The organism is Gaiella sp. (assembly GCF_035710885.1).
Taxonomy (GTDB): domain Bacteria; phylum Actinomycetota; class Thermoleophilia; order Gaiellales; family Gaiellaceae; genus Gaiella.
Genome location: NZ_DASTCS010000034.1, coordinates 1 through 56,249 on the forward strand (window position 1 = coordinate 1; position 56,249 = coordinate 56,249).

Consider the following 56,249-nt stretch of genomic DNA (forward strand, 5'->3'; position numbering starts at 1 on the left):
GCCTCGGCACAGGATCACGCGCCCGCGAGCTCGGGCCTCTACCCCGCGTTCGCAGCTGCGCGCGCCCGACTCGGTCTCGTCGGGCTCCTCCTCGCGCTCGCCGGCCTGGGCTGGTGGTGGACGGCAGGCCAGATGCAGGACATGGACAACGGACCATGGACCGAGCTGGGGAGGCTCGCCTGGTTCCTCGGGGTATGGGTCGTGATGATGGCCGCGATGATGTTCCCCTCCGTCGCGCCGACGGTCGCGCTGTACGCGAAGCTCACGAGGTCGGGGTCCCCGGCTGCGCCGCTCGCCTTCACCTCCGGGTACCTCCTCGTGTGGGGGGCCGTGGGACTGGCCGTGTTCGCGCTCGCGGCGGCGGGCGGCCGGCTCGTCGGCGACCCCCTCGCCTGGGACCGCGCGGGACGCTGGGTCGCCGGAGCGACGCTCGTGATTGCTGCTGTCTACGAACTGACCCCGCTCAAGGATGTCTGCCTCGGGAAGTGCCGGACTCCGCTCGGGTTTCTTCTCGGCGCCTGGCGCGACGGACCGTCGGGGGCGCTCCAGATGGGAGCGCGGCACGGCGCCTGGTGCGTCGGCTGCTGCTGGGCGCTGATGGCCTCGCTGTTCGCGCTCGGGGTCATGAGCATCGTCTGGATGGCATTCGTCGCAGGTTTGATCGCGGTCGAGAAGCTCGTGCCCGCGCGGCGGGTGGCGACCTACGCCACGGCCGGAGTGCTGGTCGCGCTCGGCGTGCTCGTGCTCGTCGCTCCGGACGCGATTCCTGCGCTCACCATCCCGGGGAACGGCTCGATGCCCGGCATGGATCAGATGAGCCCCTGAGGGCTCCGTTCGTCGACGGGCCGGCGACTCGAAGTCCGACACCGGGCCGGGGTGGGATCAGGGTCGAGTCAGGGTCATTCCGGATGGCCTCGCGCGGTGCGCGGAGCGATCCTGGAGCCATGACCGAACACACCACACATATCCCAGAGATCCGGCGGCTGGAGCGCAGCCGCTCGGATCGCATGCTTGCCGGCGTCAGCGGGGGCCTGGCTCGCTACTTCGAGATCCACCCCGCAGTCTTCCGCGTCGGCTTCGTCGTCCTCACCCTCCTGGGCGGGGCGGGGATCCTGATCTACGCCGCCGCGGCACTCGTCATCCCCGACGAGGGCAAGGAGGACTCGATCGCCACGGCGGCGCTCCGCAACCGGCGTGACCGCCCGTGGCCGCTGATCGGGCTCGGCCTCCTCGCCGTCGCGGCTGCCATCCTGCTGTCCCGCGCCACGCTGTGGCCCGACGGCGACTCGTGGTGGCTGTTCCTGATCGCGGGTGCACTGATCCTCTGGATCACGCGGCATCCCGCGGCGGATCCGACGATGGACGCGAAGGAGCTGGCGGCCGAGGACTCGCGCCGTGTGCGGCGCGGGCTGCGCAGGCTCGCCCTTGTCGTCGCGTCGCTGATCGCGCTCCTGATCGTGGCCGCCGCGATCTTCATGGCCGTCTTCGACGTGCACGTCGGCCGCGGAATCGGCGACCGCCGCTACGTCGTCACGAGTGCGCAGGAGCTGCACGACGACTACCGGCTCGGGATCGGCTCGCTCGAGCTCGATCTGAGCAAGCTGCGGCTTCCCGTCGGCGAGACGCGCGTCGAGACGAGCGTCGACGTCGGCGACCTGCAGGTGATCCTTCCTGCGAACGCCGCCCTCCGCGGCTACGGAGAAGCACGGGCCGGGCGGGTCGAGCTCCTCGGCAACGACGACGACGGGTGGAACGCCGACATCGAGCTGACCGAGCCGGGGAAGCGGGTGCTCGTGCTCGTCGCGCACGTCGGCGCAGGGTCGGTGCGGGTCGAGCGCGCCGTACGATGACGCCGCATGCAGCTCCGCACGTTCGCGCCGAGCTCGGACCAGCGGGTGATCGCGGGGGTCTGCGCGGGTATCGCGCAGACCCTCGGGGTCGACGCGACGCTCGTCCGGCTCATCTTCGCGCTGCTGGCGCTGGCCGGTGGTGCCGGGATCCTCCTCTACCTCGGTCTCTGGGCGTGGGCGGAGGGGAAGCGCGCCTGGGTGGCCGGTCTTCTCGCGTTCGTCGCGGGCTGCGCGCTGCTCGGGGCTCTCGGCCTCTCGAACCGTTCCGTCGTCGGGATAGCGCTGATCGCGGGCGGCCTTGCCCTCGCGTGGCGTCAGGGCGGCAGCTTCCGCCCCGACGCCCCACTCTCCTACGGCGGGCTCGGGCTCGCGGCGCTCGGCGCCGTCGTCCTGTTCTCGAGCGGGCGCGCGTCCTCGCCGCTGCTCGCGCCCGGCGCCGTCGCCGGTGCGCTGCTTCTGATCGGCGGCCCCTGGGTCTGGCGGCTCGCACTGGAGCGCGACACCGAGCGCACCGCCCGCATCCGCACCGAGGAGCGCTCGGACATGGCAGCCCGCGTGCACGACTCCGTGCTGCAGACGCTGGCGCTGATCCAGCGGCACGCGGACGAGCCGCGGCGCGTCGCGTCGCTGGCACGCAGGCAGGAGCGGGAGCTGCGCGGCTGGCTGTACGGCGACCGGCCGCTCGGCGACGACAGCGCCTCCTTGACGGCGGCGCTCTCGGCGGCGGCGGGCGACGTCGAAGAGCTCCACGGCGTTCGGGTCGAGCTGGCGAGCGCAGGCGACTGCCCGGTCGATCCCTCGGTGGGCGCGCTCGTGCTCGCGGCGCGCGAGGCGATGACGAACGCGGCCAAGTTCGCAGGCGTGGAGGAGGTCGACGTCTACGCCGAGGTCGCCGACGACGAGGTCAGCGTCTTCGTCCGCGACCGCGGCGAGGGCTTCGACCGCGCCGCCGTCCCGGACGACCGCCGAGGCCTGGTGGAGTCGATCGAGGGAAGGATGGAGCGCGCGGGCGGCAGCGCCGCGATCGTGACGAGCCCCGGCGGCGGCACCGAGGTCGAGCTGCACCTGCCCCGGAGGACGTCGTGAAGCGCCGCGTCGTGCTGGTCGACGACCATGACCTGTTCCTGGCCGGTGTTCGCGCAGAGCTCGGCGAGGCGGTCGAGGTCGTCGGCCAGGCGGGGAGCGTGGCCGAGGCGGTCCCGCTGATCAGGGAGCTCGACCCGGAGGTCGTCCTGCTCGACGTCCACCTGCCCGATGGGAGTGGGGACGCGATCATCCACGCCGTCGCGACGGAACGGCCGGGGGTGCGGTTCCTGGCGCTGTCGGTGTCGGACGCGGCCGAGGACGTCATCGCCGTGATCAGGGCCGGCGCCCGCGGCTACGTGACGAAGACGATCTCCGGTGCCGAGCTGACCGCGGCGATCGAGCGCGTCGCGACGGGCGACGCCGTCTTCTCACCTCGTCTGGCCGGCTTCGTCCTCGACGCCTTCCGCGCCGGCGAGGAGGTCGGAGGCGACACGGAGCTCGACGAGCTCACGCCGCGCGAGCGGGAGGTGCTGCAGCTGATCGCACGCGGCTACATGTACAAGGAGATCGCCGCGCGCCTGCACCTGTCGGTGAAGACTGTCGAGAGCCACGTCTCGAACGTCCTGCGCAAGCTCCAGCTCTCGACGAGACACGAGCTCGCGCGGTGGGCGACGCAACATCGGCTGGTCTAGTCACCGCCGGGCGCGACGTGCGGTCAGCCAGCGCGTCGAGGCGGTGGCCTGATCGGACGCTCTTGCACCCCTCGGCTATCCATCAACGACTCTTCGACTGGCACGGACTCGCGGCGCCGAAGGCGACGCCTTCAGGGATCTGCGCGACCGAGGATCCGCGGGAGCGGATTCTCGATCTGCGAGCCAGTGGAGCTAGGCGGACTCGAACCGCCGACCTCCTGGGTGCGATCCAGGCGCTCTCCCAACTGAGCTATAGCCCCGCGAGGGGAAAAGTGTAGCGTCGCTCAGGCGGACGAGCCCAGGCGCCCGGCGCGGATCGCGCGGGCCATCTCGGCCGAATCCTCGCGGTACCAGGTGCCGTCCTCGAGCTCGATCGCAGGCACGGCGCGCTGACCCGTTCCCTCGATCACGGCGGTCCTCCGGCTCCGCAGCGGCCACGGCGCCTTGACGATCTCGTACTCGACGCCCATCTCGTCGAGGGCCTGCTGGACGCGCCAGCACGGGTGCCTCGACATCTTCGCCCACGTCGCCGGGCAGCGGTGCAGCTTGACCGCCACGACTGGCCTCCTCTCTCGCGGTCGATGCCGACCCTAGGATAGGCCGGTGCGCGCCGTCGTCGTCGGGCCGGAGGGAGAGCCTGCGCTCGACGATGTCCCCGAGCCGGACGGGCCGGGACAGCTCGTGCGTGTCGTGGCGTGCGGCCTCTGTGGCTCCGACGTGGAGAAGCTCGATCGGACGCATTCAGGGCTCGTCCTCGGGCACGAGGTCGTCGCCGAGCTCGACGACGGGCGCCGCGTCGCGCTCGTCCACCACGCGTCGTGTGGGGCGTGCGAGCGCTGCCTGGCGGGGCACGAGTCGATCTGCGAGCGCTTCTCCGCACCCACGATCAGGCCGGGCGGCTTCGCCGAGCGCGTCCACGCGCAGGGATGGGTCGATCTCCCGGAGGACTGGCCCGACTGGCGTGGGACGATGGCAGAGCCGCTCGCCTGCGTGCTGCGCGGCGCAACGCGGCTCCCGCGCGGCCGTGTGCTGATCGTCGGCAACGGGTTCATCGGCCGGCTGTTCGGCGCGGTGCTCGCGCGTCGCGGGAACGACGTGTTCGCGGTCGACGTCGACCCTCGACGAGCCGGGCCGCCGCCGGACGGGCCCGTGCAGGCGGCGGTGCTTTGCGGTCGGGGCGGCGTCGACACGGGGCTCTCGGCGGTCGAGCCCGGAGGCACCGTCCTCGTGTTCGCCGATGCGGGCGAGATCTCCGCTGCGGACGTGTACCGGCGCGAGCTGACCGTCGTGGGGACGCGCTCGGCGGCACCGCCCTACATGCCGGAGGCGGTCGCGCTCCTCCACGAGCTCGAGGTCCCGGAGCCCGTGGTCCTGCCGCTCGAGCGCTTCGCCGAAGGGCTCGAGCTCCACCGCAGACGGGACGCCCTCAAGGTCGTCTTCACCCCCTGACGTGTTCCGCTCCCGCCGCCGGCCCGTCGTGTTCCCCCAGCTCGAGCACGCCAGGCTCGCCGCGGCGATCGCGCTCGCTTGGGACGACGGGCTCGCGCCGGTTCCGCTGCCGCGCGAGAGCTTCGTCGCAGGGGTCGCGTTGCACGACCGCGGCTACGGCGAGCACGACGACGACGAGATCGGTGCGGTTTCCGACGATCGATGGCTCGCCATCCAAAGTCGCGGGTTCATCCCCGTCGGCGACGACGCGGTGGTCGACCTCGTCGTCGCGATGCACGTCCGCCGGCTCGTCTCGCACCGAAGCAGCGACGCAGCACGCACGGCGCTCGCCGACATGGACGCGGCGCTGGTCGAGATGCGCGCGGACGCCGGCGTGGCGGAGGAGGACGCGGCCGCCGCCGATCGGATCACCGATCTCTGCGACCGGGTCGCGTTCGACTTCTGCCTCGAGCAGCCCACGGCGGGCGTCGTTCAGGTGTCCGGCCACGACGGCGGCTCAGTCGCGCTGGCGTACGAGGTCGACGGCGAGGGCAACGTCGCTCTCGACCCGTGGCCGCTGGGGCCAGGGACGGTGACGGGCATCGTGCTCGGCTACGCGGCGGAGGGCTATCCCGGCAGGCTCGAGCCGGTCGTCACGCCGTTCACACTGGCTCCGGGATGAGGGCGTTGATCCTGCACGGGCCGGGCGATCTCCGGCTCGAGGAGGTGCCCGAGCCGGTGGCCGGCGTGGGCGACGTCCTACTCCAGGTCGAGGTCGCGCTCACCGACGGCACCGACCTGAAGGCCTACCGCCGCGGTCACCCGGTCCTCCTCGGCCCGCTTCCGAGCCCGTTCGGCCACGAAGCCTGCGGTATCGACCTGGCCTCGGGGCGGCGCGTCGTGGTCGCGAACTCGGCGCCCTGCGGCGCCTGTCCCGCCTGCACGCGGGGGCAGGAGACGCTCTGCGAGAGCCTGCTCCCGCTCCTGAACGGCGCCTACGCGGAGCTCCTGCTCGTTCCCGAGCGGATCGCACGCCGCAACCTGCTCCCCGTCCCGCCCGGCCTCGCCCCGGACGTCGCCGCCATGGCCGAGCCGCTGGCTTGCTGCCTGCACGGCATCGAGGTCGCGGGCGTCGAGCGAGGGGACACCGTCGCGGTCGTCGGGCTCGGCCCAATCGGCCTGATGCTCTGCGCGTGCGTCGCGGACGCGGGCGGACGTCCGGTCGGAGTCGGGTCGCGCCCCGAGCGGCGTGCGCTCGCGACCTCGTTCGGGGCCGTGCCCGCCGAGCCCGAGGGGGCCGACGTCGTGATCGAGGCCGCGGGCACGGTGGAGGCATGGGAACGCGCCCTCCGGCTCGTCCGGCCGGGCGGCACGGTACTCGCGTTCGGCGGCCTGCCCCGGGATGCGCGCGTCCAGCTGGACCCCTACCGGATCCACTACGAGGAGGTTCGGCTCCTCGGCGCGTTCCACCACACACCCCGGCATTTCCGCGCTGCGCTCGCCTTCCTGGCGAGCGGCGCGTTCCCCTTCGAGCGACTGGTCACGCACCAGGTCGGGCTCGAGGGCGTTGCCGGCCTGCTGGACGACCCACCGCGCGACTACCTCAAGGCAGCGGTCCGGCCGTGACCCTTTCGGCGCGCAGGCTCAACCGCGCACTCCTCGCGCGCCAGCTCCTGCTCGTGCGCTCGCCGATGCGCATCGGCAAGGCCCTCCAGCAGGTCGGCGGGCTACAGGCCCAGTACGCACCTTCGCCCTACATCCGTCTCTGGTCGATGCTCGAAGGCTTCCGGCTCGGCGACCTGACCCGGGCGCTCGAGCGGCGGCGCGCCGTCCAGGGAACGCTGATGCGCTCCACCATCCACGTCGTCTCAGCGCGCGACTACTGGTGCTTCGCCGCCGGGATCGGCCCGTCTCGGAGAGAGTGGTGGCTCCAGACGTGGGGCAAGCACGAGCCCGCCGCCAACGTCGACTTCGCGGCGACGAGGCTCGAGCGGACGCTCGCGGGACGAACCTGGCACCGAAAGGAGCTCGACGCGCTCCTCCCGGAGAAGAGCTCGACCGTCTGGTCGGGCACGTTCGTCCCGCTCGTCCGCGTGCCGCCGTCGGGAACGTGGGAACGCCGCCGCGCCGACCTCTTCCGCCTCGCGGCCGAGTGGGTCGCGCCCGAGGCCGTGACCGAGGACGACGGGCTCGAGCACCTCCTCCGGCGATACCTCGCCGCGTTCGGCCCGTCCACGCTGGCCGACGCCGCGAGCTGGGCGGGCGTCACCAGAGCGAAGCTCGAGCCGATCGCCGGGCGGCTCCGGCTGCGTACGCTCAACGACGAGGACGGCAAGCCGCTCCTCGACCTCCCGCGCGCGCCGCTTCCGCCAGAGGACACGCGGGCGCCCGTTCGCTTTCTCGGCACCTGGGACGCGGCTCTGCTGGTGCACTGCCGCCGGACGCAGCTCCTTCCGGAGCGGTTCCGGCCACTCGTCTTCTCGACGAAGAGGCCGCAGTCCGTCGCGACGTTCCTGATCGACGGCACCGTCGCAGGCTCGTGGCGGGTCGAGCGGACGGCTCGCAAGGCGACGCTGCGGCTCGAGCCGTTCGAGCGGCTGCCGCGTGGTGCCCGTGACGAGCTGCGCGACGAGGGCGGGCGGCTCGTCCGCTTCCACGAGCCCGACGCCACATCGTACGCCGTTCGCTAGAGGAGGCGCCATGCCGGTCAGGCTTCGAACAGCGTCAGCTCCGGCTCTCGTGCTCCTCTGAGGAGCCCGAGGTCGACCTCGGCGCACCCGAGCCCGCGCGCCTCGCAGAGCGTCCGGGCCTGTGGCTTGACGCTCGCCGCCGCGAGGACGCCCCGGCAGGCTTCGAGGGTGGGGTCGCGCCGCAGGACCTCGAGGTAGCGCGAGAGCTGCTCGACCGCCTCGATCGTGGCGACCCGCTTGATCTCGACGGCGACCCAGCCGTCGTCGGCGTCGCGGCACATCAGGTCGACCGGGCCGATCTCGGTGGGCCATTCTCGTCGCACCAGGCGCAGCCCGTCCTCGAGCGCGTCGGGCTGCTCGGCGAGCGCCTCCTGGAGATGCCGCTCGACGCCGTCCTTCTCGAGCCCCGAATCCTCGCCGAGCTCGTGCTCGACCTCGGCGAGGAGCTCGCCGATCCTGATCTCGAGCCGGTCCTCGCTGCGCCCCGCGCGCTTGCGGACGACGATCACGCCGTCGCCGTCCTCGATCACCGTCGGAGGCGTCATCCAGTTGAGCGGCTTGTAGCCCCCGCTGTCGGCATGGACGAGCACCGACCCGTCCGCCTTGAACACGAGCAGGCGGACCGCCTCCGGCAGGTACGCGCTCAGGCGGCCGGTGTACGTGACCTCGCAGCGGGCGACGACGAGACGCACGGCTCGACGGTACCGACCGGCGCGGACATGGCCGGTACGGACGTGTCTACGTGCCTGGCACGCGGTGCGCCTCGCGCGGCGTCGCCACGTGTCCCCAAGGGACGACGAAACCTGTCCCGGCCGGACACGGGAGACGGCTCCCGCCTCGCCTCCCGAGCCACGTCCGGAGCGGACGTGGCTACGTGCCTGGCACGCTCCGCCCAAGGCCGCGCGCCCTGCTGCCCCCGGCCGGCGCGAAACGCCGTGACCCGCGCAGGCCGCGGGGGCGCGTGATCCGGCCGCTCCCGGACTCGTCCGGATCAGTGCCCGAGCTCGACGCGCGACGCGCCGACGATCCGCTCTTCCCCGCCGTCGAGGCGGACGAGCAGCTTGCCCTTTCCGTCGTAGTCGGGCGACTCCACGAGCACCGTGCCCTCCACGCCGCCGACGCGACAGGGTGTGCCCACCTCCTGCTCGAGGCCCCGCCAGTAGCGGACGAACGGGTTGCGCTCCCACTCCCGGCCGATCGTCGTCTCGACCGTGTGACCCGGCAGGACGCGAAGCCCATGGTCGAGCGTCATCAGCTCCTCCATCACCGAGGCGCGGACGATCTCGGCCGGCCCGCCTCCGACCGCGTCGCGGAAGAGCGTGTCCCCCGAGAAGCAGATCTCGCCGTTGACGACGAACGCCACCCCGTCGTCGGAGTGCCCCGGGGTCGGGATCGCCTCCACGCGGAGCCCACCCGTCTCCACCGGGCCGGTCATCACCGGGATCCCGAAGCGCTCCGTGAGCTCGTCCTCGTGCTCGACGTGATCCGGGTGCCCATGCGTGCGCAGGACATGGGTCGGAGTCAGTCGCTCGCGCTCGAGCATTTCGAGCAGCGGCTCGAGCGGCGCGCCGCTGTCCACGAACACCGCCATTCCGCCGGGCTCGTCCCCGACGACGAAGGCGTTCGAGAGCCAGCGGGAGTCCATCGAGCGCTCGACGATCACGCGCACAGGCTACGTGACCCGACGCGCCGGCAGCGCGTGGGCGAGACTCCGGCCGTGACCACGCGCGGGATCGGAGCGGCGGTTCTCGTGGCGCTCGCGCTGGTCACGCCCGCTGTGGCCGCGGTTCGTGTCGTCGAGCCGTTCCCGCTCGACCGATACGCCGACAGCGGGGCGATCGGCCTCGCGGTCCCCGGCGCAGGCCCGACGGTGAGCCGGGAGAGCGCGCTGAACACGCTGCTCACGGGCGAGGTCGAGAGCTCGCTCCTCGGCGGCGCGCCGGCGGGGACGCCGCTGATCGAGCTCGGTGTCGGACCGCCGCCCGACACGCTCGTCGTCCTCCCGCCCGAGGGTGATAGCGAGAATGACCGCTTCCCGATCGCGGTCACGCCGGGGCCACGGGGCGTCCTTACGTCCAGCGCCACGCGGATCGACGGGCTCGTCTCCCTGGCCGACGTCGCGCACGGCCGGCTCGAGGTCGTCGCGGTGGACGACCCGGTCGGGGTGCTCCGGCGCCTCGAGGCGCGGATCGCGCGGAACGACCGCATCCGCCTGCCGCTGACGCTCCTGGTCGGGGGAATCGCGTACATCGCCGCGCTGCTGGTGCCGCGGCTCGCGCCGCGTGTGATCCTGCTCGGGCTCGCCGCCAACCTCTGGCTCGCGGGCTGGTGGGTGGTCGCGGTCGTGGGGCTCGCGGCCGCGCTGCTCCCGCTCGGCGCGGCCTGCGGCGCCGTGCTCGCGGCGTACCTGCTGGCCCTCGGGCTCGACCCGGAGGCGGTCGCCCTCTCGCCGTTCGGGCCCTCGCAGGCGGGCCGCTTCTACGGTGTCTCGAACCTGCTCGAGACGATGCTCCTCGTCCCCGCTCTCCTCGGGGTCGCGCTCCTGGGGCGCCTCGGCCTCGCTGTAGCGGCGCTGGCGCTCGTCGCCGTAGGAGGCAGCCGGTTCGGCGCCGACGGCGGGGGTTTGCTCGTGCTCCTGGCCGCCTACGGGACGCTTCTCGTCCGAACGCGCGGCCTGCCGCTCCGGAGCAGGCGCACGGCGGCGATTGCGGCTGCGGTCATCATGGGGGGCGCCGTCCTCGTCGGGCTCGATGCGGCCTTCGGCGGCTCGAGCCACGTCACCCAGGCGGTCGGTGACGGACCCGGGGCGGTGCTCGGCGACATCGCCGACCGGCTCGAGCTCTCGGCGCGGAGGACCTTCGGAGCGATCGGCCCGGCGTTCGCCGCGCTCGCCTCCCTCGCGGTGCTGATCTTCGTAGCGACGCGACGCCCGCGGCTGCCCCTCACGGATGCGGTGCTGGTCGCATTGCTCGTCTCCCTCGTCGTCAACGACACGCCGGGAGACGTCCTCGGGATGGGCGCGGTCGCGGCGTTCGTCGTCCGCCGTTTCGAGGACCCGTCGGCTCGCAAGGCGCCGAGCGACCTGGTTAGACTGCGCGCGATGCGCCGCCCGCTCACCGTTCTCGCACTTCTCCTGGCGGCGCTGGCCCTCGTGGGCGCCGGATGCGGAGGCGACGAGGTCTCCGCGACGCCGGAGACCATCGAGGGAGAGGTCCCCGAGGAGACGACGACGGGAGAAGGCAACGAGGACCTCCCCGCCCTCGACCTGACCGGCGATGCGAGCGCCGGCGAGCCCGTGTTCGCGAGCGCCGGGTGCGGCGCGTGCCACACCCTCAGTGCCGCGGGTACGAGCGGCACGGTCGGCCCGAACCTGGACGACGCACAGCCGTCGTACGAGCTGGCCGTGGAGCGCATCACGCTCGGTCGCGGCGGAATGCCCTCGTTCGAGGGTCAGCTCGAGCCCCAGCAGATCGCAGACGTCGCGGAGTTCGTCTCCTCGTCGGCCGGCAGCTGAGCCTCCTGCCCGACCGGTTCAGCGGCCCGGTCGAGGCCTTCGCCTGCGATCTCGACGGCACGCTGATCGGCCGAGACACGGTTCTCCGCCCCCGCACGCGCGCCGCGATCGCACGCGCCCGCGAGTCCGGGATCCGCGTCCTCGTCGTGACGGGCCGGATGTTCCGGTCGGTGAGGCCGTACCTGGCCGAGGCGGGCCTCGATGAGCCGGTCGTCTGCTACCAGGGCGCCGCGGTGGTCGACCCGGGCTCGGGGGACTTCCTCCTCCACGAGCCGCTCGAGCTCGAGGTCGCCCGGGAGGCGATCGCCGCGCTCGAGGAAGTCGGCCTCTCGCCGAACGTCTACGTCGACGACCGGCTCTACGTCGCCGAGGAGACGGAGTACTCGCGCAGGTACTCGGCCTTCCAGCGGCTTCCCGTGACCGAGGTCGGGGATCTCCTCGCATGGCTCGTGCGGGCGCCGACCAAGCTCGTGGCCGTCGCCGAGCCTCACGTGCTCGCCGAGATCCGCCCCGGGCTCGAGCGAAGGTTCGACGGGCGCATGTTCGTCACCACGTCCCTCCCGTACATGCTCGAGCTCGGGAACCCCGGCGTCACGAAGGGATCCGGCCTCTCGTTCGTCGCCACCCAGCTCGGGCTCGCCCTCGACCGGGTGGTCGCCTTCGGCGACGGCGAGAACGACGTCGAGCTCCTCGAGGTCGCGGGCGCCGGGATCGCGGTCGAGGGAGCGCATCCGCGCCTCCAGGCGATCGCCGACGGCACCTGCCCCGGGCCCGACGACGAGGGCGTCGCGGCCGTGATCGAGTCGGTTCTAGACTCGGCGGCGTGATCGACCTCAGGGCAGCGCGCACCGACCCCGACGCCGTGCGAGCAGCGCTTGCACGCAAGGGGGCGGCCGAGGACTTCGACCGGCTGCTCGCCGCGGACGAGCGCTGGCGGTCGCTCGTCCCACGGGTCGACGAGCTCCGCGCTCGGACGAAGCTGAAGGGCAAGCCCGACGCGGAGCAGCTCGAGGAGCTCCAGGTCGTGAAGGCCGAGCTGAAGGAGGCAGAGAGCGGGCTGGCGGCGGCCGAGGCCGAGCGCGATGCCCTCGCGCTGCGTGTGCCGAACCCTCCGCACGAGAACGTCCCGAACGGTTCGACGGAGGACGACGTCCGCGAGGTGCGGCGTGTCGGCGAACCCGTGTCTCTCGAAGAGCCGCGCGAGCACTTCGAGGTGGGCCGGTTCGACATGGAGCGTGCGGCGCGCATGTCGGGAGCGCGCTTCGGTTACTGGGTCGGCGACACGGCCCGGCTCGCGCTCGCGCTGTACCGGTTCGCACTCGACCGGCTCGCGACGAAGGGCTTCCTCACTGTCCTCCCGCCCGTGCTCGTGCGGGAGAGCGCCCTGGTCGGCACGGGAGCCTTCCCCTCGGACGAGGCAAACGTCTACGAGCTCCCCGCCGACGAGCTCTACCTCGCCGGGACGGCCGAGATACCGCTCGCGAGCCTGCACGCGGGGGAGATCGTCCCGGCGGGCGAGCTGCCGCTCCGGTACGTGGCCTTCTCGCCGTGCTTCCGCCGCGAGGCGGGGGCTGCGGGACGGGACACGAGGGGGATGATCCGCGTGCACCAGTTCAACAAGGTCGAGCAGTTCTCGCTCACCCGGCCGGAGAGCTCGTGGGACGAGCTCGAGCTCCTGCTCTCGAACACGGAGGAGCTCGTCAGCGCGCTCGGCCTGCCGTACCGCGTCGTCGTCCTCCCCGCGGGCGACATGTCGAGCGCGTCGGCGAAGACCTACGACGTCGAGATCTGGTTCCCCAGCCAGGAGCGGTACCGGGAGACGGCGTCGATCTCGAACACGACCGACTTCCAGGCGCGCCGTCTCATGATCCGCTTCCGTGGCGAGCACGGGCCGGAGCTCGTGCACATGCTCAACGGCACGGCCGTCGTCGACCGGATGGCGCTTGCGATCCTGGAGAACTTCCAGGGTGACATCCCGGACGTTCTCCAGCCCTTCGGCGCACCTGACCGAGTGGCTAGCTGAAGCCCAGCCGATCCCCCGGGACGGCGCTCGTCGCGGACCGCCGATAAAGGGGACATGCGGCCTGAGGGGGCAGTGCGCGTCCTGTGGACGCGGGCAGAGCTTCTTGCGCTCCGAGAAGCGATCGAGGTGACCCCGAACTTCGAGGGGCGCCAGGACGTGCGCGACATCCTCCGGACGGCCGTCCGCGCGCCGCGCATCGGCGAGGTCGAGTTCGCCCCGGAGATCGCCGAGCGCCTCGGCAACCGGCTCGTCCCGGTCGACCTTGCGACGGCCACAGCACGGGCGAAGCTGCTCCGCGCAGTCCGCGGCAAGCCGCGCCGCCGGGTCGCCGTCCCGCCTCGTCGCACGCAGCCGGCCCTCGGCGCCGGCGCCGCACAGGCCGCGGCGTAGCCGCCCGCCGGGTCGTCGGCGCGGTGCTGCCCGTTCTGTCAACTCGCCCGCGGCCGTCGCGGGGCCAGGTGAGGCGATCCCCCGAGCGAGGGTTGTCGCATCACCCCGACGGGGTAGACTGCGGGTGCGCATGCGCCACGAAGGGGAGATACGGATCGCCTGGTCACGGGCGGAGCTGACGGCTCTCAGGGAGGCCGTCGAGCTGACGCCGAACTTCGAGGGTCGGATCGAGGTGCGCGACATGCTTCGCGGAGCCATGCGTGCGAGGAACGGCAAGGTCGTCTTCGAGCGCGAGACCGCGGAGCGGTTCGCCCGGCGGCTCGTGGCAATCGACCTGCCGACCGCCCTCGCCAAGGTCAAGCTCCTCACGGCGATCCAGGACGCCGACCGGCTCGCCACAGGCGGCGTCACTCCCACGCCCGCGCCGGCGTCCGAGCACGCCGCAGCCGCGTAGCTCCGTACACTGACGCGCTCCGGCGGGGTTCCGGAGCGGTCGAACGGGGCGGTCTTGAAAACCGTTAGAGCGCAAGCTCTCGAGGGTTCGAATCCCTCCCCCGCCGCTCCCACGAGCTCACCCAACACACCCGACAGCCGCCCGCAGCGGACCTCGCGGTCGACGTCGCCGCCACGGCGGCCACGATCGAGCAGCGCAAGCCGTTTGCCTCACTGGGGGACACGACGAACGAGGGGACCCGATCCGTCGGCGCAACGCTCGTCACGCCGATCCTCCGCGGCCGTGTCGACGAGGTCCCACCGGCCGTAGTCTCCCCCTGTGCCGATCTGCCCGAGCTGCGGACGCGAGAGCCCTGAGGGCTTCCTCCACTGCGGGCATTGCGGCGCGGCGCTGACGGCCGCCGCCCCGGAGCGGCGCAAGCTGGCGACCCTCGTCTTCTGCGACCTCTCCGGGTCGACGGCGATGGGCGAGCGCGTCGACGCAGAGACCGTCCGCAGCCTGATGCTCTCGTACTTCCACGAGATGCGGAGCGCGCTCGAGCGGCACGGGGGCACGGTGGAGAAGTTCGTCGGTGACGCGGTGCTGGCCGTCTTCGGGGTGCCCGAGGCACATGAGGACGATGCTCTGCGTGCCTGCCGGGCGGCGCTCGAGATGCAGGCCCGGTTGTCGTCGCTCAACGAGGAGCTGGAGCGACGCTTCGGGACACGGATCTCGCTCCGGATCGGCGTCAACACGGGCGAGGTCGTCGCGGGTGACGCCTCCAGTCGGGAGACGTTCGTCACGGGCGATCCGGTGAACGTCGCCGCGCGGCTGGAGCAGGCGGCCGGCCCGGGCGACGTGCTGCTCGGCGAGGCGACGTTCCGTCTCGTCCGTAACGCGGTACGGGCCGACGCCGTGGAGCCGCTGCGGCCGAAGGGGAAGTCGGAGCCCGTGGCGGCGTACCGCCTGATCGAGGTCGGCGGCTTCGGGCCGGTGGCGCGGCGCGTCGGGACGCCCTTCACGGGCCGCAAGGCGCAGCTCGACGCGCTCGAGCGCGAGTTCGAGGCGGTCGTCGCCACACCGGAGTGCCGGCTGACGACCGTCGTCGGCGAGCCGGGGGTCGGCAAGTCTCGGCTGGCCGCGGAGCTCGTCGCGCGGGTCGGCACACGGGCGCGGGTCGTCCGCGGCACCTGTCTCTCCTACGGGGACGACATCACCTACTGGGCCGTCGGCCAGATCGTGCGCGAGCTGGCCCGGATCAAGGACGAGCACGAGCCTGCGGATGCCAGGGCGCTGCTCGAGGAGCACGTTGTCGAATTAGAAAACGGAGGGCTCGTCGCGACGAGGGTCGCGCAGCTGCTCGGGCTCGCAGACGGCTCGGGAACGGCGCCGGAGACGGCAGCCGCGATCCGCGACTTCCTCGTCGCGGGCACAGCGACCCAACCTCTGGTCGTGCTGGTCGACGACGTCCAGTGGGCCGAGCCGGCGCTGCTGGACCTGCTCGTCGGCCTTCCGGCGGCGATCGGCGACGCGCCGGTTCTCCTCCTCTGCCTCGGTAGGGCAGAGCTTCTGGAGAGCCGTCCCGACTGGCAGGTCACGGTGCGGCTTGAGCCGTTCGGCGAGCGCGACGTCGACGCGCTCCTGGAGGGCCTCGTCGGTACCGCGCAGGCCGACGTGCGCGCCCGGCTTGCGAGCGCGTCGGGCGGCAACCCGCTCTTCGTCGAGGAGCTCACCGCGATGCTCGTGGACGAGGGCGTGCTGCGGTTGCAGGACGGCATCTGCAGGCTCGAAGGCGATCTCGAGGACCTCGCCCTGCCGACGAGCCTCCACGCCCTCCTCGGAGCGCGCCTCGATCGACTCGAGCCCGACGTCCGCGCCGCCCTCGAGCGCGGCGCAATCGAGGGCGAGGTCTTCCATCGGGGCGCGGTCGTGGAGCTCTCGCCGCCCCGCTCGCGCCCGTCGGTGCCGGCCGGGCTCGAAGCACTCGTCGGCAAGGAGCTCATCCGCCCCGCCGAGGCAAGCTTCACGGGAGAGGCGGCCTTCCGCTTCAAGCACATCCTCGTCAGGGACGCCGCCTACCAGGGGACCGCGAAGAAGCTCCGCGGCGAGCTGCACGAGCGGTTCGCCGGCTGGCTCGAGCGTCTGCTCGGGAGCCGGGTGATCGAATACGAAGAGATCCTCGGGTACCACCTCGAGCAGAGCTACCGCTACCGCTCCGAGCTCGGCCCGGTCGACGACGAGGCCCGGGCCCTCGGCACCCGTGCTGCCGAGCGCCTCGCGAACGCCGGCCGCCGGGCCGCGCGCCGCGGCGACATCGACGCGGCGTCCGGGCTGCTGGCACGGGCCTCGGACCTGCTTCCGCCCGGGCACCCCGCACGGGCCCGGATCGTGGTCGACCACGGCGGGGCGCTGATGGACGCAGGCCGGAACGCAGAGGCCGCCCGCGTGTTCGACGAGCTCGACGGCTCGCAGGGGGTCGACCAGGTGTCCCGGGCTCTTGCAGACGTGTGCCGCGGCGAGATCGAGCTCCAGCTCGCCGCGACGACCGAGTCCGTCGACGCACTGCACCGGCAGGCGCACGCGGCAATCGAGCTGTTTGCCGCGCGCGACGACGTGGAGGCGCTCCTGCGAGCGTGCTGGGTCTCCTACCTCACGAGCATGACGATCGGCCGGTCGGGAGCGGCGCGTGAGGCGATCGAACGGCTCGGAGTCGTGGCCGAGCGCCTCCAGCACCCGCTCGCCGGCCGCCTGCCGGGGATGCTCGCCATGAACCTGGCGTGGGGGCCCACGCCGGTGGCCGAGGCGCTCGACGCCACCGCGCGGATGCTGCAGACCGTGCGAGATGACCCGGCAGCGGAGCCGTTCGTGCTGGCCGGGCACGCCTATCTGCTTGCCCAGGCGGGCGACATCGACGGAGCGCGAAAAGCCCTCGACAGGATGCGCGAGACGGCCGAGCGACAGGGTCAGCGCATCGTCCTGTGGGCGTCGTGGGGCCAGAACGTCGGCCGCACAGAGCTGCTCGCGGGCGATCCGGAGCGCGCGGAGCGGGCCCTGCGACCCTCCTACCACGCGTTGCTGGAAGCAGGGAGCCACGCGTTCTCGTCCACCCTCGGGGGTCAGCTGGCCCACGCCCTCGTCGACCTCGGGCGCCACGGGGAGGCGGCGACCTACGCGGCCGCCGCCCGGGACGTGGCCGGCGAGGCCGACGTCCTGTCACAGGTCCTCTGGCGCAGCGCGCTGGCCAGGGCTCTGGTCGAGCAAGGCGTCGCCGAGGAGCCGGCCGAGCTCGTCGACGAGGCCGTCCGTCTGGCGGGCTCGACCGAGTGGCCGAACGTGATCGCCGACTCGCTGCTCGACCGGGCGCACGTCCTGCGCGGCCTGGGACGCGCCTCGGATGCGGCCGCGGAGCGCGCGGACATCGAGCGGGCGAGCGTGGTATACCTGGCCAAGGGAAACGAGGCCGGGCGCGCGAAGGCAATCGCCCTCGCGACGGGCACACGGCCGCAAGGGCATGTCACACAAGTACGAGGAGGGCGCCGGTGACCGGAGAGCCGACACCAGGTGTGCTGCTGAAGGGGGAGGACGGCAACCACTACTTCATCCCCAAGACGGATCTCTCGCAGTACGCCGTGGGAGACGTGCCCGAGCACCTCGCAGCGGGCGCCGACGTCGCCCCCAACGTCCCTCGCCTCCACGCCTTCTCGGTACAGCGTGTCGAGGGCGGCTCGGACGCCGCCCGCATGCCGATGCCGGAGGGAGCGTCCGAGGCGGCGGCGTTCGTGCCGATGCCCGAAGGCGGTCCTTCGGGCGCCAAACAGCCCTAGCGGCACACACCCGAACGAGTCGGTCGTCTTCCGTGACCATCCTCGCGGCGGCGGAGAAGGTCCACGTCGACGGGACGCACCGCACGATGGAGCCCGCGCGTACGCTCGACCGGCTCCATTCGGTGCTCCCCGCGATCGGCGTCACGCGCGTGGCGGTGATCACCGGCCTCGACGTGATCGGCATCCCGGTCGTGATGGTCTGCCGTCCGAACGGGCGGTCTCTCTCCGTGTCCCAGGGGAAGGGCGTCGACCTCACGGCCGCCAAGGTGTCGGGGATCATGGAGGCCGTCGAGGCCTGGCACGCGGAGCACGTGCTGCTTCCGCTCCGGCTCGCGTCCTACCGCGAACTGCGCGAGGTTGCCCGGGTCGTCGACGTCGAGCAGCTTCCACGACCGTCCTGGTCGCGCTTCCATCCGGATCTCTCCGTCCTGTGGGTCGAGGGGACGGACGTGTTCAGCGCCGAGCGCGTCTGGGTCCCCTACGAGTGCGTGCACCTCGACTTCCGCTCCCCTGGGCCCCAGGGCAGCGGCTGCTTCCTCGCGAACGGGACGGGTCTCGCCGCCGGCAACCACATGCTCGAGGCGGTCAGCCACGCGCTCTGCGAAGTTGTCGAGCGCGACGCGTTCGCCCTATGGGGCGACCGCGCCGCCGCGGACAGGGCGTCACGTCAGATCGACCTGGAGTCCGTGGACGATCCGGGCTGCAGGCTTCTGATCGACGCCTGCGAGGCGGCCGGTGTCGGCGTCGTCGCCTCGGACCTCACGACCGACGTCGGGCTGCCCGTCTTCTCGGTGACGATGGTCGACCGCCGCGCCGACCTCGCGCGGCGCCTCCCCGCCGCCATGGGGGGCGGCTGCCACCCGGACAGGGGGATTGCGCTGTCCCGTGCGCTGACCGAGGCGGCGCAGAGCAGGCTCACCCTGATCGCCGGCAGTCGCGATGACTGCCCGCCCGGTCACTACCGCGAGCTCAGGAGGCTCGAGGCCATCACTGCGCACCTCGCCCGTCTCGGCGCGACCCCCGGCCGCTCGTTCGCGAATGTCCGCGACGTACCGGGTGAGAGTATCGACGACGATGTGGCGCACGAGCTCGACCATCTGAGGCGCATCGGCGTCCGGCAGGCGATCCTGGTCGATCTCACGCGGCCGGAGGCACGCATCCCGGTAGTGCGCATGATCGTGCCGGGCCTCGAGGGCTGGACCGACAAGGTGGACGCCAACGTCCCCGGTGAGCGCCGGCGGGCCCTCCGGGAGCAGTCGTGAGGCCCGTCGTCGTGTTCCTCGGACCTACGCTGTCCGAGGCGGAGGCGCGAGCGGTGCTCGACGCGGAATACATGCCCCCGGCCGGACACGGCGACGTCCTGCGCGCCGCTCTGCGCCGGCCGCGGGTGATCGCCATCGTCGACGGCGTGTTCGAGCGAACGCCGGCCGTGTGGCACAAGGAGATCCTGTTCGCCCTGTCCGAGGGGATCCACGTGTACGGCGCGGCGAGCATGGGCGCTCTCCGAGCTGCGGAGCTCGACCGCTTCGGCATGCGGGGCGTCGGTGACGTCTACCGCGCCTACGGCGAGGGCGTACTGGAGGACGACGACGAGGTCGCGGTTGCCCACACCGACGCGGAGCACGGGTTTCGGGCGCTGTCCGACTCGATGGTCGACGTCCGCGCCACGCTGGAGAAGGCGGTGGCAGACGGGGTGGTCGACGGCCAGACCGCTGCGGCGATCCTGGCGCGGGTCAAGGCGACGTTCTACGCGGAACGCGTGCTCCTCGCCGCCCTCGATCGCGAGGACGTGGAGCACGAGCGTTTGCGCGCCTGGCTGCCGGAGGGCTGGGTGCGACGCAAGCGTGAAGACGCGGTCGCTTTGCTGAAGACCGTCGAGAGCGACCTCGCGGCGGGCCTCGAGCCGTTCCGGCCCACGTGGACGCTGCAGCGAACCCGCTACTGGGAGGACGCGCGCCTCACGGTGGAGCTGACCGGGGGATATCGCACGGGCGCGGACCCGACGTTCATCGACGACGAGGATCTCGAGGCCGTTCTCGACGAGGTGCGTCTCGACCCGGACACCTACGGCCCGCTGCTCGAGCGCTCGTTGCTCACCGCGCTCGCCCGCAATGCCGCCGCGGCCGCCGGGGTCGACGTGTCCTCCTGGGCACACCAGAGGGCCCTCGACGAGGAGCGCCGGCGTCGAGGCCTGCTGGAGCCCGAGGACGTCGAGGCCTGGCTGGAGGAGCGAGGCCTGAGCGAGGCCGAGTTGCCGACCGTCGCCCGCCGCCTCGCGGTGCTGCGCTGGGCGCGCGACGCCCACCGCGACTCCGTCGCGGGCGAGATGGCGCTCACGGTGCTGTCCGACCCTCTCTATGCGGATCTCGCGACGCGAGCCGCTCGCAAGCGAGAGGTGCTCGCGTCGCTGCCGATCTCGGAGGCCATGCGCATCGACGACGACGAGGTCGTCTCGTGGTACTTCCGCGACCGTCTCGGACAGGAGGTTCCGGTCGCGCTGGATGCATGGGCGGCGGCCAACGGCTGGCCCCGCGTGACCGATCTCCTGCGCGCGCTCCGGGCGGAGTGGTCGTTCGAGGTGGCAGGCGGTGACGTCCTCCGACCGTAGGCTTGACGGACGATGAGGCTCTGCATGTTCCATCCGGCCGACATGCCGATGGAGCGCGGCTGGGTCGGCCGGGTCGACGGCGATGAGGTCGTGCATCTCGCCGCGCAGACGCTGCAGCACCTCTTCTCCGGGGGCGGCACCGCCCGTGACCACGCCCGCTACCGGCTGGCCGACGTGGAGCTGCTGCTCCCTCTCCCCTCCCCGCCGTCGGTTCGCGTCTTCGACGAGGCTCGCTCGTTCGAGTTCGCGAACCCCGCGGCGCTCTCCGGCCCGAGGGGCGCGGTCACGTACCCGCCTGGCGCGTCCGCCGTAGCGGACATCGGCCTCGCCGGGCTCGTCGGCTCGGGCGAGGTCGCGGCGCTCTCCCCCGTCGCCCGCCTGCGCGCCCCGAAGCTGGAGCCTCCGAAGGACCGCGACTTCTCGATCGTGCTCGGCCCGTGGTTCACGACGGTGGACGAGGCTCCGGGAATCGCCGACGTGACGGTGACGGTCGGAGGGACGCGCTCCGGGGCCGCGTTCGGAGGATTCGACTGGGAGTCGGCGAGGCGCTTCGCGGCCGAGAACACCCGTCTGCGCGTCGGCGATCTCCTGCTTGCGCCAGCGGCCCTCGTCGTCGATGTGCCGCCCGGCTCGGCGGTCGCAATCGACGTCGAGGGTCACGGCACGCTGTCCTTCACCGCCGACGCCGCGAGCCGCGGGCACGAGGGCCACGGTCGATGACGTTCGCCTTCCGCCGCCTCGACGGGCTGCCGCCGTACGTGTTCGCGGTGATCCGGGAGCTGACGCTCGAGCTGCGCCGCGCAGGCGACGACGTCGTCGACCTCGGATTCGGCAATCCCGACCTGCCCTCGCCCGAGGTGGCCGTCGCGAAGCTCCAGGAGGCCGCCGCGAAGCCTCACAACCACCGCTACTCCGCCTCGAAGGGCATCCCGAAGCTCCGCTCGGCCTGCGCCGACCTCTACCGGCGCCGCTTCGGAGTCGAGCTGGATCCCGAGACCCAGGTGGTCGCGACGATGGGCGCCAAGGAGGGCCTCGTTCACCTCATGTGGGCGCTCGTCGAGCCCGGCGACGCGGCGCTCGTCCCGGCGCCGAGCTACCCGATCCACATCCACGCCCCGATCCTCGCCGGCGCGAGCGTTTTCCAGGTGGCCATGACGCCCGGGCAGGACCTGTTCGCCAACCTTGCCGACGCGTACGCGAGGGCATCGCCGCGACCGAGGGTGCTGCTGCTCTCGTTCCCCCACAACCCGACGACTGCGACCGTGGAGCTCGAGTTCATGGAGCGCGTCGTCGAGTTCGCGCGCGAGCGCGAGATCCTCGTCGTGCACGACTTCGCCTACGCCGACCTCGGGTTCGACGGCCACGAGCCGCCGTCGATCCTCCAGGTGCCGGGCGCGAGCGAGGTTGCGGTCGAGCTGTACACGCTGACGAAGTCGTTCTCGATGGCCGGCTGGCGCGTGGGGTTCCTCGTCGGCAACGCCTCCGTCTGCGGTGCGCTCGCGCGGCTCAAGAGCTGGCTCGACTACGGCACCTTCCAGCCGATCCAGATCGCCGCGATCACCGCGATGAACGAGGCGCCCGACACGCCGCTCGAGGTGCGGGAGGTCTACCGCTCCCGGCGCGACACCCTCTGCGACGGCCTCGCCCGAGCGGGCTGGGCGTTCCCGAGGCCGCGCGGGACGATGTTCGCATGGGCACCGGTGCCGGAGCCCTTCGCGGCGATGGGGTCGCTCGCGTTCGCGGAGCACCTCGCACGCGAGGCGAAGGTCGCCGTCTCGCCGGGCTCGGGCTTCGGGCCCGGCGGCGAGGGCTTCGTCCGCTTCGCCCTCGTCGAGAACGAGCACCGCATCCGCCAGGCGGTGCGTGGGATCAGGCGGGTGCTCGAGACACCCCCGCCGGCGTAGCCGGCGATCGAGGACCGGTGGCCTCGAGCTCGGCGCGGATCGAGACGACGTCGCCGATCACGACGAGGGCGGGCGCGGACAGGCCGTCCGCGGCGGCTGCGATCCCGGCAAGCGGAGCCGTCACCACCTGCTGGTCCGGCAAGGTGCCGCGCGAGATCACCGCGGCAAGCGTGTCCGGCGCCAGCCCCGCGGCGACGAGCCCGTCCGAGAGCGCCTGGAGCCGGCCGAGCCCCATGAAGAGGACGAGCGTGCCGCCCGCGGCGACCAGCGCCACGTAGTCTGGCTCCGAGCCGCCAGCGCCGTGCGCGGTCGTGAGCGTGACGGTGTCCGCGACCCCGCGGTGCGTGACGGGGATGTCGGCTGCGGCCGGGACGGCCGCGAGGGAGGAGACCCCCGGGACGACCTCGAACGGTACGCCCGCCGCGGCGAGGGCGAGCGCCTCCTCGCCGCCCCGGCCGAACAGATACGGGTCGCCGCCCTTGAGTCGGACGACGTCGAGTCCCTGGCGGCCGAGGTGCACGAGCAGCTCGTCGATCCGCTCCTGGCCGAGACCATCGCGGGGGATGCGGAGCGCGTCGGGCGGCGCCTCGTCGACGAGCTCGGGTGCGACGAGCGTGTCGTAGACCACGGCGTCGCACGTTCGCAGCCGGTCGAGGCCGCGGACGGTGATCAGCTCGGGATCGCCCGGGCCGGCGCCGACGAGCGTGACCGTCATCCGAGGCGCTCCCGGACGAGTTGCTGGAAGAAGTCGCGCCGCGCTTCGTACGTCGGGTAGCGGGCCTTGGCCCACGGACGAAGCTCGCGCAGCTCGCGGGCGAGGCGCGCGTGCTGCGGGGTGACGAGGCGGGCGACGTCGTCACGGAGGCGCTGAGCGAGCGCCGGCGACGCGCCGCCCGTCGAGATGGCCACGGCGATGGGGTCGTCGCGATGGACCGCCGGGAGAATGAAGCTGCAGAGGTCGGGCACGTCGACGACGTTGCAGAGCATCCCCCGCGCGTCGGCGTCGGCGAACACCCGCTCGTTGACGGTGGTCACCGAGGTAGCGGCGACGACGAGGAACCGTCCGTCGAGGTCCGAGGCTCGGTACGTGCCTCGGATCAGCGCCATGCGCCGTTCGCGGGTGAGCGTCTCCACCGGCTCCGAGACGTCCGGCGCGACGACCGTGACGCGGGCGCCCACGTCGAGCAGGTCGTGGATCTTCTCGAGCGCCACCGAGCCGGCGCCGACCACCAGGACGTCCCGACCGGTTAGGTCGAGGCAGGCCATGTAGTAGCGCTTCTCGCGCACGGGATCCGCGTCCCGAACGGTGGCGGTGACCGCTGCCATCACGCCTCCACGCTCGTCACCCGCGCCCCCTGGCGGTCGAGCCTGATCGTGAGCTCGGCGCCGTCGGTGGCGACAGCGAGCGTGAACGCGGCGGGGCCCACGGCCTTCAGGGCGAGCCGGTCGATCGGACGTCCGTCGAGCGCCGCGAGGGCGTCGTTGACCGCGGTCGTGGTTTGTGTGAGGTCGGCCCCGGTCGGCAGCTTGCGGAAGGCGCGCAGCGCCGCCTGCTCGCCGCCCGGCCCGTAGAGGGCCCGGACGCGCCCGGACTGGAGCGCGAGCGTGAGCAGCCGGTCGAGCGCCTCCGCGTGCCGCCCCTCGATCCCGTACCCCTCTGCGAGCGTACCGAGCAGGTCGTCGAGAAGGTCGCGGTAGTCGCCCTGGCCGAGGGCGTCGCGAACCGCTTCGACCTCGGCGCGGGCGACTTCGAGCTCGTCCGGCTTGAGCAGCACCGCTGTCATGCGTGTGCTTGGTCGCCGAGGATCGCGTGCAGCTCGTGCTCGAAGCCGCCGGTCTCGATCGAGCAGTGCATGCCGCACTCCTTCGGCGCGTCCGTCTCCCACCACCAGCGACCCGCGCGGGTGGGCTCGCCCGGAGCGATCGCGCGCGTGCACGGCGTGCAGCCGATCGAGGTGTAGCCCTTCGCGTAGAGGGCGTGCGTCGGCACCCCGTTCTCGCCCAGGTAGTCCCACACCTCGTCGTGCGTCCACTCCGCGAGCGGGTTGAGCTTCACGATCGCGTCGTGGTCGTGGTCGATCTCGACCTTGCGGATGTCCGTGCGTGAGGCCCACTGGTCGCGGCGCAGGCCCGTCACCCAGCAGTCGAGCTCGGCCAGGGCGCGGTTCAGAGGCTGGACCTTGCGCACGTTGCAGCAGAGGAGCCGCTGCTCGACCGAGCGGAGGAACAGGTTCGGCCCGTGCCGGTCGACGAGCCGCTGCACGTGCAACCCGTCGGGCGAGAGAAGCTCGAGCCGCAAACCCGGGTAGCGCTCCCGCAGCTCCTCGACGAGGTCGTGCGTCTCCTGGGGTAGCCGCCCCGTGTCGATCGAGAAGACCCGTACCGCGGGATCGATCCGGTACGCCATGTCGATCAGCGCGACGTCGCCGTCCTGGAATGCGGTCGAGAGCGAGAGCCGGTCACCGAACCGCTCGAGCGCCCACCCGAGCACCTCCCACGGCTCGAGCCCCTCGAACTCGACGGACAGCTCTCCCGCCTCGAGGTCGTCCAGCAGCTCGGTGGCGCTCATGCGGCCGCCTCCTCTCTCCGGCTGCGCGCCGGCTCCCGCCCGACCAGCAGGCCGAGCTCCTCGTCGGTCGTCCTGTCCAGGAACGCCCGCATGCTCTCCCCATCCGCGCGCCGGTCGAGCCATCCCGCGACCAGCTCGTGCACAAGGCCGTCCAGCTCGCCCGTCGGCACTCTCCGGAACACCGGCTTGGCGATCGCCGCCCTCGGCCCGAGCGCACCGCGCAGGTAGACGTCGTACGCCTGGCCGCGCTTGCCCGCCTCGTCGCGCGCCGTGGTGCCCTGAAAGCCGATGTCGCCGACCCAGTGCTGCCCGCACGCGTGCGGGCACCCGTCGAGGTGCAGGCGCAGCGGCGCGACCCGGTCGCCGAAGCGCGTCTCGAGGCCGCCGATCAGCGTATCCAGCCGCGTCTTGGTCTCGGTCACGGAGTAGTTGCAGTGAGGCTCCCCGGTGCACGCGATCCCGTTCCCGCGCAGCCCGTTCACCTCCAGCGGCAGCTCGAGCTCGCCGAGCGCGGCGACGACGGCACCGACCTCGCCCGCCGGGACGTCGGCCAGCAGCAGGTTCTGCTGACGCGTGATCCGCGCCTCGGCACCCAGTGGCTCGAGCAGGTCGCCGAGCGCGACGAGCCGCTCGCCGCCGAGAAGTCCGACGTGCACGGGGACGCCGACGCTCGCGAGGCCGTCCTGCGGCTGGTCGCGGACGCCGAGATGGTTGTCCGGCTCGACCTCGATCGGCGGCAGCGCGAACGACGGCAGCGCGTAACCGAGCCGCTGCTCGACCTCCGCGCGCACCCCCTCCGGCCCGAGGGCGTCGACCATGAACTTCATGCGGGACTTCACCCGCGACACGCGCCAGCGGAGGTCGTCGCGCCACGTGTCGAGGATCGCGCGCAGCACCGCGATCGCCTCATCCGGCCGCACGAACACGCCGAGGTCGCGCGCGACCCGCGGTACGGACGAGAGGCCGCCGCCGACCAGCACGCCGAAGCCCGGCTCGCCGTCACGGAGAGCCCCGACGAGGGAGATGCAGTTGATCTCGGGCGCGTTGCACCTCGACGCGCACGCGGAGATCGAGATCTTGTGCTTGCGGGGCAGGTCGACGTACTCGGGGTTGCCCGTGAAGAACCGGTGCGCCTCGTCGAGCACCGGCGTCACGTCGAACAGCTCGTCCGAGGCAACGCCGACCGCAGGGCACCCCGTGATCGCCCGCACCGTGTCCCCGCACCCGCCGAGGCTCGTCAGCCCGGCCGCGTGGAGACGCTCGAACACCTGCGGCAACGCGCCGAGCTCGAGGTGGTGGAGCTGGACGTTCTGGCGGGTGGTCAACTCGGCCTCGCCCTTGCCGAAGTCCAGCGAGAGCCGCCCGATCGCACGCAGCTGTGGAGCCGTGAGGCGCCCTGCCGCGAGCTTGATCCGCAGCATGAACGTCCCGACCTTCGGCTTGTCGTGGTAGAGGCCCCACCACTTGAGCCGCACGACATCCTCCTCGGCGACGTCGGCGTATCCGGCTGCGACCAGCGCAGGCAGCTCCTCGAGCATCCCCAGCGGGCCCTTCTCCCGCTTCAGCCGCTCGACGGGGTTCCGCTTCAGCACCAGCTCGAGCGACGGTGCCTCGGCCGGGGATCGTGTCACGTCGACGCTCATCCGCCTCCTCGCTCGGTGCCCGGAACCATCGGGTGCCACCACCGGAAGCGGTCGCTGCGTCTCCCCATCTCCCCGCTCACCGTCCGGGACGGCGGCTCGCGGCTGGATGTCGCACCTGCCGGGGCAGGCCCCCGGTCGGGGCGGCGTCACGGGGCCAGGTCCCTCGGCCGCTCTCGATGAGTCAACGCTTCACAATCTATAGCAACGTTACTTCACTCTTGCAAGTGTTGGCCCCGGTCAGCCCGTGTTCCGCAGCGCCGCCGCGATCCCGGAGATCGAGCGGAGCAACGGCCGCAGGGCCTGCTCCTCACCTGCCCTCCAGCGCTCGAGCAGCTCCACCTGGATCGCGTTCATCGGGTCGACGTACGGATTGCGCAGCCGGATCGACTGCTGCAGCACGGGCTGCCGGTCGAGCAGCTCACGCGCCTCGACGATCTCGAGCACGACGTCCCGCGCGCGATCGTGCTCCTCTCGAAGCACGCCGAACACGCGCGTCGCGAGCGCGGAGTCCTCGACCAGCCGCAGATAGCGCTCGGCGATCTCCATGCTCGACTTCGCGAGCGACATCTCGAGGCTCTCGACGAGCGCGCGGAAGAAGGGCCATTCCGCATAGAACCCCCGCAGCTCCTCGACGCGAGCCGTCGCGAGCCCCGTCCCCGCGCCGAGCCAGGCCGGCACGATGCATCTCGTCTGCGTCCAGGAGAAGACCCAGGGGATCGCCCGCAGCGACCCGAGCTCGTTCTTCCCCGCACCTCCCGGCCGCGAGACGGGACGCGAGCCGATCTCCAGCAGACCGAGCTCGTCGAGCGGCGTGAAGGCCCGCAGGAAGCGGGGCAGCTCCGGATCCTCCCAGACGACCGCCCGGTAGCTCGCGTGAGCTGCGCGCGAGACCGCGTCGATCGTCTCCCGTGCCCCCGGCGGAGCCTCCTCCGCCACCTGGTTCGGGAGCGCGGTGAGGAGCGTGGCGGCGACCGCCGCCTCGAGGTTCCTCCGCGCGAGCCCCGGGAGCCCGTACTTGAACGCGATCGTCTCTCCTTGCTCCGTGAGCTTCAGCCGGCCGTCGACCGCGTTGGGCGGCTGCGCCAGGATCGCCGCGTAGGTCGGCCCTCCGCCCCGCCCCGCGCTCCCACCCCGGCCGTGGAACACGGTCAGCTCGACGCCCCGCTCGCCCGCCAGCCACGCGAGAGCCTCCTGCGCGCGGAAGATCTCCCACTGCGCGGTGATCACGCCCCCGTCCTTGCCCGAGTCGGAGTAGCCGACCATCACCTCGAGCCGGCGGCGCGGGCTGCGATCGAGCAGGTCCCCGACCAGCGCTTCCGCGCCGCGCAGGTCGTCGATCGTCTCGAGCAGCGGAACGACGTCCAGCTCGAGGCCCGCGTCGGCCGCCAGCGACTCGGCGAGCAGGACGTCGTCGGCCGAGCGCGTCATCGAGACGATCAGCGTGTCGATCGCCTCCCGGCCGCGCCGGCGCTGGAGCCGTGCCGCTTCCTCCAGCACCGCGGCGACGCCTTCCGGGTCCTCGCGCAACGTGCGCGAGTGCAGCCGGAGGTCGAGCGAGGGGCCGGTGAGCCCGAAGACCTCGAGTCGCCGCCGGAGCGCCGCCAGCCCCCCGTCCGCCACACGCGTGCCACCGTGGGCGCGAAGGCTCGACTCGATCAGGTCGAGCTCGCGCTCGAGGTCGGCGGTCGACGCATACCCGTCAGCGCCGAGCCGTTCCCAGATCGACGTGAGCCTGCGGCGGTAGGGCTCGGTCGGGTTCGCGCTGTCGGGCAGGTCGACTGCGGCGACCTCGGGATCGGCGTCGACGAGCGTCGTCGACATCCCCCACGACGCGGCGAGCTCGCGCACGTCGCGACGGAAAAGCTCCCGGACCACGGCCGATCCTCGCTCGACCGCCTCGCGAACGGTCTCCGCCCCGGCGTTGGGATTGCCGTCCAGGTCGCCGCCGATCCACGTGCCGAAGCGGAGCGGCATCCCCGGCAGGCGCTCCTGCCAGGTGGCGGCGAGGTCGGGAGCGGCGTCCCAGAGGCTCTCCTCGAGGAACCAGAGGCCCTGCCGGATCTCGTCCACGACCCGAGGCCGCTCGGAGCGGACCTCGTCCGTCTGCCAGAGGATCGTGATCTCCTCCGCGAGGGCTTCCTCGCGAGAGGAGCGCTCGTCAGGCGTCAGGCGAGGATCGTCCAGCTCGTCCAGGAGACGTGCGATGCGGCGGTGCTTCTCCAGGATCGTGCGCGGGAGCGCCTCGGTCGGGTGCGCGGTCAGGACAAGCTCGACCGAGACGCGCCCCGCCGCCGCAGCGACGTCCTCTGCGCTCACGCCCTCGTGGTCGAGCAGCTCGAGCGCCTCGTCGAGCGACTCGCGCAGCCTCCCTCCCTCTCGCTCGATCTCACGCCGACGGCGCGTGCGGTGGTGCTGCTCGGCGATGTTCGCGAGGTGGAAGTAGACGGTGAACGCCCGGAGGACGACCGCCTGCGTGTCGACGTCGAGTTGCGCGATCGCCTCCGCGAGCGCCCTCGCCGCGCCCGTGTCGCCGCGCCTGCCGAGGCGGGCGAGCAGGCGGACACGCTCCTCGAGACGGTAGACGTCCTCGCCCTCCTGCTCGGTGAGCACGCGGCCCAGGATCCCGCCGAGCAGGCGCACGTTGGCGCGGAGCGCGGCGTCGTGCGTGCGGTCCGCTGTCCCGCTCACCGCCCCACTCTGCCCACTCCGGAGCCGGGGCGTGGCGTGGGGACTAGGCCGGCGTGTCGGCGCGCTGAGCCACGAGGGCGCGCGCCGAGCGCATCGCGCCGACGGGGCGGGCGGTGCGGAAGAGCAGCATCAGCGCGACGATCCCGACTGTGGTGTTCACGGCGGTCAGGCCGACCTGCATGCCGAGGGAGAACGAGACGGCAGTCGCGGCGGAGACGGCTCCCTGCAGCGCGTACGTGGCGAGCACCTGCTGCGTCCCGGCGCCACCCGGCACCGGCACCATCGTCGACGCGCCGTTCAACACGACCACGAGTGTGGCCGTGGCGAGGCTCGCCTCGATCCCGAACGCGCCGAGCACGAAGAAGACGACCCCGATGCGGCACCACCATGCGGCAGCCTGGAACGGTGCGACCGTGCAGAGGTAGCGGCCGGGCCGGCGGACGACCGCGAGGCCCTGGGCCGCCCGGTCGACGAGCCGGCGGGCACGCTCGGGACGGAGCCGATAGGCGAGGGCCACGGCGGTGACAGCCGCCGCCGCGCCGCCGAGCACGAACTCGATCGATCCGAGGCCGGGGGCGGGGAGCGCCGGGAGGACGCCGCAGGCCCAGAGGACGCACACGAGGGAGCCGCCGATCAGCGCATCCGCCACGAGCACGACCGAGAGCGATGCCGCGACCGTGGGCACGGTCGCGCCAGGGATCCGCGACCGCGCGATCAGCACCTTGGCGACCTCACCGCCGCGGGCGGGGATGAACGCGTTGACCGCGACCCCGGCGGCGTAGGCGCCGCCGATCGAGAGGAACGGAACGCGCCTTCCCGGATACGCCGCGACGAGCACGCCCCGCCACGCGAGCGCGCGGAAGACGAGCGTCAGGAGCTGCAGGCAGAGAGCGGGGGCGAGGTAGCGGGCGTCGACCTCGCCGAACCGGCCAGGCACGGACCACACCGCGTCGACGAACGAGCCGAGGAAGCTCACGCGTGGGCCGCCGCAACCCGCGCGATGGTGCCTGCACGATCGCTGATCAGCCCGTCGACCCCCATCCGCACGAGCTCGCGTGCGCGGCCCGGGACGTTGACGGGCCACGTGAGCACGAGCCCGGCGACCGAGCGGAGCTCGGCGACCACGCGATCGTCGAGGAGGCGCTCGTGGATGGAGACGCCGTCGAGCCGCTGCCCTGCGAACCGGTCGAGCAGCGTGGCCAGCTGACGACGGCTCCCGACCGAGGCCACGCGGCGGACGGGAAGCCCGTCGAAGGCCTCCAGCAGCCGCCACGAGCGTGCGCACACGGTGAACCGGCGTCCGGGCAGATACGGCTCGAGCTCGGCACGGACCAGCTCCGCCAGCCGCATCCTCGAGCCCTTGAGGTCGAGCATCAGCTCGGACGCAGCTTCGCGCGCGCGGAGGAGCTCGGACAACACGAGTCGGGGCCTCAGCGGGGAGGCGAGCTCCCACCGGTCCCAGTACAGCGGCAAGGGGCCGACCGTCTTCAGGTGACGGATCTCGGGACGCCCGTGGAACAGGCGCACGTCCGCCTCGATCAGCGCGACGTCGAGGCGCTCCGCCTCACGCAGCCTGTCCAGGCAGTTCCCGGCCCGATGCGCGACGACGAACGCGTGCATGCGAGCGCGGGGGTCCCCCTCGATCCCCTGAGGTCCCATCGAGCCGCAGTGTAGATGCGTTTCGGCGTCCCTGGATCCAAATCGCGATCGCGAGCCCGACGAGGACGACCAGGACGCCTCCCGCGACATCGATCACGAAGTGGTTGGCCGTGAGGACGACGGCGAGCGACATCGCGATGGGGAGCGCGAGGGCGACCAGCCGGAGGGCGACGCCCGCGACGGCCATCGCGACGACGATCGCCACCAGCAGGTTCCAGCCCGCGTGCAGGCTGGGGAACGCGGCGTACTGGTTCGTGAGCCCGGGCGGCTGGAGCGCCCGATAGGCGTCCGAGCGCTGGGTGACGGTGTCGACGAGCCCCATGTCGATCAGCCGCGGCGGCGCGACCGGGAACAGCGCGAAGAACGCGAACCCGATCAGCCCGGAGGCGAACATCGCGTTCCGCAGGAGGTAGTAGTGGCTGCGACGGTGGATAAAGAGGACCGTCGCCACGCCCAGGATGACGGGCCAGTGGCCCCAGATGTACACCCAGTTCGCGAGCGTCACGACCGCATCGCTCCGGACCGTTGCGGACTGGAGCGCCGACTCCCAGTCGATCCCGAGCCACCGCTCGAGCTCGACGAGCCGGTCTGCGTTCACAAAGGCCGTGTCGGCGTTCCCCGCCGTGAGGTTGCGGATGCCGAAGTAGAGGAGCATCGCGGCGGCGATCAGCCCCGCTTCGGCGCCGAGCCCCTTGAGGCCCGATACGGGCTTGGTTCCGGTCGATTCAGCCGGATCGAGCGTCCGGAGCTCCGACCCGTTCGACACCATCTCCACGACCTCCAGGATCGAGTCTCGCGCACACCTGAGCCCGGCGCATCCGGGAACTCCCGGACCCGGGCTGCGGGCCGTCCCGCGCGAATCCCTCGGAGTGGGGGTCTGTTCTCCCCCCGGTGATGCCGATTCCGCGCTTCATGCGGCGCATCGCGCTCACCTTCGGGCTGCTCGTTTTCCTGCTGCTGCCGGCGAGCGCGGCGGCGTCGCAGCTGATCGCGCGGGACGCGAAAGACGTGACGCTGCAGGTCAATGCGCGCGGCCAGGCGCTGATCGGCTACCACGCGAAGGGCAGGCGCTGGACGGTCCTCGCGTGGGGCGCGATCAACGCACGCCACCCGGCGCCGGACAGGCCGCAGGTCGCCTTCCGGGTCGACTACTCCGGCGGGCGGGGCACGTACCGCAAGACCCTGTCCCGCGGGTTCGCCGGCGTGTGCCGTCCGTACGCGGGACCGGCTCTCCAGTGGTTCGTCACGGGGTGCACGATGCCCGACGGCAGCCACTGGGCCCTGCAGGCATGGCAGCGCGGGCTGCCGAACCTCGGGCTCGACCCGTGGCGGCCGCTCCAGGCCTCCTGGGAGCTCCGCCTCAGCCGCTGGAACGGCGAACTGCCGAAGCTCGAGCTCTGGACGAACTGGGCGTACCGCCAGCGGTTCGACCACCTCTTCGGCCGGCTGACCTACCTCGGGCAACCTGTCTACGGCTTCCTGTCGTCGGCGAAGGGTGCGCCGGCGGACGGCTTCGGCCGCAACGTCTACGTCGACACGTACAACTCGGCCTACGGTCCCGGCTGGAGGCGCGAGAACAGCTTCCTCTCGCACCGCGGGACCGGGGTGTTCTGTTACGGGTTCTATCCTCACGACCCGTACCCCGGTTACCCGGCGGTCGGGCGGCGACCCGCGGGGAAGGGCGAGCGCTACCGCGCGACGGTCGTCGGGCCGGGCGTGCTCCCGGACGTGACGTGGGAAGGCGCCGCCCCCGGGGCGTACGACGCCGGCGTCGACCGACAGCTCGCCGACGCCCAGCGCGCCCTGTACGGCTCCGACACCCGCTGCAAGCCCGTCTGATCCCCGTACGATCGGCCGGTGGTCGCGCCCGGACCGATCGACGCAGTCGTCTTCGACATGGACGGCGTGCTCGTCGACACCGAGCACCTCTGGGACGAGGTGCGCGAGGAGCTGACCGAGGAATGGGGCGGGCGTTACACGCCGGAGGCCCAGGAGGCGATGATGGGGATGAGCTCGCCGGAGTGGTCGCGCTACCTCCACGAGGTCGTCGGGCTCCGCGAGCCGCCGGAGGTGATCAACGAGGAGGTCGTGCGGCGGATGCTCGCCCGCTACGAGACCGAACTCCCGGTCGTGCCCGGCGCAGTCGAGGCCGTGCATCGCCTCTCGTCGGCCGGCCTTCGCCTGGCGCTCGCCTCGTCCTCGAACCGCGAGCTGATCGACGCGGTGCTACGCCGCCTCGACCTCACCTCGTACTTCGAGCTGACGGTCTCCTCGGAGGAGGTTGAGCGGGGCAAGCCTGCGCCGGACGTGTACCTCGAGGTTGCCCGTCGGCTCGGCGTCGAGCCGTCGCGTTGTGCGGCGGTGGAGGACTCCGCCAGCGGGATCCGCGCCGCGCACGCCGCGGGGCTGCACGTCGTCGCGTACCCGAACCGCCACTACCCCCCGGCCGAAGACGTGCTCGCGCTCGCGGACGCCGTGGTCGAGTCGCTGGCCGCCGTGCACGCCGATCTCGGTCGCGGATGACCGTGCTTCCGACGCGGACGTCGTGCCCGTCGTGCGGCGGTGATTCGCTCGCACCCATCCTTCACTGGCCGTCGATTCCCGTGAACGCGGCGCTCTTCCCCGCGACCCTCGAGGAGTCGCTCGCAATCCCTCGGGGATCGTTCCGGCTCGTGGTCTGCCAGACCTGCGGGCTGATCTTCAACGCCGATCACGACGAAGCGCTCGTGGAGTACTCGCCGCGCTGCGTCGAGACACAGGGCTGCTCACCGAGGAGCCGCGCGTTCACCGATGCGCTCGCCCAGGAGTGGGTCGATCGGTACTCGCTGCGCGGCGCCGCGATCCTCGAGGTCGGCTCCGGGCCTGAGGCCGGCTTCCTCCGGACGATGTGCGAACTGACCGGCAGCACCGGGATCGGCATCGACCCCGCCTGCACGCCGGGGAGCGACGGGGCCGTGACGTTGCTGGCCGAGAGGTTCACCTCCGCCCACGCCGGCCTTCCGGGCGGCGCTCTCGTCTGCCGTCACACCCTGGAGCACATCCCCGAGGTGGGCGCGTTCCTCGGGGCGATGCGGGCGTGGGCGGAGCGTCACGCCGAGGCACCGCTCCTGTTCGAGCTACCCGACGCCGGGCGCATCCTCCGGGAGGGCGCCTTCTGGGACGTGTACTACGAGCACTGCTCGTACTTCACCGCGGCCACGGTCGAGTCGGCGTTCCGGCTCGCCGGTCTCGAGCCCGAGTGGACGAGGATCGAGTTCGACGACCAGTACCTCGTCGTCGAGGCCCGCCTCGCACCCGAGCCCCGCCGGGCATTCGAGCAGGCAGCCCCGGCCGTCCAGGCCGCAATCGCGTTCGCCGACACGAGCTCCAGGCGGATCGACCAGTCCGCTCGCGCACTTCGCGATCTTGCCCGCGACGGCCGAGTCGTCTTGTGGCAGGCGGGCGGGAAAGCTCTGGCACTGCTCACGGTGACGGACGTCGGCGAGGCTGTTGCGGGCGTCGTCGACGGTAACCCGGCCAAGCGCGGCCTCTACCTGCCCGGGACGACCCGTCGGATTCACGGCCCGCAGGATGTGCCGGCACTCGCTCCTCGACACGTGGTCGTGATGAACCCCGTCTACGTGGAGGAGATCGGAGCCTCCCTCGCGCAGGCGGGGGTCACGGCGAACGTCACGGCGCTGGAAGCGCTCCTCGACTAGCGCGAGGCAGCCTGCGATGATCGGCGCAACTCGTCGTTCAGCTCGCCGGAGTCCAGCAGCCGCCTCAGCTGCCTCAGGCGGACGAAGCGGTATCCGTCGAACTCCTCCCGCGTCAGTCCTGCGCGGCGGTACGCGTCGACGAGCTCGACGGCGCCGCGATGGGCAGTCCATTCGAGGACCAGTTCGGGGAACGCACGCTCGAGCTTCCCGAAGTCGACCCGGTAGCTTCTCGGGTCGGTGCCCGCGCCCTCCGCATATGTCACTTCGCACTCCGGCATCACTTCCCGAACGACCTCGGCGAGATCGCGGATCCGGTAGTTCTGCTCGGCCGAGCCGATGTTGAAAGCCTCGCCGCGTATCGCCTCGGCCGGCGCTTCGAGCAACGCGATCGCCGCCGCAGAGATGTCGCGAATGTGCACCAACGGACGCCATGCCGTCCCGTCGCTCTGAAGGTTGATGGCACCCGTCGTGTGGGCCCAGCCGACGAGGTTGTTGAGCACGATGTCCAGCCGCAGACGCGGGGAGGCTCCGTAGGCGGTCGCGTTCCGCATCGACACCGGCGCGAAGCCGGAGTCCGCAAGCTCGAACAGCGCCTCCTCGGCGCGCACCTTCGACTCTGCGTATGCGGTGAGAGGCCGAAGCGGCGCCTCCTCCGAGACGAGCTCGTCGCCCGAGGCTGCCCCGTACATCGAGCACGACGACGCGAACACGAATGTGCCCACGCCCGCCTCCTTGGCCCGTCGGGCGAGGTCGACCGAACCGTCGAGGTTGATGTCGTAGGTCCAGTCGGGATTGAGGTCGCCGATCGGGTCGTTGGAGAGCGCCGCCAGGTGGATGACGGCGTCGAACCCGGTGAGCTCGGCGACGCTGACGTCGCGCACGTCGCGCTCGACGGCGGGAGCCCAGTCGACCGGTGACCCGAGGTCGCATCCCCGATAGAAGTACGCGTCGAGACCGGTGACCTCGTGGCCGGACTCCGCAACGAGAGGCGCGAGCACGGAGCCGATGTACCCGTGATGGCCGGTGACGAGGATCTTCACAACGACACCGGGACCTTACGGGCGACGAATGCTTCGGCGTATCCACTCGGCGAACGGCACTCCATGCCCCGGATTCTCATCAGACCGAGGAACACCTCGGCGTCGAACCAGTGCTTGTCCCGCTGGGTGGCGAACGACGAGAGGAGCCGCTCGACCTTCTCTCGCGCGAGCTCCGCACTCACGGGGACGAAGAGGTTCGGCGTGCCGAGGTCTCCGTCGACCTTGGGGATCTCGTACTCGAGCACGAGATGATCGCGAAAGGTGTTCCACGTCAGCTCGCACGCGAGCCGGTGGTCCTGATGGAGGTCCGCGCGCGTGTGCGTCAGCACGAGGTCGGGCTCGACACGCTTCAGCTCCTCGAACGCCTCCTTGACCGCCTCGCCCCGATAGGGCATGAACCCGTCCCGAAACCCGTGGAGGACGATCTCGGTGTGCGCGGCGCCGGCGAGGAAGCTCTCGGCGCTCGCACGTGCCTCGGCCTCCCGGTCACCCGCTGCGGCGAGCACCACCCAGGTCACGTCGAGGCCAGGACGCTCGCGCGTCAGGGCGAGGAGCGTCGCGCCGCAGCCGATCTCCACGTCGTCGGCGTGGCATCCGATCGCGAGCACGCGCCGGAGCGGCGTCTCGCCGCCGAGGAGGGCAAGGGAACGCATCACCCGATGGTCTGCTCGCGTACCACGTGCAGCCCGACCTGCCGCCACGGGGCGCGACCGGACTCGTGAAGCGCTTCCAGCCGCTGCCGGTCCTTGATCGTGTCCATCGGCCCGAAGAAGCCCTCGTACGGGAATGCGACCACCTCGCCGCGCGGGATCAGACGCGCGAACGTCTCCTCGACCAGCTCGTCCCCCGGCTCGATGTTGTCGAGCAGCTCCCTGCGGCACACGAAGAACCCTCCGTTGATCCTCACGTCCGAGTGGCTCATGTCCTCCACGGACATCACGATTCCCTGCTCGTCGGTGATGACGCGGTGGGCGTTGAACTGCGGGTGCACGGAGAGGAACTGGATGAGCCGCCCCGAGGCCCGGAACGAGTCCACCATCTCGTCGAGCGGCGCGTCCGTGAGCCCGTCGCCGTAGGTCGCGAGGAACGAGTCGTCGTCGTTCAGGTACGGCTCCACCGCCTTGAGCCGCTCGCCGATCGTCGCCTGCATCCCCGTGTCTACGAACGTGATGCGCCAGTCGCGCACGTCACGCTGGAGCAACTCGATGCGTGCGTCCGCGCCGTGGCCCTCGAGCACGAAGTCGTTGAAGAGCGCCTCGTTGTAATTGAGGAAGTACTCACGGATGACGTCGCCCTTGTATCCAAGGCAGAGAACGAACTCGTGGTGCCCCCACGACGCGTAGTAGCGCATGATCTCCCACAGGATGGGGCGGTTGCCGATCGGGATCATCGGCTTCGGGATGCGCTGCGTCTCCTCCCCCATGCGGACGCCCAGCCCCCCGCAGAAGATCACGACCTTCATCGCGACGGGCCCACCCCGGGAACGGAACCTGGGGCGAACGAGGTGGCGGTCGGGATCGGGACGACGAGCTGTGCGCCCCATTCGGCCGTGTAGGCCAGTTGCTCGCTGATCTCACGCGCAAGGTTCCAGGGCAACACGACGATCACGTCCGGCTTCGTCTCGGCGATCTTCTGAGGCTGGTGGATCGGGATATGGGTTCCGGGTGTGTGCTTGCCCTGCTTGTACGGGTTGCGATCGACGGTGTAGTCGAGGAAGTCCGTTCGGATCCCGCAGTAGTTGAGGAGCGTGTTTCCCTTCCCCGGCGCTCCGTACCCGACCACCTGCTTCTCCTGCCGGCGCAGCTCGACCAGCAACTCGAGGAGCGCACGCTTCGACTCTCGCACGCCCTCGGCGAAGCGTCTGTAGGTCTCCGGGTCGCGCATTCCCAGCTCGTCCTCGCGGTCGAGGAGCCCGACGACGGCGAGGGACGGCCCGGCGCCCGCACCGGCGTGCTGGAGGTACACGCGCAGCGACCCACCGTGGCTCGGCAGCTCCTCGACGTCGACGAGCTCGAGCCCCTGCACTCCGAAGATGGCCCTGATCGCGTGGAGCGAGAAGTACGAGAAGTGCTCGTGGTAGATCGTGTCGTACTCGAGGTGCTCGATCAGCTTGGCGAGGTGCGGGAACTCGAACGTCGCCGTCCCGCCCGGAGCGAGGAGCGCCGCGACGCCCGCGACGAAGTCGTTGACGTCGGGAACCTGAGCGAGGACGTTGTTCCCGAGCACCAGATCCGCATGCCCGCGCTCCTCGGCGAGGCTTCGCCCGAGCTCCGCGCCGAAGAACTCGGTGATCGTCGGAACGCCTTTCGCGATCGCGGCCTCCGCGACGTTCAGCGCAGGTTCCACTCCGAGCACGGGGATCCCCCTCGGGAGGAAGTGCTGCAAGAGGTAGCCATCGTTCGAGGCCAGCTCGACGACGAGGCTGTCGCCGTCGAGGCCGAGCCGCTCCGTGATCGCGTCGACGTAGCGGCGCGCGTGCTCCACCCACGAGTCCGAGTACGCCGAGAAGTAGGCGTACTCGGTGAAGATGTCCGCGGGGGGAACGAACTCGGGGATCTGCACGAGCCAGCAGCGCTCGCACGCGCGCACGTGGAGCGGGTAGAACACCTCGCCCTGCTCCAGTTGCTCGGTGGTGAGCACCGTCTGGCAGAGCGGCGACTTGCCGAGATCGACGACCGTCAGCCGTAGCGGGGCGCCACAGTGACGGCATGCGGTCGCACCCGGCACGCTCGAGGTATCGGGGCGCGACGAGGTTTTCGGATCGGCTGCCACTCTTGCATTCTGTCTGTCAACCGGCGCCTGTCGAGACCTGACCCGCTAGACCGGGCTTCGTCCTACCGCTGGTGATGACTTGCGACAAGGCAACCCCTGAGTACTGTGAAGAGAGTTCGCGCGGGGTGCGCGCGAAAACGTTCATGGGAGAGGGGGACATCACATGGTGAGGCTTCTGGTACTCCTGGGTGGGGTGGCGGCCGCGCTGATCGTCGCTGGAGTCTCGTTCGCGACGCACAACTACAGCGGCACTGCTGACGACGTCACGATCGTCGGTAAGGGCCCGGACAACCCGGGTGGCAACGCCTACTGCCCGGCGAACACGATCCTCGGCCCGAAGATCGACCCTGGCGCGAACTACAGCGACCAGTACCTCACGATCTCGGGGTACGACGGGAACACGTTCGACTGGGCGTTCACGGCGCTCGGCAGCCATGCGTACGACATGGCCGTCGTGATCGTCAAGGGCGGCCCGAACTCGGCCGTCTACACGTACGACTACACCGCGGGCACGTCGTTCGACGACAGCGACTCGAACCTGTCGGCGCCGACCAATCCGGCCAACGGCAAGGACTATGGGATCAGCCACATCCAGGTGTGTTACGACCCGAAGGGCGGCGGCGACAACTAGCGCGTCACCGCAGGACTCGAGCGAACGCCTCCGGGTAACCCGGGGGCGTTCGCGTTCTGCGCGGGGCGCGCAGGATCACGGCGCCCGCGATTGAACGCACAGCCGATGCGCCGCATCCTTCTTCTCGTCATCCTCGCGGCGCTCCCGGTGCTCGTCCTTGCCGGTGTCGCGGTCCGGGAGTACTGGCCCCACGACCCACCCCCTCCTCTCCCCGCGGCTCGCGATCCGCTCCTGCCGGACCTGACGATGGCGCCTCTCGCCGAGCTGGTCGGCGGTGTCACCGAGAAAGGCGGCGTTCAACAGATCCTCTTTTCGGCGAGTATCGCGAACCGCGGCCCCGGGCCGTTCATGATCAACGCCGTCCGCGGTGACGAGCGCGGCCAGTGGCGCGTCTCGCAGCGTTTCCGTGAGCCTGACGGCTCCACCACCGAGACCGCCACACCCGCGGACATGACCTGGGGAGGGCACGGTCACGATCACTGGCACGTTCGCATCGGCGCCGCATACGCCCTCTATACGCTTCCCGGCCTGCGCAGGGTTCGATCGCTCGAGAAGGTCGGTTACTGCTTCTTCGACCAGACGCCGCTCGATCTCGACGTCGACGGCGCTCAACGCGTTCCCGCGTACCCGAAGAGCGTCTGCAACGGGAAGTCGACGCTCGCTCTCGACATGGGCCTCTCTACGGGCTGGCAGGACCCGTATACGTGGGCGCTCCCGGATCAACGTCTCGACGTCACGGGCCTCCCCGACGGCCGGTACCGCCTGGAGGCGACCGCCGACCCCAACCGGTGGTTCCGCGAGACGGACGAGACGAACAACACGACCTGGACCGAGATCAGCCTCAAGACGAGCACGTACCCGCCCCAGGTGGAGGTCTTGCGGAACGCGCCGGCGCGCTGACGAGCGGAACGTCAGTCGGCGCGTCCGAGCAGCACGCACGCGTTGTGGCCGCCGAGGCCCATCGCGTTCGAGAGGGCGACGTCGACCTCGGCGCGGCGGGCCTCGTTCGGGACGTAGTCGAGGTCGCACTCCGGGTCGGGGCTCCGGTAGTTGATCGTCGGCGGCAGGACGCCGTCTCGGAGCGCGAGCGCGCACATCATCGCCTCGACCGCGCCCGCCGACCCGAAGCAGTGCCCCGTCACCGACTTCGTCGACGAGATCGCGAGCCTGTAGGCGTGGTCTCCGAAGACCTGCTTGAGCGCGCGCGTCTCCGCGAGGTCGCCGAGCGGCGTCGACGTCCCGTGGGCGTTGACATACCCGACCCGCTCCGGGGAGACGCCGGCGGCCTCGAGCGCGTCGCCGATCATCGCCGCGACGCCGAGCGCCTCCGGCTCCGGCTGGGCGAGGTGATGCGCGTCGTTCGAGGCCCCGTAGCCGAGCACCTCGGCGTAGATCTTTGCCCCTCGCGCACGGGCCGACTCCAGATCCTCCAGCACGAGGATGCACGCGCCCTCCCCCATCACGAACCCCGCGCGGGTCGCGTCGAACGGGCGCGACGCGCGCGTGGGATCCTCCTCCTCGGCGACGAGGCCGCGCATGGCACAGAAGCCGGCGAGGATCAGCGGCGTGATCGGCGCCTCGGTGCCGCCCGCGAGGACAACGTCCGCCTGGCCGCGACGGATCGAGGCGGCAGCCTCGCCGATCGCGGTCGAGCCGGTCGCGCACGCGGAGACCGGCGCGAAGTTCTGTCCCTTGAGGCCGAGCTGGATCGCGATCTGGCCGCTCGCCGTGTCGACGAGCACGGAGGGGATGAAGAAGGGCGAGACTCGGTCGGGGCCTCGCTCGGCGAAGACCTGCTGCTGGTGGGCGATGGTCGCGATCCCGCCGATTGCCGAGCCGACGAGGATCCCGACTCGGGCCGGGTCGATGCCGTCGAGCCCGGCGTCGTCCCAGGCCTCCTGGGCGGCCGCGACCGCGAGCACGACGTTGCGGTCCATGCGGCGAGCCTCCTTCGGAGGAACGAGCTCACCCGGATCGAATCCGCGAACCTCGGCTGCGATCCGCACCGGGTACTCCGACGCGTCGAACGACTCGATCCACCCCACGCCGCTGCGCCCTGAGACCGCAGCGTCCCAGGTCGAGGGGGCGTCGAGCCCGATCGGCGTGACCGCACCGAGACCGGTGATCGCAACCCTCCGCATGGCGCCGAGAGCCTACTCGGCGGACGCAGGCATGGACACGACGACGGGCAGCGCGCCGGCCTTCTCAGACCTCACTGCACGATTGGCGCGCGAGGGTCATGGGGTGCCCGTTCGTCGTGTGAGACTCACTCTAGGTCGATTCGGCTCACACGGGAAGAGGGCGGTACGGTAGCTCCGTGCCCCGCGCGCGCAGGAGCAGCGAGCCCGTCGAAAGGCCGGCGGATCTCGACCCGGCGATCCCCTTCCCGCCGATGGAGGCCGAGCTCGTTCGCGACCTGCCCGACGGGGCAGAGTGGCAGTACGAGCCCAAGTGGGACGGTTTTCGCGGTCTGCTCGAGAACGCCTCGGGCCAGCTGCGGCTCTGGTCGCGGAACGCGCGCCCTCTCCTCCGCTACTTCCCCGAGCTCCAGCCGCTCGGTGAGCTGCTTCCGCCCCGCTCGTGCCTGGACGGCGAGATCGTGATCGTGCGCGACGGCGTGCTCGACTTCGACGCGATGCAGACCCGCCTGCATCCGGCCGACAGCCGCGTCCGGAAGCTGTCGGCCGAGATCCCTGCGAGCTTCGTCGCCTTCGACGTCCTCCTCTGGGACGGCGAGGAGCACTGGCCCGAGACGCTCGCCGACCGCCGCGCGACGCTGGAAAGGGTCGCTTCGAGGTGCACGCTCTCGCCCGCGACGCCCGACCGCGACGAGGCGCTCGAATGGCTCTCGTCGTTCGAGGCGATCGGGCTCGATGGGGTGATCGCCAAGCGCCGCGACGAGCCGTATCGCGCCGGCGAGCGAACCGCGGTCGTGAAGGTCAAGCCGGAGAAGACCGCCGACTGCGTCGTCGCAGGCGTCCGCTGGAAGAGCGACGGCCAGCGCAGGATCGCCACGCTGCTCCTCGGCCTCTTCGACGACGACGGGGCGCTGGATTACGTCGGCTCCTCCGCGGTCGCGCCCGCGCGGCACGACGAGATCGCCGACGCCGTGCTCCCGCTGCTCGACAACGCGCCGGAGCGCCGCTTCTCAGAGCCGAACCGGTGGGGCGGCGGAGAGCTCGAGGAGGCCGCCGTCCGCCCCGAGCTCGTCGTCGAGGTGCGCTACGACAAGGTGCAGGGCCGCCGCTTCCGGCATGGCACGAAGCTCCTCAGGCTGCGGCCGGACAAGGACCCGTCGCAGTGCACGTGGCGGGAGCTTCGTCCACCGCTCGCTCCGGGCGACCCGCTGCTCGAGCGGCTCCTGCGGCCGTCGCCCACGCGCGACTGAGGCGGAGACGCCGCGAGGCGTGCGCTACTGCTTCTTTGCCCGCGAGGGCTGCACGCGGGGCGGCTCACCCGGCATCTTCGGGAAGTTGGGCGGGTACGGCGCCTCGCCCACGCCCTCGGACTCCTCGCGCTCCACCCACTCGAGCAGCACCTCGAGGTCGGAGACGACATCGTCGATGCCCTCTTGGACGTCCCCCAGTTTCCGGAAGCGCTCCTGCATCGTGACGAGTGTGAAGTCCTCGGTCTCGACGTCGGGGAGCTCGTCCCACGTGACGGGCGCCGAGACGGTCGCGTCGGGGCGGGGCCGCACCGAGTAGGCGGAGGCGATGGTGCGGTCGCGGGCGTTCTGGTTGTAGTCGATGAAGACCTTCTCGCCGCGCTCCTCCTTCCACCAGGCGGTCGTCACGATGTCCGGCGCCCGGCGCTCGACCTCGCGGGCGAAGGCGAGCGCGCAGCGGCGGACGACGGGGAACTCCCAGCGCGGCTCGATCCGTACCGCGATGTGGATGCCGCGGTTCCCTGACGTCTTGGGCCAGCCGGTGTACCCCATCTCGGCGAGCGTCTCCCGCACGATCCCGGCGACGTGCTTGCCGTCCTCGAACGTCGTTCCGGGCTGGGGGTCGACGTCGATGCGCAGCTCGTCGGGGCGGTCGACGTCAGCGCGGCGCGAGGGCCAGGGGTGGAAGTCGATCGCCGCGAGGTTCGCGCCCCACACGACCTGGGCCAGCTCGGTCACGCACAGCTCGTCCGCGTGGCGTCCGGAGGGGAACGTGACCCGCGCCACCTCGACCCACTCCGGCCGTTTCTGCGGAACCCGCTTCTGGTAGATCTGCTCGCCCTGGATCCCGTCCGGGAAGCGGCGGAGCTGAGTCGGCCGCTCGCGAAGCGCGCGGACGATTCCGTCTCCGACGGAGATGTAGTAGTCGACGAGATCGCGCTTCGTGTGGCCGGCGTCCGGGAAGAGCACCTTGTCGGGGTTCGTGACCTTGACGAGCCGCTCGCCGACCTCGAGCTCGACGAAGGGCGAGGCCATCCCGTGACCCTACTCATCACCCCTACGTGCCTGCGGGCGAGATCGGTGTCAGACACCGATCTCTGTCAAGGGCAAACCGTGTCGAATCAGTACCGGTTTCTGCACAGGGCGGAGCGCCGACGTCGTCAGGCGTCGCGGCCCGTCATGTGGAAAACCGCCGCCGTCCGGAACGGCCGCCTTGACACGAATCGGTGTCTGACACCGCGCCGAGCGGAGCGGAAGCGCCTCGCGTGAGAAGGCGCTATCCAAAGTGAAGTATCGAGAAGCGCTGTGGTAGCCTCGCCCCGCGACGCAAACCCTTCGGAGGAGTCGAACGACATGCGGAAACTGCTCAGCACGAGCCTCGCCCTGGCCGCGAGCGCGGCGCTCGCCGTCGTCGCGACGGCGACGGCCGCACCCACGACCGGCGCCGCCGCGGCCGCGATCCCGGGCTGCGCCAAGGGCTCGCTCAACCTGGTCGAGGACGGCGTCCTCACGTTCGGCGCCGACAACCCCGCGTTCCCGCCGTGGTTCGGCGGCGCCGAGAAGACGAAGCCGTGGAAGGTCTCCGATCCGTACAGCGGCAAGGGCTACGAGTCCGCGGTCGCCTACGCGGTCGCGAGGCAGCTCGGCTTCACGAAGCCCCAGGTGAAGTGGACGGTCGTTCCGTTCAACAACTCCTTCCGCCCGGGTGACAAGCCGTTCGACCTCTACCTCACGCAGGTCTCCTTCACGCCCGAGCGCGCGAGGGCCGTCGACTTCACGAAGTCCTACTACTTCGTCAACCAGTCCGTGGTCGGCCGGAAGGGCCAGCCGATCGCCAGGGCGAAGTCGGTCGCGGCGCTCAGGCCGTTCAAGCTCGGTGTGCAGGTCGGCACGACGAGCTACACGTACATCACGAGGTACATCAGGCCCTCGTCTCGACCGCTCGTCTACGACACGAACGACGCCGCGGTGCAGGCGCTCAAGAACGGGCAGATCGACGGGATCGTGGTCGACCTGCCGACCGCCTTCTACGTCACGGCTGCCCAGGTGGACGACGGCGTGATCGTCGGCAAGCTGCCGACCCGGGGCACGAAGGAGCGTTTCGGAATGGTCCTCCAGAAGGGGAACTCGCTCCGAGGATGCGTCAACAGGGCGCTCGACCGGCTCTGGGCGAACGGGACGATCAAGAGGCTGCAGACGACGTACCTCGCCCGCGCCGGCGCGCCGGACATCAAGTAACCCGACCTGGACGGGAACCGGAGCTCCCGGATCCTCGGCGGCGCGACCGCTCCCGGCTCGCGAGAGGCGCGGGCGGTCGCGATCGCCCTCCTCTCGACGATCGTCGTCGTCACGGCGATCGCCGTCCTCGTCACGCGCTCGCCCGGCTGGGACGCGTTCCAGGCCTACTTCTTCGACTGGGGCTACTACCGCGAGTCGTTCCCGGAGATCCTCGATGCGTTCTGGGTGAACGTGAAGCTCTTCTGCATCGCGGAGGCGATCATCCTCCCCGCCGCCCTGCTCCTCGCGGTGCTGCGGAGCCTCCCGGGACCGGTGTTCTTCCCGATCCGCGCTCTGGCGATCGTGTACGCCGACCTCTTCCGCGGCATTCCGACGATCCTCGTGATCTTCATGCTCGGCTTCGGCATGCCCGCGCTCGGCCTCGACTGGATCCCCGACTCCCAGTTCTTCTGGGCGGTCGTCGCGCTCTCGCTCGTCTACACCGCGTACGTCTCGGAGGTGTACCGGGCGGGCATCGAGTCGGTGCACCCCTCGCAGGACGCGGCCGCGCGGTCGCTGGGGCTCACCCGGTCGCAGTCGCTCCGCCACGTCGTGCTGCCGCAGGCCGTCCGCCGCGTGATCCCGCCGCTCCTGAACGACTTCATCGGGCTCCAGAAGGACACCGCGCTGGTCGGGGCGCTCGGCGTCGTCGAGGCGTTCCGCATGACGCAGATCAACCAGGCCGCGACGTTCAACGGCACCTACTACCTCGTCGCCGCGACGCTGTTCGTGGCGATCACGATTCCGCTCGCACGGTTCACCGACTGGCTCGTCGCTCGCGACCGGCGTCGCCAGCAGGCGGGAAGGCTCGCATGAGCGCCGAGCGGGTCAGCGGGGACGAGGCCCTTCGCATCGAGGGCGTCCGCAAGGCGTTCGGGGCCCTCGAGGTTCTCCGCGGGGTCGACCTCACGCTGGCAGAGCACGAGGTCATGTGCCTGATCGGCGCCTCCGGGTCCGGCAAGTCGACGTTGCTGCGGTGCGTCAACCTGCTCGAGCCGATCCAGGCCGGCCTGATCTTCGTCGGCCGCGAGGAGATCACCGCACGCGGCGTCGACGTCAATCGCGTCAGGCGAGGGATCGGGATCGTCTTTCAGTCGTTCAACCTCTTCCCACACATGTCGGTGCTCGAGAACGTGACCCTCGCACCGCGAAAGGCGCGGAGGCTCTCACGCACCGACGCCGAGACGGAGGCGGAGCGGCTACTCGCGCGCTTCGGGCTCGCCGACAAGCGAGACGAGTATCCCGACCGGCTCTCGGGTGGCCAGCAGCAGCGCGTCGCGATCGTGCGCGCACTCGCCATGCAGCCGCGCCTCCTGCTGCTCGACGAGGTCACGAGCGCGCTCGACCCCGAGCTGGTCGCGGAGGTGCTCGACGTGATCCGGGAGCTCGCCGCGGGCGGCATGACGATGCTGATCGCCACCCACGAGATGGGGTTCGCGCGCGACGTCGCCCACCGGGTGGGCTTCCTCCACGAGGGACGGATCCTCGAGGAAGGCCCGCCCGACCAGATCTTCGGGGCCGCCCGCGAGGAGCGGACGCGCCAGTTCCTCCAGCGCATCGTCGCGGCAGGACGGCTGTAGCCACCGCGGTTATCGTTAGAACGTGGTGCAGGACCCCTACCGCGTGGACGTCTCCCTCGAGCCGCTCGACGAGTACCTGGTCATCCAGCCGACGGCCGACGAGACGGAGACCCGGGCGGGCCTGATCCTTCCCGCGTCCGCCGCCCAGGCCGCGGCGTGCCGCACCGGGATCGTGACGGCGATCGGCACCGACGTGACCGGCATCGAGCCCGGCGACAAGGTGCTCTACCCCCGTGACGCGGGGTTCGAGGTCCGGCTCGGCGGGATCGAGGTCAAGGTCGTGAAGCGCAGCGACCTGATCGCCCGCATCCACGACTGATCCGGCTGCGTCGATATCCTCTTCGAAGCCCGGAGAAGTGGCCGAGTGGCTGAAGGCGGCGCCCTGCTAAGGCGTTAGGTGGGGAAATCCCTGCCTCGAGGGTTCGAATCCCTCCTTCTCCGCTCCACCGGACCCGACTTGCCTGTGCACGAGCCCTCGCGGCCGGAGGCCGACTCTGCCGGCCGGGAGGCCAGGCATGCCTTGATCCAAGAGCTGTGCCCAAGGAGGGGGCGCGTGGGGGAACCATGGGTTCCCCCACGTCGTGAAGGCGGCGCCCTGCTAAGGCGTTAGGTGGGGAAATCCCTGCCTCGAGGGTTCGAATCCCTCCTTCTCCGCTCCACCGGCGTGCCGCGGGCGCGCGCTACCCTTAACGCGCTCGGAGGGGTGCCGGAGCGGTCGAACGGGGCGGTCTCGAAAACCGTTAAGGGTGCAAGCTCTTCGAGGGTTCAAATCCCTCCCCCTCCGCTGTTGTCCGGGCCGGATGTCACCGGCGCGCGCGCACCACGCTCCGGCATCGACTCGCTCAGCGGGTGAATGCCGCGCGGTACCACGCCGGCAAGACCACCCGAGCTCCCTCGACGAAGGGCCCGAGCGCCGCGCGGACGGACTCGGCGACGGCGGCCTCTCCGGCGTTGCGTATCGCCGGCTGCAACGGCCCCGCTGCCATGAACGCACGCTCGGCCACGTCAACGCTCTCGAACACGATCGGAGACTCGAGCTCGTCGTCTGCGTACGGATTCAGCTCGGCAGCAGCGAGCACCTCGTCGAGCTTGCCGGGCTCCGAGAGCGCGAACATGCCGCTCTCCCTCATGCTCTCCAACACCTCCTCGGCGTAGTGCGGGAACAGCGGCTTGACGACCGCGGCGATCCCCGACTCAGGCGCCCGCGCGGGAACGACCACCACGACCGAGTCGCGCGAGACTCGTTGGGCCTCGCGGAGAGCCCGCACCTTGTCGTCTGCGAACTGGAAGGCGCTGAGTCCCGTCACGACGTCGAACGAGTCGTCCTCCCACGGCAGCGCCTCGATGTCTCCGGCCTGGAACTCGCCCTCGGGCAGGCCCGACGCTGCAATCCGGATCAGCTCCTCGGACGCGTCGATCCCCGCGACCTCCGCACCGCGTTCCGCAGCCATCCGTGCGAAGCGGCCCGCGCCGCATCCGCAGTCGAGCAGACGTGTGCCGGTATCGACCTCCGCTCGGTCGAGCACGTGACGGTAGACAGGAGTTCCCCAGCCTGCGGCCCCCTCCCACGTCTCGGCCCACGCGGCGGCTCGCGCGCCGAACAGCGGGCCCCATCGAGCTGCGCTGCCGCCGTCGGGCTTCGGCATCAACCGACACCTCCGTGATCAGTTCACCGGCCGGGAGTGTGGCAGGCTTCCGCCCGGAGTGGAGGAACCGCAGTTCGTCGAGTCCAGGGACGGGACGCCGATCGCCGTCTGGCGAACGGGCACCGGACCGCCGCTCTTGCTCGTCCACGGCGCCGCTGCGGATCACAGCCGGTGGGCGCCCGTGCTCCCCGCCCTCGGCGAGCACTGCACCGTCCTGACGATGGATCGCCGTGGCCGGGGCCGAAGCGGTGACGCCGGCGACTACGCGATGGAGCGCGAGTACGAAGACGTCGTGACGGTGGTCGAGTGGGCAGGCCACGAGGTGAACGTGCTCGGCCACTCCTATGGAGGCATTTGCGCGCTCGAGGCAGCGCTGCTCACCGACCGTATCGGGAGACTCGTCCTCTACGAGCCCCCGCTCGGCTTCTTACGGTCGCCTCCTCACGTCGTCGAGCGGCTCCTCGAGCTGCTCGAGCAGGGGCAGCGTGAGCAGCTGATCGCATACTTCATGCGGGAGGTGGCTGGCCTTTCGGCCGACCAGGTCGAGATGCTGCGCTCACTGCCGGCCTGGCAGGCACGGCTGCGTGCCGCCGACACGATCCCCCGCGAGGAGCGCGCGAATCGGGAGTACGTCTTCGATCCGGCCCGCTTCCGAGAGCTGCGCGCTCCGACCCTGTTCCTCCAGGGCGGCGAGAGCGCGGCGCCCTTCAAGTCGGCCGCCGAGGCTGCGCGCTCGGCGCTCGGCGACTGTCGGGTCGTGATCATGCCCGGCCAGCAGCACGCCGCGATGGACACCGGCACGGAGCTCTTCACGAGCGAGGTGCTGCGCTTTCTCGAAACGGCGTAGCGCCTCCGCCTCAGGCTCACCACACGGCGTTCTCCAGCTCGCCTGCTCCCAGGCCGGCAAGCGCATGACCGAGCAGCCTGACGCCGCGGCATAATCGACGCGTGGGCGACGCCGCCGCCCCCGCCTCCGATCGTGAATCGGGTCTCGTCGGTCGCGAGCAGGAGCTTGCACGCCTCGACGCGTTCCCGGCCGCGGTGGAGACCGGTGCGCATGCGCTCGTCGTCCGCGGCGAGCCCGGGATCGGCAAGACGGTCCTCTGGCGCCACACCGTAGAGCGCTGCCGCGCCGCCGGTCACCACGTCGTGCTCACCCGGCCGGCGGAGGAGGAGATGCCGCTGTCCGCAGTCGGTCTCGTCGATCTGCTCGAGAGCACCGATGTCGACGTCGATGCCCTGCGCTCCGAGCACGACCCGCTCGTTCGCGGGCGCATCGTCCTCGAGGCGCTACGTCGGCTGTGCGAGGCACGACCGTTGATCGTCGCGATCGACGACCTCCAGTGGCTCGACTCCGTCTCGGCCCGCGCGCTGCGGTATGCCCTGCGACGGATCGACGGCGAGCCGATCGGGGTGCTGGCGACGACCCGTCCGGGCGGGCACGCAGATCCGATCGCCCTCGAGAGCAGCCTTCCGCCCGGACGTCGCGGCGCGCTGGATCTCGGCCCGCTCAGCCTGGGGGCGCTCCGACGTCTCCTCGCGAGTGTCGGCGTCGAGGCCGTCTCACGCCCGACGCTTGCACGAATCCACGCGGTCTCGGGAGGGAATCCGCTGTACGCGATCGAGCTCACGCGCGCTCTCCCCGGCCCGAGGCGGGCCACGGGCGACGTCGGGTTGCCCCGGTCGCTGCAGACGGCGATCGAACGACGCCTCGAAGCGGTGCCCGAGGAGGTCGTGCCCCTCTTGGAGGCGGTGTCCGCCCTGGGGACGAGCTCCGTTCGGGAGATCGGGGAGATCATGGCCGAGCCCGACCTCGAGGCGCTGCTCGCCCTCGCGACCGACCACGGCCTGTTCGTGATCGAGGAGGACCTGTCCGTGAGGTTCGAGCATCCCCTGGTCGGGTCGGCCGTCTATGCGCGAATGACCCCGCTCGCACGACGATCGCTGCACGGCCGCCTCGCTGCGCGGGCGACCGACCCCGACGTCCGGGCCCGCCATCTTGCCCTCTCCACCGACGCGGCAGACGCCGAGATCGCGGCGCTCCTGGAGGACGCAGCCGGGCGCGCGGGAGCCCGCAGCGCCCACGACCTCGCGTCGGAGTTCGCCGGGCACAGCCTCCGCCTCACACCGCCTGGGAACGAGGAGGCTGCACGACGCCGCGCGCTCCTGGAGATAGAGCACCTCGGTGCCGCGGGGGAGGTGCGCCGAGCCCTCGCTCACGCCGACCGGCTGATGGCTTCGCTGCCGCCGGGGCCCGCACGGGTGGAGGCGCTCATGCAGCGCGCCGACCTCGAGGACGACGACCGTACGACTGCGGAGGCGCTGCTCCTCGGTGCGCTCGAGGAAGCGGGCAGCGACGGACAGCTGCGCGGCCGCGTCCTCCACCGGCTCGCCCAGCTGCGGCGCCTCCGCATCGGCGACCTGCCCGGCGCGGCCGAAGCCGCGCGAGAGGCCCTCGCCCTCGCGGAGCAGGTTGCGGATGCGCGGCTCGAGCTGCACTCCGCGGCCTACCTCGGTCACCTCGAAGCGTTGCGCGGCTCCCCGCGACAGGACCTGATGGACAGGGCCGTGCGACTGGAGCAGGAGATCGGCGGCCTGCGTCTCTCTGTCGGACCGCGGTCGCTGCTCGCCAAGCAACGACTCTGGGCGGGCGACCTGCCCGGCGCGCGTCGCCTGCTCGAAGCCGTGCAGGCAGACACGCTGCGCACCGGCAACGAGATGAAGCAGCCGCAGCTGCTCTACGACCTGACGCTCGTGGAGTGCGCCGCCGGCAATCTCGCAGTCGCGCACCAGCTGGCACGCCGGGGGATCGAGGCTGCGCTCGATGCCGAGAACACCTACACGGAGCGCGAGCTCCTCTACCCCCTCGCCCTGGTCGAGGCGTGGCTCGGCCGCGCCGACCAGGCGCGGGCGACGGCGGCGCGCCTCCACGAGGAGGCGGTGACGTACGGCATCCGTCCGCTCGGCGCCCGCGTCGCGAGCGTCCTGGGGCTGCTCTCGCTGTCAGAGGGCGACACCGAGGCCGCCGCGACGACCCTCCGGCCGGCGACCGACCTGCTCGAGGAGATGGGATTCGCCCACCCGGGCGCCTTCAGGGTGCTGCCCGACGCCGTCGAAGCCCTTGCATACTCGGGCGACGGGGCCGTAGCCGCCGAGCTGCTCGAGCTGCTCGACCACCGTGCCGAGGCGACCGGCGCTTGGCCGCGAGCGGCGGCGCAGCACGCTCGAGGAGTTGTCCTCCTCGCGGACGGGCATGCCGACGACGCGGCGAAGCTGCTCGAGCATGCATCGACCAGCTTCGACAGGCTCGGCTACGCGCCGGACGCCGCGCGCGCGATGCTCGCGTGCGGCCGCGCGCTGTTGCGAAGCGGGCGCAAGGCACCGGCGGCGGATACGCTGGCCGCGGCGCGCGACCGCTTCGCGCGGATGGGCGCCACCCTCTGGGAGTCACGTGCCGTGGAGGAGCTCGAACGGGCCGCTCCGGGCCGCGCCGCGGGTGAGCTGACGGCGGCCGAGCGGCGCATCGCCGCCCTGATCGCGCAGGGGATGCGGAACCGCGAGATCGGGCAGACGCTCTTCATGAGCGTCGCCACCGTCGAGGCGCACCTGACCCGGATCTACCGGAAGCTCGGCATCCGCTCGCGAAGCGAGCTGGCACGCCTCGTGACGGACGGCACCGTCGTGACGACGAGCGCCGACTCGCTCGACCCCGCACAGGCGTAGGGGTCTCGCCCCGGGGTGTAGGGAATTCCCTCTAGAGCGGCGCTTCCGACGCTCGTAGCGTGAGCGTCAGGATGACGCGCGCAGCTCAACCGCTGAGATCGAACTGGCCCGCCGAGCCCACCGGGTCGGACCGCCGCCCCGGCTCCGCCCGCCTGATCGAGCGGATCCGGGAATCGGTGGTCGGCGACGACACGGTGCTCGAAGGGCCGTTCGGCGGCCGCCGCATGGTGTACGCGGACTACACGGCCTCGGGGCGGTCGCTGACGTTCGTCGAGAGCTTCATCCGTGGCCGGGTACTGCCCCTCTACGGGAACACGCACACGGAGGCATCGGCGACCGGGCAGCAGACGACGCGCCTGCGCGAGGAGGCACGACTGCTGATCCAGGAGGCGGTCGGCGCCTCGAAGGACGATGTGGTGCTGTTCTGCGGCTCGGGGGTCACCGGAGCGATCGACAAGCTCGCCCGAGTGGTCGGGCTCGTCGGCGCTGGGGCCCGTGCCGAGCCGCTTCCGCCTGACGAGCGCCCCGTGGTGTTCGTCGGCCCGTACGAGCACCACTCGAACGAGCTGCCCTGGCGCGAGTCGATCGCCGACGTCGTCACGATCCGCGAGAACGAGTCGGGGGGCGTGGACATCGACCACCTGGACGCCGAGCTCGCCCGCCATGCCGAGCGGCCGCTCCGGATCGGCAGCTTCTCGGCCGCGTCGAACGTGACCGGCATCGTCACCGACATCGATGCGGTGTCCATAGCGCTCCATCGACATGGGGCGCTTGCATGGTGGGACTACGCGGCGGCGGGCCCCTACCTCCCCATCGAGATGAACCCGACTCCGCCTGTCGCGGACGGCCACCTTGCCTACAAGGATGCGGTGTTCCTCTCACCCCACAAGTTCGTCGGCGGGCCGGGCACCCCGGGCGTGCTGGTCGTCAAGCGCGGGCTCCTCCGCCGCGCGACGCCGACGGTCCCGGGCGGCGGCACGATCCTCTTCGTCAGCGCGAAGGAGCACTCGTACGACCCTGATCCGACCCTCCGGGAGGAGGCCGGTACGCCGGCGATCGTCGAGTCGATCCGCGCCGGCCTCGTCTTCGCGCTCAAGCAGGCGGTGGGCACGTCGGAGATCCGGTATCGCGAGCAGAGCTTCGTCCGCCGCGCGCTCGAGTCGTGGCGGAGAAATCCGCGGATCGAGATCCTCGGCAACCCGTCGAGCGAGCGGATCGCGGTGGTCTCGCTGGCGCTGCGTGACCCACCCGGTCTGCTGCACTCGAACTTCGTGGTCACGGTGCTGAGCGACCTGTTCGGCATCCAGGCCCGGAGCGGCTGCTTCTGCGCAGGGCCGTACATCCACCGCCTCTATCCGGTCGACGAGGTGTGGTCCAGGCGAATGCACCTCGAGGCGTCGCGCGGCAATCTCGGCGCCAAGCTTGCGTTCGTCCGGATCGGCTTCAACTACTTCATCAGCGAGGCGGTCTTCGAGTACCTCGTCGAGGCCGTCCACCTCCTCGCGGACGAGGGCTGGAAGCTCCTGCCCTTCTACCGCTTCGACCCCCGCACGGGCCTCTGGAGCCACAGGAGCGGCCGTTCGGCGGCCTCCCTGTCGTTTCGCGACCTCGACTTCGACTCCGATGAGCTCGTTTCGTCGGGCCGCCGCACGGCGCCGGAGAGCGTCCTTCCAGGCCAGCTCGAGGAGGCCAGACGGATATTGCGCGCGGCGGACACGGTCCGCCTGGCACCCGTGCCCGACCCGCCGCTGACGCCCGACTTCGAGCGCATCCGCTGGTTCACGCTCCCGGGCGAGGCGCACGAGCGACTCCAGCGGCCCGCTAGGGGTTCCGGGGCGCATGCGAGGGGATTCCCGCTAGGCGGCTCCGGCGCCACGACCTAGGCTCGAGGCATATGGGAACTGGGCATCCACTGGCAGCGCTCGTGGCCGCAAAGGCACTCGTGGGGGGCGAGGAGAAGCGCGCCCGGGGGGCGTCGCGGCGCTCCGCTCGGAAGCGGCGCGCTGCGACGCGGGTCTTCCTCGCAGAGCACTACTCGCCGGACCTCGACGAGCAGCGTGTCGACGCGCTCACGCGGAGGCTTCGGGCCGCAGCGAACGAGGGCATTGTGGCGAGGGTGCGCTTCCTCGGCTCCGCGGGCGTGCCCGGCGACGACTCCTTCCTCTCGATCTTCTCGGCGCCCTCCCTCGAAGCAGTGGCGCGTCTCGTCGATCACGCCGAGGTCGCCGCCGATCGCATCGTCCCGGCCCTGTGGCAGGCCGGCGACGGCTGATCACGCCGAGCCGCGGAACCGCGATACGTGCTCGGCGACCAGCTCGGCCCAGCGGGCAGCACGGGGTAGCGTCACCAGCCGACCGGAGGGAGCGCGGAGCGCCACGCCGTGGACGGCGCCCGGGATGACCGCGTACGACCCCTCGACCCCCATCCGCCGCGCCCGCTCGTAGCCGCGTCGCGAGACGGTGGGGCTGACACCCGGAATCCCAGGGAGCCAGCGGTCGAGTGCCCCGTGGAGGACGTCCAGCCTCCGGCCCCGGAGCGGAGCGAGGTCGAGCTGCTCGGGCAGCCAGGGCGCGAGGCCGAGGACGCCGACCACGCTCGGGTGCGCGGCCGCCCCCACGCAGACCGCGCCGCCCATCGAGAAGCCCAGCAGGAGCGTCCGCTCGGCGCCTGCAGCCATCACCGCCGCGACCGCGTCCTCCACGCAGAGGTCGAGGCGCTTCCAGGACTTGACGCGGTAGCGCACCTCAGCGAACCGCACGTCCGCAAAGGAGGGCGCGAGCCGGCGCACGAGCCACTCGATCGACGCACTCCACGTCCCGGGCACCTGCGCCGCCTGGCCGCCGTTTGCGCAAACCACTGCCAGCCGGCCCTGCGGCCCCGAGAACCTGACCTCAGCGCCGCTCGACAGGGCCTCCGGGGCGGCGGGCGCGTCCACGCCCGAACGCTAGCCGCCGCGCCCGGAGAACCCCGTGTCCGGCGCTAAGGTTGTCCCTCTCGGAGAGGTGTCCGAGTGGTCTAAGGAGCGCGACTGGAAATCGCGTACGTGGTGAAAGCTGCGTCGCGGGTTCAAATCCCGCCCTCTCCGTGTGGAAAGGCCCCTGTCGGGGCCTTTCCACCAGATTCGCGGGATCACGACCTCAGACAGCGTGCTCGAGGCAGCTGCGGAGCTTGTTCGCCTTGCTCTTGCTCTTGCCGTGACCCTTGCCCTTGCCCTTGCCGGCCGTTGCGCGCTCGGCACAGCGATCGGCGGCGTCGCCGATCCGCTCGACCGCGGCTGCGCGGGCGGTGTCGTTCTTCATCCGCGCCATCTTGGAGACGCACTTGCCGAACGCGTTGGCGCCGTTTCGGTTCTTGCCGTAGGCGGTGCGGAACGCGTCGACACCCATCTCGGCGCGGAGCTTCTTGCACGCCTGCGCGGGATTCAGACCACCCGTGCCGGGCGGCTTCGGCCCCTCCGGCGCGAAGAACGTCGACGTGTTCACCTTGACGTTGCGGATGCGGACGGTCTGCTCCTTGTCGGCCAAGGCCCAGCCCGAGTCGACGACCAGCGAGATGCCCGTCACCTGATACGTGCCCACGAGGGCGAGCGCCTGCGCGTACGTCGACACCTGCGTCCCGGCCTGCACCTGGCTCGTGTCGAATCGCCCCTCCGTCGAGCCGATCAGATTGCCGGACGCGACCCACACGTTCTGCGAGCAGCCCGTGAAGGACGGGGTCGGACCGAGATAGACGAACACGTTCCTCTCACCCGAAGGCGTCTGCACACGAACCTGGAACCGGGGCGAGCCGGCGATGCAGTCGTCGTCGGTCACGTCGAACTCGGTCGACAGCGTCGTGAGGCTCGCGAACGTCGTCACACCCGTGTCGGAGAACGACGCACCCGAGAAGTCGTTCGCGGCCCCGGCGTCGCCGGTGTTCGACACGAGCGTCAGGATCCCCCCGCTGGTGGTCGCGCCGCCGAACGGCGTCGCGGTCGCGGACAGTGCCGCTGGTGCGAAGACGGCCGCCAGCACGATCCCAGCAGTCATCGCGATCGATCGTCTCATGGAAACCCCTCTCGTCAGGGTCCACGCAAGCGCGTGGTCCAGTGGTACACCAGGAGCCTTCCCACCTCCGGCCGCCGCGAGCCGGTCCCGAACGGAATCCTTACGACGCCCCGGCGGCCGCCGAGACGTACGCGGCGACCTCCTGGATCTGCTCCTCGGAGAGCTGATCCTTGAACGCGGGCATGGCGCCCATCCCGTTCGTGACCCGCTCGACGACGAGCGCCGGGGCCGGCTTCGCCTCGTCGAGGTTCGGCCCTACGGAGCCGCTCGCACCCGCGTCGGCAAGCGTGTGACACGTCGCGCAGCCGGCGCTCTCGAACACTTCCTTCCCCACCGCCGTCGAGCCGGCGGCCGGCTCCTCCGTGGTCGCTCCGGGCTCTCCCTCCGCCTCCGACGCATGAGCTTCCTCGACCTCCTGCGTCCCGGTCACCCACACCACGGCGGTCATCTGAGCGACGAACAGCAGCACGGAGACGAGGATGTACGCGTCGAGTCGCCGCGGGAACCCGG

The 56,249-nt window shown here is 71.4% G+C and carries 54 protein-coding genes, 5 tRNA genes and 1 pseudogene (1 of these 60 running past the window's edge); 37 read left to right on the forward strand and 23 right to left on the reverse strand.

The window, feature by feature from the left end; all coding sequences use genetic code 11:
- From VFO26_RS06865 to VFO26_RS06880, 4 genes are all read left to right on the forward strand, one after another.
- Positions 1-825, forward strand: an 825-nt coding sequence (locus VFO26_RS06865; protein ID WP_325114180.1) for a DUF2182 domain-containing protein, incomplete at its 5' end; no start/stop codon positions are given.
- Positions 826-944: 119 nt separating this feature from the next.
- The gene (locus tag VFO26_RS06870; protein WP_325114181.1) at positions 945-1,850 is read left to right on the forward strand and encodes a PspC domain-containing protein; all 906 of its coding nucleotides are present in this window, start codon (positions 945-947) and stop codon (positions 1,848-1,850) included.
- Between the two features lie 6 nt (positions 1,851-1,856).
- Positions 1,857-2,936 (forward strand): PspC domain-containing protein, encoded by a 1,080-nt coding sequence (locus tag VFO26_RS06875; RefSeq protein ID WP_325114182.1) that lies wholly within the window; start codon positions 1,857-1,859, stop codon positions 2,934-2,936.
- Positions 2,933-3,568 carry a response regulator transcription factor gene (locus tag VFO26_RS06880; protein ID WP_325114183.1) on the forward strand — a complete coding sequence of 212 codons (636 nt, stop codon included), beginning with the start codon at positions 2,933-2,935 and terminating at the stop codon, positions 3,566-3,568. Before VFO26_RS06875 ends, VFO26_RS06880 begins: the two co-directional genes overlap by 4 nt.
- 187 nt (positions 3,569-3,755) lie before the next feature.
- Here the strand turns inward: VFO26_RS06880 and VFO26_RS06885 are convergent.
- Together VFO26_RS06885 and VFO26_RS06890 are read right to left on the reverse strand one after the other, a co-directional pair.
- A tRNA-Ala gene (locus VFO26_RS06885) sits at positions 3,756-3,828 on the reverse strand.
- 24 nt (positions 3,829-3,852) lie between these two features.
- Positions 3,853-4,125: a glutathione S-transferase N-terminal domain-containing protein gene (locus VFO26_RS06890; protein ID WP_325114184.1), complete on the reverse strand. Its 273-nt coding sequence runs from the start codon at positions 4,123-4,125 to the stop codon at positions 3,853-3,855.
- A 46-nt stretch (positions 4,126-4,171) separates the two neighbouring features.
- Here VFO26_RS06890 and VFO26_RS06895 point away from each other — a divergent pair, with 46 nt between their 5' ends.
- From VFO26_RS06895 to VFO26_RS06910, 4 genes are read left to right on the forward strand one after another with little or no spacing between them, the layout of a single operon-like run.
- Entirely contained in the window at positions 4,172-5,017 is an 846-nt protein-coding gene (locus tag VFO26_RS06895) for a zinc-dependent alcohol dehydrogenase (protein WP_325114185.1), read from the forward strand.
- Between the two features lies 1 nt (position 5,018).
- Positions 5,019-5,678: a DUF3891 family protein gene (locus VFO26_RS06900; RefSeq protein ID WP_325114186.1), complete on the forward strand. Its 660-nt coding sequence runs from the start codon at positions 5,019-5,021 to the stop codon at positions 5,676-5,678.
- Positions 5,675-6,622, forward strand: coding sequence for a zinc-dependent alcohol dehydrogenase (locus VFO26_RS06905; protein WP_325114187.1), 948 nt, complete (start codon positions 5,675-5,677; stop codon positions 6,620-6,622). The genes VFO26_RS06900 and VFO26_RS06905 overlap by 4 nt, the downstream gene beginning before the upstream one ends.
- A complete protein-coding gene (locus VFO26_RS06910; RefSeq protein WP_325114188.1) occupies positions 6,619-7,686 on the forward strand; it encodes a winged helix DNA-binding domain-containing protein in 1,068 nt (355 codons plus the stop codon). The genes VFO26_RS06905 and VFO26_RS06910 overlap by 4 nt, the downstream gene beginning before the upstream one ends.
- A gap of 17 nt (positions 7,687-7,703) precedes the next feature.
- Here the strand turns inward: VFO26_RS06910 and nucS are convergent, their stop codons facing one another.
- Complete coding sequence (gene nucS / locus VFO26_RS06915; RefSeq protein WP_325114189.1) at positions 7,704-8,378, reverse strand: endonuclease NucS; 675 nt, start codon at positions 8,376-8,378, stop codon at positions 7,704-7,706.
- Positions 8,379-8,677: 299 nt separating this feature from the next.
- Positions 8,678-9,349, reverse strand: a complete 672-nt coding sequence (locus tag VFO26_RS06920; protein WP_325114190.1) for an MBL fold metallo-hydrolase — start codon at positions 9,347-9,349, stop codon at positions 8,678-8,680.
- A gap of 1,437 nt (positions 9,350-10,786) precedes the next feature.
- On the opposite strand from VFO26_RS06920, the gene VFO26_RS06925 reads away from it, so the two are divergent.
- The 12 genes and pseudogenes from VFO26_RS06925 to VFO26_RS06980 all read left to right on the forward strand — a co-directional run bounded on the left by VFO26_RS06925 (position 10,787) and on the right by VFO26_RS06980 (position 22,382).
- Positions 10,787-11,200 (forward strand): c-type cytochrome, encoded by a 414-nt coding sequence (locus VFO26_RS06925; RefSeq protein WP_325114242.1) that lies wholly within the window; start codon positions 10,787-10,789, stop codon positions 11,198-11,200.
- Positions 11,179-12,027 (forward strand): annotated as a pseudogene (locus VFO26_RS06930) (Cof-type HAD-IIB family hydrolase); the annotation flags it as partial. The gene VFO26_RS06925 and the pseudogene VFO26_RS06930, both read left to right, overlap by 22 nt.
- The gene (serS, locus tag VFO26_RS06935; RefSeq protein ID WP_325114191.1) at positions 12,024-13,223 is read left to right on the forward strand and encodes a serine--tRNA ligase; all 1,200 of its coding nucleotides are present in this window, start codon (positions 12,024-12,026) and stop codon (positions 13,221-13,223) included. The pseudogene VFO26_RS06930 and the gene serS, both read left to right, overlap by 4 nt.
- Before the next feature lie 54 nt (positions 13,224-13,277).
- Positions 13,278-13,613 carry a hypothetical protein gene (locus VFO26_RS06940; protein WP_325114192.1) on the forward strand — a complete coding sequence of 112 codons (336 nt, stop codon included), beginning with the start codon at positions 13,278-13,280 and terminating at the stop codon, positions 13,611-13,613.
- 130 nt (positions 13,614-13,743) lie between these two features.
- Positions 13,744-14,067: a hypothetical protein gene (locus tag VFO26_RS06945; protein WP_325114193.1), complete on the forward strand. Its 324-nt coding sequence runs from the start codon at positions 13,744-13,746 to the stop codon at positions 14,065-14,067.
- A gap of 21 nt (positions 14,068-14,088) precedes the next feature.
- Positions 14,089-14,173 (forward strand) — tRNA-Ser (locus VFO26_RS06950).
- A 212-nt stretch (positions 14,174-14,385) separates the two neighbouring features.
- On the forward strand, positions 14,386-17,589 hold the full coding sequence (locus VFO26_RS06955; protein ID WP_325114194.1) for an adenylate/guanylate cyclase domain-containing protein: 3,204 nt from the start codon (positions 14,386-14,388) through the stop codon (positions 17,587-17,589).
- Positions 17,586-17,870 (forward strand): hypothetical protein, encoded by a 285-nt coding sequence (locus VFO26_RS06960; RefSeq protein WP_325114195.1) that lies wholly within the window; start codon positions 17,586-17,588, stop codon positions 17,868-17,870. Before VFO26_RS06955 ends, VFO26_RS06960 begins: the two co-directional genes overlap by 4 nt.
- 32 nt (positions 17,871-17,902) lie before the next feature.
- Positions 17,903-19,132, forward strand: coding sequence for a YcaO-like family protein (locus VFO26_RS06965; RefSeq protein WP_325114197.1), 1,230 nt, complete (start codon positions 17,903-17,905; stop codon positions 19,130-19,132).
- Positions 19,129-20,478 (forward strand): TfuA-like protein, encoded by a 1,350-nt coding sequence (locus tag VFO26_RS06970; protein WP_325114198.1) that lies wholly within the window; start codon positions 19,129-19,131, stop codon positions 20,476-20,478. The genes VFO26_RS06965 and VFO26_RS06970 overlap by 4 nt, the downstream gene beginning before the upstream one ends.
- Before the next feature lie 12 nt (positions 20,479-20,490).
- Entirely contained in the window at positions 20,491-21,198 is a 708-nt protein-coding gene (locus VFO26_RS06975; protein WP_325114199.1) for a hypothetical protein, read from the forward strand.
- The gene (locus VFO26_RS06980; protein ID WP_325114200.1) at positions 21,195-22,382 is read left to right on the forward strand and encodes an aminotransferase class I/II-fold pyridoxal phosphate-dependent enzyme; all 1,188 of its coding nucleotides are present in this window, start codon (positions 21,195-21,197) and stop codon (positions 22,380-22,382) included. The genes VFO26_RS06975 and VFO26_RS06980 overlap by 4 nt, the downstream gene beginning before the upstream one ends.
- Here the strand turns inward: VFO26_RS06980 and cobA are convergent.
- The 9 genes from cobA to VFO26_RS07025 all read right to left on the reverse strand — a co-directional run bounded on the left by cobA (position 22,348) and on the right by VFO26_RS07025 (position 31,710).
- A complete protein-coding gene (cobA, locus tag VFO26_RS06985; RefSeq protein WP_325114201.1) occupies positions 22,348-23,097 on the reverse strand; it encodes a uroporphyrinogen-III C-methyltransferase in 750 nt (249 codons plus the stop codon). The genes VFO26_RS06980 and cobA overlap by 35 nt on opposite strands.
- Entirely contained in the window at positions 23,094-23,708 is a 615-nt protein-coding gene (locus VFO26_RS06990) for a bifunctional precorrin-2 dehydrogenase/sirohydrochlorin ferrochelatase (RefSeq protein ID WP_325114202.1), read from the reverse strand. Before VFO26_RS06990 ends, cobA begins: the two co-directional genes overlap by 4 nt.
- Positions 23,708-24,166 carry a hypothetical protein gene (locus VFO26_RS06995; protein ID WP_325114203.1) on the reverse strand — a complete coding sequence of 153 codons (459 nt, stop codon included), beginning with the start codon at positions 24,164-24,166 and terminating at the stop codon, positions 23,708-23,710. The genes VFO26_RS06990 and VFO26_RS06995 overlap by 1 nt, the downstream gene beginning before the upstream one ends.
- Positions 24,163-24,951 (reverse strand): phosphoadenylyl-sulfate reductase, encoded by a 789-nt coding sequence (locus tag VFO26_RS07000; RefSeq protein WP_325114204.1) that lies wholly within the window; start codon positions 24,949-24,951, stop codon positions 24,163-24,165. The genes VFO26_RS06995 and VFO26_RS07000 overlap by 4 nt, the downstream gene beginning before the upstream one ends.
- Positions 24,948-26,594 carry a nitrite/sulfite reductase gene (locus VFO26_RS07005; RefSeq protein ID WP_325114205.1) on the reverse strand — a complete coding sequence of 549 codons (1,647 nt, stop codon included), beginning with the start codon at positions 26,592-26,594 and terminating at the stop codon, positions 24,948-24,950. The genes VFO26_RS07000 and VFO26_RS07005 overlap by 4 nt, the downstream gene beginning before the upstream one ends.
- A 237-nt stretch (positions 26,595-26,831) precedes the next feature.
- Positions 26,832-29,282: a phosphoenolpyruvate carboxylase gene (locus VFO26_RS07010; protein WP_325114206.1), complete on the reverse strand. Its 2,451-nt coding sequence runs from the start codon at positions 29,280-29,282 to the stop codon at positions 26,832-26,834.
- Between the two features lie 43 nt (positions 29,283-29,325).
- Positions 29,326-30,258 (reverse strand): lysylphosphatidylglycerol synthase transmembrane domain-containing protein, encoded by a 933-nt coding sequence (locus VFO26_RS07015; RefSeq protein WP_325114207.1) that lies wholly within the window; start codon positions 30,256-30,258, stop codon positions 29,326-29,328.
- Positions 30,255-30,902: a hypothetical protein gene (locus VFO26_RS07020; RefSeq protein WP_325114208.1), complete on the reverse strand. Its 648-nt coding sequence runs from the start codon at positions 30,900-30,902 to the stop codon at positions 30,255-30,257. Before VFO26_RS07020 ends, VFO26_RS07015 begins: the two co-directional genes overlap by 4 nt.
- Positions 30,847-31,710, reverse strand: coding sequence for a phosphatase PAP2 family protein (locus tag VFO26_RS07025; protein ID WP_325114243.1), 864 nt, complete (start codon positions 31,708-31,710; stop codon positions 30,847-30,849). Before VFO26_RS07025 ends, VFO26_RS07020 begins: the two co-directional genes overlap by 56 nt.
- 125 nt (positions 31,711-31,835) lie before the next feature.
- On the opposite strand from VFO26_RS07025, the gene VFO26_RS07030 reads away from it, so the two are divergent.
- The 3 genes from VFO26_RS07030 (at position 31,836) to VFO26_RS07040 (ending at position 34,639) form a co-directional block, all read left to right on the forward strand.
- Positions 31,836-32,780 (forward strand): hypothetical protein, encoded by a 945-nt coding sequence (locus VFO26_RS07030; protein ID WP_325114209.1) that lies wholly within the window; start codon positions 31,836-31,838, stop codon positions 32,778-32,780.
- Positions 32,781-32,798: 18 nt separating this feature from the next.
- The gene (locus VFO26_RS07035) at positions 32,799-33,464 is read left to right on the forward strand and encodes an HAD family phosphatase (RefSeq protein WP_325114210.1); all 666 of its coding nucleotides are present in this window, start codon (positions 32,799-32,801) and stop codon (positions 33,462-33,464) included.
- An 80-nt stretch (positions 33,465-33,544) separates the two neighbouring features.
- Positions 33,545-34,639 carry a class I SAM-dependent methyltransferase gene (locus VFO26_RS07040; protein ID WP_325114211.1) on the forward strand — a complete coding sequence of 365 codons (1,095 nt, stop codon included), beginning with the start codon at positions 33,545-33,547 and terminating at the stop codon, positions 34,637-34,639.
- Here VFO26_RS07040 and VFO26_RS07045 read toward each other — a convergent pair.
- The 4 genes from VFO26_RS07045 to VFO26_RS07060 are packed head-to-tail and all read right to left on the reverse strand — an operon-like array spanning position 34,636 to position 38,406.
- Complete coding sequence (locus VFO26_RS07045; protein ID WP_325114212.1) at positions 34,636-35,679, reverse strand: SDR family oxidoreductase; 1,044 nt, start codon at positions 35,677-35,679, stop codon at positions 34,636-34,638. The genes VFO26_RS07040 and VFO26_RS07045 overlap by 4 nt on opposite strands.
- On the reverse strand, positions 35,676-36,332 hold the full coding sequence (locus VFO26_RS07050; RefSeq protein ID WP_325114213.1) for a PIG-L deacetylase family protein: 657 nt from the start codon (positions 36,330-36,332) through the stop codon (positions 35,676-35,678). Before VFO26_RS07050 ends, VFO26_RS07045 begins: the two co-directional genes overlap by 4 nt.
- Complete coding sequence (locus VFO26_RS07055; protein ID WP_325114214.1) at positions 36,332-37,141, reverse strand: hypothetical protein; 810 nt, start codon at positions 37,139-37,141, stop codon at positions 36,332-36,334. Before VFO26_RS07055 ends, VFO26_RS07050 begins: the two co-directional genes overlap by 1 nt.
- Positions 37,138-38,406 carry a class I SAM-dependent methyltransferase gene (locus tag VFO26_RS07060; RefSeq protein ID WP_325114215.1) on the reverse strand — a complete coding sequence of 423 codons (1,269 nt, stop codon included), beginning with the start codon at positions 38,404-38,406 and terminating at the stop codon, positions 37,138-37,140. Before VFO26_RS07060 ends, VFO26_RS07055 begins: the two co-directional genes overlap by 4 nt.
- Positions 38,407-38,614: 208 nt before the next feature.
- On the opposite strand from VFO26_RS07060, the gene VFO26_RS07065 reads away from it, so the two are divergent.
- Both VFO26_RS07065 and VFO26_RS07070 read left to right on the forward strand, forming a co-directional pair.
- Positions 38,615-39,082 carry a hypothetical protein gene (locus VFO26_RS07065; RefSeq protein ID WP_325114216.1) on the forward strand — a complete coding sequence of 156 codons (468 nt, stop codon included), beginning with the start codon at positions 38,615-38,617 and terminating at the stop codon, positions 39,080-39,082.
- A 105-nt stretch (positions 39,083-39,187) separates the two neighbouring features.
- Positions 39,188-39,982 (forward strand): lysyl oxidase family protein, encoded by a 795-nt coding sequence (locus VFO26_RS07070; protein ID WP_325114218.1) that lies wholly within the window; start codon positions 39,188-39,190, stop codon positions 39,980-39,982.
- Between the two features lie 11 nt (positions 39,983-39,993).
- On the opposite strand, the gene fabF is transcribed toward VFO26_RS07070, so the two are convergent.
- Positions 39,994-41,223, reverse strand: coding sequence for a beta-ketoacyl-ACP synthase II (fabF, locus tag VFO26_RS07075; protein WP_325114219.1), 1,230 nt, complete (start codon positions 41,221-41,223; stop codon positions 39,994-39,996).
- A gap of 176 nt (positions 41,224-41,399) precedes the next feature.
- Between fabF and VFO26_RS07080 the strand changes: the two genes are divergently transcribed.
- Positions 41,400-42,470 carry an ATP-dependent DNA ligase gene (locus VFO26_RS07080; protein ID WP_325114220.1) on the forward strand — a complete coding sequence of 357 codons (1,071 nt, stop codon included), beginning with the start codon at positions 41,400-41,402 and terminating at the stop codon, positions 42,468-42,470.
- A gap of 24 nt (positions 42,471-42,494) precedes the next feature.
- On the opposite strand, the gene ligD is transcribed toward VFO26_RS07080, so the two are convergent.
- Positions 42,495-43,502, reverse strand: a complete 1,008-nt coding sequence (gene ligD, locus VFO26_RS07085; protein WP_325114221.1) for a non-homologous end-joining DNA ligase — start codon at positions 43,500-43,502, stop codon at positions 42,495-42,497.
- A 318-nt stretch (positions 43,503-43,820) separates the two neighbouring features.
- On the opposite strand from ligD, the gene VFO26_RS07090 reads away from it, so the two are divergent.
- From VFO26_RS07090 to VFO26_RS07115, 6 genes are all read left to right on the forward strand, one after another.
- Positions 43,821-44,705 (forward strand): ABC transporter substrate-binding protein, encoded by an 885-nt coding sequence (locus VFO26_RS07090; protein WP_325114222.1) that lies wholly within the window; start codon positions 43,821-43,823, stop codon positions 44,703-44,705.
- 225 nt (positions 44,706-44,930) lie between these two features.
- The gene (locus VFO26_RS07095; protein ID WP_414653062.1) at positions 44,931-45,560 is read left to right on the forward strand and encodes an amino acid ABC transporter permease; all 630 of its coding nucleotides are present in this window, start codon (positions 44,931-44,933) and stop codon (positions 45,558-45,560) included.
- Positions 45,557-46,324, forward strand: coding sequence for an amino acid ABC transporter ATP-binding protein (locus VFO26_RS07100; RefSeq protein WP_325114223.1), 768 nt, complete (start codon positions 45,557-45,559; stop codon positions 46,322-46,324). The genes VFO26_RS07095 and VFO26_RS07100 overlap by 4 nt, the downstream gene beginning before the upstream one ends.
- 22 nt (positions 46,325-46,346) lie before the next feature.
- Complete coding sequence (locus tag VFO26_RS07105) at positions 46,347-46,643, forward strand: co-chaperone GroES family protein (RefSeq protein ID WP_325114224.1); 297 nt, start codon at positions 46,347-46,349, stop codon at positions 46,641-46,643.
- A 31-nt stretch (positions 46,644-46,674) separates the two neighbouring features.
- A tRNA-Ser gene (locus VFO26_RS07110) sits at positions 46,675-46,765 on the forward strand.
- A gap of 256 nt (positions 46,766-47,021) precedes the next feature.
- Positions 47,022-47,108, forward strand: a tRNA-Ser gene (locus tag VFO26_RS07115).
- Positions 47,109-47,166: 58 nt separating this feature from the next.
- On the opposite strand, the gene VFO26_RS07120 is transcribed toward VFO26_RS07115, so the two are convergent.
- Positions 47,167-47,970 carry a class I SAM-dependent methyltransferase gene (locus VFO26_RS07120; RefSeq protein ID WP_325114225.1) on the reverse strand — a complete coding sequence of 268 codons (804 nt, stop codon included), beginning with the start codon at positions 47,968-47,970 and terminating at the stop codon, positions 47,167-47,169.
- A gap of 58 nt (positions 47,971-48,028) precedes the next feature.
- Here VFO26_RS07120 and VFO26_RS07125 point away from each other — a divergent pair, with 58 nt between their 5' ends.
- The 4 genes from VFO26_RS07125 (at position 48,029) to VFO26_RS07140 (ending at position 53,965) form a co-directional block, all read left to right on the forward strand.
- On the forward strand, positions 48,029-48,817 hold the full coding sequence (locus VFO26_RS07125; protein ID WP_325114226.1) for an alpha/beta hydrolase: 789 nt from the start codon (positions 48,029-48,031) through the stop codon (positions 48,815-48,817).
- Between the two features lie 101 nt (positions 48,818-48,918).
- A complete protein-coding gene (locus VFO26_RS07130) occupies positions 48,919-51,693 on the forward strand; it encodes an ATP-binding protein (RefSeq protein ID WP_325114227.1) in 2,775 nt (924 codons plus the stop codon).
- A 59-nt stretch (positions 51,694-51,752) separates the two neighbouring features.
- Complete coding sequence (locus VFO26_RS07135; RefSeq protein WP_325114228.1) at positions 51,753-53,576, forward strand: aminotransferase class V-fold PLP-dependent enzyme; 1,824 nt, start codon at positions 51,753-51,755, stop codon at positions 53,574-53,576.
- A gap of 11 nt (positions 53,577-53,587) precedes the next feature.
- Positions 53,588-53,965, forward strand: a complete 378-nt coding sequence (locus VFO26_RS07140; RefSeq protein ID WP_325114229.1) for a hypothetical protein — start codon at positions 53,588-53,590, stop codon at positions 53,963-53,965.
- Here VFO26_RS07140 and VFO26_RS07145 read toward each other — a convergent pair whose 3' ends face one another.
- Positions 53,966-54,628 carry a hypothetical protein gene (locus VFO26_RS07145; protein ID WP_325114230.1) on the reverse strand — a complete coding sequence of 221 codons (663 nt, stop codon included), beginning with the start codon at positions 54,626-54,628 and terminating at the stop codon, positions 53,966-53,968.
- Positions 54,629-54,689: 61 nt separating this feature from the next.
- Between VFO26_RS07145 and VFO26_RS07150 the strand changes: the two genes are divergently transcribed.
- A tRNA-Ser gene (locus VFO26_RS07150) sits at positions 54,690-54,778 on the forward strand.
- A 52-nt stretch (positions 54,779-54,830) separates the two neighbouring features.
- On the opposite strand, the gene VFO26_RS07155 is transcribed toward VFO26_RS07150, so the two are convergent.
- Positions 54,831-55,739: a hypothetical protein gene (locus VFO26_RS07155; RefSeq protein WP_325114231.1), complete on the reverse strand. Its 909-nt coding sequence runs from the start codon at positions 55,737-55,739 to the stop codon at positions 54,831-54,833.
- Between the two features lie 100 nt (positions 55,740-55,839).
- Positions 55,840-56,249, reverse strand: partial view of a cytochrome c gene (locus VFO26_RS07160; protein ID WP_325114232.1) — the 3' portion only. 109 nt of this gene lie beyond the right edge of the window; 410 of the gene's 519 nt are visible here — the last part of the coding sequence; its start codon lies beyond the right edge, outside the window; its stop codon occupies positions 55,840-55,842.

Coding starts and splice junctions, on each gene's coding strand:
- VFO26_RS06870 (WP_325114181.1), top strand. CDS start 945: ATGACCGAACACACCACACATATCCCAGAGATCCGGCGGCTGGAGCGC.
- VFO26_RS06875 (WP_325114182.1), top strand. CDS start 1,857: ATGCAGCTCCGCACGTTCGCGCCGAGCTCGGACCAGCGGGTGATCGCG.
- VFO26_RS06905 (WP_325114187.1), top strand. CDS start 5,675: ATGAGGGCGTTGATCCTGCACGGGCCGGGCGATCTCCGGCTCGAGGAG.
- VFO26_RS06925 (WP_325114242.1), top strand. CDS start 10,787: ATGCGCCGCCCGCTCACCGTTCTCGCACTTCTCCTGGCGGCGCTGGCC.
- VFO26_RS06940 (WP_325114192.1), top strand. CDS start 13,278: ATGCGGCCTGAGGGGGCAGTGCGCGTCCTGTGGACGCGGGCAGAGCTT.
- VFO26_RS06945 (WP_325114193.1), top strand. CDS start 13,744: ATGCGCCACGAAGGGGAGATACGGATCGCCTGGTCACGGGCGGAGCTG.
- VFO26_RS06975 (WP_325114199.1), top strand. CDS start 20,491: ATGAGGCTCTGCATGTTCCATCCGGCCGACATGCCGATGGAGCGCGGC.
- VFO26_RS06980 (WP_325114200.1), top strand. CDS start 21,195: ATGACGTTCGCCTTCCGCCGCCTCGACGGGCTGCCGCCGTACGTGTTC.
- cobA (WP_325114201.1), bottom strand. CDS start 23,097: ATGACGGTCACGCTCGTCGGCGCCGGCCCGGGCGATCCCGAGCTGATC.
- VFO26_RS06990 (WP_325114202.1), bottom strand. CDS start 23,708: ATGGCAGCGGTCACCGCCACCGTTCGGGACGCGGATCCCGTGCGCGAG.
- VFO26_RS06995 (WP_325114203.1), bottom strand. CDS start 24,166: ATGACAGCGGTGCTGCTCAAGCCGGACGAGCTCGAAGTCGCCCGCGCC.
- VFO26_RS07000 (WP_325114204.1), bottom strand. CDS start 24,951: ATGAGCGCCACCGAGCTGCTGGACGACCTCGAGGCGGGAGAGCTGTCC.
- VFO26_RS07005 (WP_325114205.1), bottom strand. CDS start 26,594: ATGAGCGTCGACGTGACACGATCCCCGGCCGAGGCACCGTCGCTCGAG.
- VFO26_RS07020 (WP_325114208.1), bottom strand. CDS start 30,902: ATGCACGCGTTCGTCGTCGCGCATCGGGCCGGGAACTGCCTGGACAGG.
- VFO26_RS07025 (WP_325114243.1), bottom strand. CDS start 31,710: ATGGTGTCGAACGGGTCGGAGCTCCGGACGCTCGATCCGGCTGAATCG.
- VFO26_RS07030 (WP_325114209.1), top strand. CDS start 31,836: ATGCCGATTCCGCGCTTCATGCGGCGCATCGCGCTCACCTTCGGGCTG.
- VFO26_RS07050 (WP_325114213.1), bottom strand. CDS start 36,332: ATGCGTTCCCTTGCCCTCCTCGGCGGCGAGACGCCGCTCCGGCGCGTG.
- VFO26_RS07055 (WP_325114214.1), bottom strand. CDS start 37,141: ATGAAGGTCGTGATCTTCTGCGGGGGGCTGGGCGTCCGCATGGGGGAG.
- VFO26_RS07065 (WP_325114216.1), top strand. CDS start 38,615: ATGGTGAGGCTTCTGGTACTCCTGGGTGGGGTGGCGGCCGCGCTGATC.
- VFO26_RS07070 (WP_325114218.1), top strand. CDS start 39,188: ATGCGCCGCATCCTTCTTCTCGTCATCCTCGCGGCGCTCCCGGTGCTC.
- fabF (WP_325114219.1), bottom strand. CDS start 41,223: ATGCGGAGGGTTGCGATCACCGGTCTCGGTGCGGTCACGCCGATCGGG.
- ligD (WP_325114221.1), bottom strand. CDS start 43,502: ATGGCCTCGCCCTTCGTCGAGCTCGAGGTCGGCGAGCGGCTCGTCAAG.
- VFO26_RS07090 (WP_325114222.1), top strand. CDS start 43,821: ATGCGGAAACTGCTCAGCACGAGCCTCGCCCTGGCCGCGAGCGCGGCG.
- VFO26_RS07100 (WP_325114223.1), top strand. CDS start 45,557: ATGAGCGCCGAGCGGGTCAGCGGGGACGAGGCCCTTCGCATCGAGGGC.
- VFO26_RS07120 (WP_325114225.1), bottom strand. CDS start 47,970: ATGCCGAAGCCCGACGGCGGCAGCGCAGCTCGATGGGGCCCGCTGTTC.
- VFO26_RS07140 (WP_325114229.1), top strand. CDS start 53,588: ATGGGAACTGGGCATCCACTGGCAGCGCTCGTGGCCGCAAAGGCACTC.
- VFO26_RS07155 (WP_325114231.1), bottom strand. CDS start 55,739: ATGAGACGATCGATCGCGATGACTGCTGGGATCGTGCTGGCGGCCGTC.